Raw genomic sequence first — 57,671 nt, 5'->3', positions numbered from 1 at the left:
AACAACAAAGCTGTAACCTGGAAGTTAATTCGATATGCGTAACAGCTTATTGTTTATTTTTAAGACTTCCAGAAATGGAAGTCTTTTTATTGAAAATTATTTATAAATAAAAAAATAACTCTAATCATTTTTTTAGCAATGAATTTACTTTTTAGTTAGATTTGACACTTTAAATTAAGTTAAAAATTAGTAGTTCAAAAACTCTTTTTTTTAAACTTCGCCCGCTAGTGCGTCTCGTCCATGAACACAATAATCATAAAGTGATCAGTTTTAATGAAGCACCCAATTATAATCTAAAAATAAAATAATTGAAATATATAAATCGAATGTTTAAAAATATACTAGTCGTAATTATTATTATCTCATTTTCTTCCTGCAAAAAAAGTGAATTTGAAAATCAACTTATGAATGCAGATAAAAAATGGTGTTACATAAGTGATAATAAATATAATCCAAAATCAATAATTATTTTTTACATGAAATTTTATCCAAATGGTGATTTTGAAAATAGACATCTTTCAAGTAATGAAAAACATATGTTTATTGACGGACAAGTAAAAGATTGTTCTTGGAAATATTCAAAGAATGATAGTATTCTGGAATTATGTGATTCGAAATATAAGATTTTAAATTACGAGAAAGATACAATTCGTCTTTTAGCATTAAAAGACAATTTTAAATGTATGTTCATAAATTATAATCCAAGACATTAAAAAATAGCATTTTTGTCCGCTGTACTAAGTGTTCTTCCCAAACGCTGCGCGCACATCTCTGACTTCCCATCTGCAAAATAATTAAATCCTCAACCACATGAATTAAATAATAGAAAACACCGATAACTATTTATTACAAAAAAAAGCAAGACCAAAATTGATCTTGCATTTTTTATAATATGATAAATAAAAAAAGATTACACTGTCTGACGCTCGTGTATTCCTTCTTTAATTTCTTCCACCATTTTTTTATTAAAAGCAGGCAAATCATTCGGGTTTCGGCTGGTTACCAATCCATTGTCTACTACTACTTCTGAGTCTTCCCATTGTGCTCCGGCATTTTTCAAATCGTTTTTAACAGAGAAAAACGAAGTTACTTTTCGGCCTTGCAAAACATCAGCATCTACCAGAATTTGGGGGCCATGACAAATAGCCGCTACTGGTTTTTTACTTTCAAAAAAAGAGCGTACAAAATTTACTGCAGCCTCTTCTCTTCTCAATGAATCAGGGTTTAAAACTCCCCCCGGAAGAACCAAAGCATCGTAATCTGCTTCATTTGCCTGATCTAATACTACATCAACATTATATTCGTTACTCCAATTACCGTCTTTCCAGGCCTTGATAGTTCCAGATTTCAAACTGATAATATCTGCTTTCCAGCCTTGCTCTTCCAGATAGGCCTTAGGTGATGCTAATTCTGATTCTTCAAAACCGTTTGTGGCTAATATGGCTATATTTTTCATAATTTTAAATATTTAAAAATGTTATTAATTTGATTTACTTAAAATTAGTTATTTCAGACAGCCAGCGAAAACAGATGATGTTAAACCTTTCTTTAATAAAAGTTAATTAATTGAATATCAATTTTTTATTAAAAATTAAATTGAAATTATATAAAATTCATGTCAATTTAGCTTATTATTTTATAGGACTAAATCGAAGAAAATAATGGTATAAATTAGTTAGTACAAAATTTGTAATGTCTCATTGGAGCAGACTTCTTACAGTATAGCCTTCGACTTCGCTCTGTATGACAATTGGGTTAAGAAATTACCTCAAATCCTTTTTGATAACCAAATATTTCAAGTCGGTATTTCCAACATTTTTGATTCCGTGTTCCATATTTGACGGGCAGTAGAAACTGGTGTTTGGGCCGGCGGTTTTGGTTTTTCCGTCGAGGTAGAATTCGGCGGTGCCTTCGAGGATGTAGAAAAATTCTTCTTCGACGTGATGATGTGGCGCGTGGGTTGATTTTCCGGGCTCGACGATACTCATTTTGAGTGTGTTTTCCTGAGTGAAGTTTTTATCGGCAAACCAATATTGATAACCTACTTTTGTTTTGCTTGCTTTGTCTGTTTCAAAATGGTTGACACAGTTTTCGATTGTGTAATTGATTTCTGCAGGAGTTTCTTTTTTGGTTTCCTGAGAAAATGCGAACTGCTGAAAAAATAAAACAGCGATTGTCGTTTTTATGGTAGTTAGCGTTTTCATTTTTTATTGTAATGTTACGAAAAAATTCTATACGTACATTCTTATTCTCGTTTCGTCTTCCTGAGGAACGAAGGATCGCACTCAGAAATCTACAAAGGTTAGAACTAATCTTTCTCTATTTTGTCTCACGCAGATCTGGCAGATTCTGCAGATTTTTTTTGTTTTAAATTGTCGAATTTGATTGCGGGGCTTCGACTTCGCTCAGCCTGACAAGGGTATGGAATTTTACTGCGTAGTTTGTCTTCTTGAGGAACGAAGAATCGCACTCAGAATCTACAAAGATTGGAACTAATCTTTCTCTATTTTGTTTCACGCAGATCTGGCAGATTTTGCAGATTTTTTTGTTTTAAATTGTCGAATTTGATTGCGGAGCTTCGACTTCGCTCAGCCTGACAAGGGTATGGAATTTTACTGCTTAGTTTGTCTTCCTGAGGAACGAAGGATAGCACTCAGAAATCTACAAAGATTAGAACTAATCTTTCTCTATTTTGTTTCACGCAGATCTGGCAGATTCTGCAGATTTTTTTTGTTTTAAATTGTCGAATTAGATTGCGGGGCTTCGACTTCGCTCAGCCTGACAAGGGTATGGAATTTTTACTGCGTAGTTTGTCTTCCTGAGGAACGAAGGATCGCACAAGAAGCTCGACAAAGATTAGCACATAAGTGGTTCGACAAAGCAGGACAAATTACGTTGCGGAGTTTTGTGTGATCCTTCGTCCCTCAGGATGACAAACGAGACTTAAAAATCTAATAAAAAAGATACTTCTCGCCTAGCCCCGATCGAAACGGCATCCTTTTGTGGTCTCGTTTTTTTAACGAGACCACAAAAGATATAGTGAAGAGCGGGACAAATGGTCTTGAAAACCAAAAAATGTCTGCTTCCTGAAAAAATTAAAAAGTAATAGATACCAATAAAATAAGGGCTTTACGTGTCATTTTGAATCAGTCTATGACACGATAAGAAAATATTATGACAAAATTATTTCATAATCAGAAAAACGGTCATACATTTGCCTAACGGTGTTAAACAATTTAATACTCGAATAAAATGGCTAGCAAAGATCGAATTTTAAGACAAAAAGAAGAGACAAGAAATAATATTCTTGGCGCTGCTTATGATATCGTAAAAGAAGAAGGCTGGAATGGTTTGAGTATGCGTAAAATTGCCGACAGAATCGAATATACTGCTCCTATTATTTATGAATACTTTTCGAATAAGGAAGCAATATTGGAAGAACTAACAGGCAAAGGTTTTATAAAACTGACTAAGGAATTGCAAATTGCAATAGATAAGTTTGAAAAACCTGAAGACCAGTTGGAAGCCATGTGGATGACATACTGGGATTTTGCTTTTACTAATACTGAAATGTATCAGTTAATGTTTGGTGTTCAAATGACTTGCTGTGCACAACGATGTTCGGCTCAGGAAGGCCCTTACAAATTATTCACTCAAGTAATTGCTGAAGTAATGAAGGACAGCAATCCGAGTCAGGATATCATTAAACAAAAATATTTTACTTTCTTTTCTGTTATTCATGGTTTAATCGCCATCAACATCATTAACAAAAGTGATATTTTGGAAACCATAAATGCACAAATTTTGAAGGATGCCATTGGCGGTATCATTAAATCTATACAATAGTTTTTTTTTCAATTTTTACTTAACAGTGTAAAATAATTTAATCGGATAATATAAATCCTTTTTTTTGTAACATTCACTTAACACTGTTAGAAAATTTAATAAAGATAACAACGTGTTTTTTTAATCTTTACTTAACGGTGATAAATAATTTAATACCGATTTAAAATAGAATCTAAAAAGACTGATATATGAAATTTCATACATTTTTACTTAACAGTGTTAGAAAATTAAACAAAATTAAAATGAATTCAAATACTACAATAAATAAATTTTTTAAAAACGAGAATGTCCAACAAATTAAAACCAATATTAAGATGAAAAATGTAATTATAACCAGCTTTATTCTGGCATTAGTACTAAGCAGCTGTGCCGATAAGTCGCAGGCTCCTGCTGCTGCACCTGCTCCTGTATTGCCGGTTATGGCAATAACTAGCGAAAACACTACTACAGATAATGAATATCCTGCTTCTATACAAGGAACTGTAGATGTTGAAATCCGTCCGCAGGTAAGCGGAAATTTAGACCGCGTTTTGGTAGACGAAGGTGCTTATGTTTCTAAAGGTCAGTCTTTATTTAAAATAAACGAACGTCCTTTTCGTGAGCAGTTAAACAATGCTTTGGCAAGTCTTCACGCTGCTGAGGCTGCCCTCATCAATTCTCAGTTGGAGGTTGATAAATTAACTCCTTTGGTGCAAAACAAAGTGGTTTCTGACTATCAGTTAAAAACGGCTAAAGCTTCTCAAAAAATTGCTGCTGCCAATATCGAACAGGCAAAAGCAATGGTGGCTTCTGCCAGAATCAATTTAGGATATACAAATGTTACGGCTCCTGTAAGCGGTTACATCGGAAGATTGCCAAAAAAACAAGGAAGTTTGGTTTCTGCAACAGATGTTGAGCCTTTGACAACACTTTCTGATGTTCATGAAGTTTATGCTTACTTCTCTTTGGGAGAAACAGATTTTATCAATTTTAAATCTCAATACGCCGGAAACAGTATTGGAGACAAAATCAAAAAATTGCCTCCGGTTTCTTTGATATTAGCTGATAATAATGCGTATCCTCAAACAGGAAGAATTGATATGGTAGATGGCCAGTTTGATAAAACTACCGGTGCTATTACTTTGAGAGCTACTTTTCCGAATGCAAACGGAACTTTGCGTTCTGGAAACACAGGAAGAATTCGTTTGGGATTAGAGCATGACGATGCTATTCTGGTTCCGCAATCGGCTACGATTGAAATGCAGGACAAAGTTTTTGTCTTTACAGTAAGCAAAGACAATAAGGTTACAAAAATGCCCATTACTGTAATCGGTAAAAGTGGTACTAACTATCTTATCAAGGATGGTGTAAAATCAGGTGACCAGATTGTATTAAGTGGTATTGACAAACTTCAGGAAGGGCAAGTTATCCAGCCTGAGAAAGGTGCTGCTAAAGTTGCCCAAATAACTAACAAAAAATAATTTTTACGAAAATGTTCAAAATATTTATACAAAGACCCGTACTGGCAACCGTAATTTCCATCTTATTGGTGATTCTGGGAGTACTTGGACTTACAAAATTGCCTTTACAACAGTTTCCTGATATTGCGCCACCATCGGTTTTGGTAACGGCGGTTTATCCGGGAGCAAACGCAGAAACGGTTTTACGTTCTGTGGCACCATCTCTGGAAGAATCTATAAATGGTGTTGAGAATATGACGTATATGAGCTCTACTGCCAGTAACGATGGTACTCTTGCGATTACAGTTTTCTTTAAATTGGGTACAGATGCCGATCAGGCTGCTGTAAACGTTCAGAACAGGGTTGCCCAGGCAACCAGCCAGCTGCCTGCAGAGGTTGTTCAGCAAGGTGTAATTACCGCAAAGCAACAAAATAGTTTTATCATGGCGATTGGTATGTATACCGAGGATGAATCGAAATATGATCAGACGTTTGTGGCCAATTATGCTCAAATTAATATTATCCCAGAGATTAAACGTATTCCGGGTGTGGGTGCTGCCAGTATTTTTGGTGGTGTAAAAGATTACTCTATGCGTGTATGGTTAAACCCAACGCAAATGTCTACGTACAATGTTACGCCAAACGAAGTTATGGCAGCTATTCAGGATAAAAGTCTTGAGGCGGCTCCAGGTAAATTTGGAGAAAGAAGTAAAGAAGTTTTTGAATATGTAATTAAATACAAAGGAAAACTAACTAAACCAGAAGATTATCAAAATATTGCCATTCGTTCTAATGCTGATGGTTCTGTCCTTCGTTTAAAAGACGTGGCAAGAGTGGAACTTGGTGCTTACTCTTACAACAGTTTAACCCGTCTGAATGGTAAAAAAGGAGTTGTAATTGGTATTATTCAGTTAGCAGGTTCTAACTCTAACGATATTCAGGTAGCGATCAACAAATTGATGGTCAAAGCCTCTAAAGATTTTCCAACAGGAATTAAACACAATATTTTCTATAGCACAAAAGTATCTTTAGATCAATCGATCGATCAGGTAAAACATACTTTATTAGAAGCTTTTATATTGGTATTTATTGTGGTATTTATCTTTTTGCAAGATTTTAGATCAACATTAATCCCGGCTATTGCTGTACCTGTAGCAATTTTAGGAACGTTCTTCTTCATGCAGTTATTTGGATTCTCGATCAATCTTTTAACCCTTTTCGCATTAATTCTGGCGATTGGTATTGTGGTCGATGATGCGATTGTGGTCGTCGAGGCCGTGCATGCGAAAATGGAGCATAAACATTTGTCTCCAAAAGTAGCAACACATGAAGCTATGCACGAAATAACGGGTGCTATTATCTCGATTACGCTGGTAATGGCTGCTGTATTCCTGCCGGTTGGTTTTATGGAAGGCTCAACAGGAGTTTTCTATCGTCAGTTTGCTTTTACGATGGCAATTGCAATTGTAATTTCGGCAGTAAATGCCTTAACATTGAGCCCTGCCCTTGCCGCTTTGTTCTTAAAGGATAATCACGCAGCACACGAAGGAAATTCTCCTTATGTGAAACAAGGCTTTAAGCAAAGATTCTTTAACGGGTTTAATAAAAGTTTTGATTCATTGACAAACCGTTACGTGGGCGGATTAAAATTCTTAATCCGTAACAAATGGGTTAGTTTAGGAGGTTTGGCTTTAATTACTTTTGCAACAATCATAATGGTAAAAACAACTCCGTCTGGATTTATTCCTACAGAGGATCAAGGTTTTATTGCAATTGCGGTTAACACTCCGTCGGGAACATCGTTAGACGGGACTCAAAAAGTAATGACCCAAGCTGAAAACACTTTAAGAGGTTTAAATTCTTCTCGATTTGTAACTGCTATTTCTGGTTTTAACTTATTGACAAACTCTACAAGCCCGTCTTCTGCAGTTGTCTTTGTTTTGCTTAAACCAAATGAAGAGCGAGGTGAAATTAAAAATATTGATGAAATTATGAATGAGGTCCGCGGAAAATTAGGTGCGATTTCAGGAGGAAGTTTCTTTGTATTTAGTTTCCCGACTGTACCAGGTTTTAGTAATGTTGAGGCATTAGATTTGGTACTACAGGATAAAACCGGTGGTAAGCTGGATAAGTTTAGCGGTATTTCTCAGCAGTTTATTGGTGAATTAATGAAACGTCCGGAAATTGCAGTAGCTTTTACCAGTTTCAAAGCCGATTATCCACAATTGCAACTGGATATTAATGATGCCAAAGCAGATCAGTTGGGTGTAAAAGTGAAAGACATTCTGCAAACCATGCAGGCTTATTTTGGTAGTGCACAGGCTTCTGACTTTAACCGATTTGGTAAATATTACCGTGTGGTTGTTCAGGCAGATATTGCCGACAGAGCCGATCCTACAGCTATTGACCGTGTGTTTGTAAAAAACAAAGATGGCGAAATGGTTCCGTTAAATACTTTGGTGAAATTAACCCGTATTTATGGTTCTGAAACTGCTTCGAGATATAACTTGTTTAACTCAATTGGTATAAATGCGATTCCGAAACCTGGATTTAGTTCCGGAGATGCGATTAAAGCAATTGAAGAAGTAGCAGCAAAACAATTACCTGCAGGTTATGGATTTGAATTTTCCGGACAAACCCGTGAAGAAATTTCTTCTGGAGGGCAATCGGCAACTATTTTCTTATTGTGTCTGATCTTTATCTATTTCTTACTTGCTGCACAATATGAAAGTTACATTTTGCCTCTGGCTGTAATCTTATCGATTCCTGCAGGTATATTTGGAGTATTTGTTGCCATTGGTTTAACGGGAATCGAAAACAACATTTACGTACAGGTTGCACTGGTAATGCTTATCGGTTTGCTCGCCAAAAATGCGATTCTGATTGTAGAGTTCGCAGCACAAAGACGAAGATCCGGACAAGGATTAATCGCAGCGTCTATACAAGCGGCTAAACTACGTTTACGTCCAATTATCATGACATCACTGGCTTTCGTAGTTGGATTAATTCCAATGATGAGCGCCAAAGGCCCATCGGCTCAGGGTAACCACTCTATTAGTATTGGTGCCGCCGGAGGGATGGTTTCGGGAGTAATTCTGGGATTAATGATTATCCCCGTTTTATTCATCGTATTCCAACACTTACAAGAAAAAGTTTCCGGAAAACCGGTAGCTGTAATTCATAATGAAGAAATATAAATATGGAGAACTACATAACGACATTCCTGATGGTTATCATCATCAGCCTAGCATACATATCCTATAAAGTTTCGAAAGACCTCGATACCAAAAAAGATAAATGTCCAGAAATTTAATTACGACAAAGTAAAATGAAAAATTATATAACCAAAATCGTGATGATTGCTATTTTGATCGTCACATTCATATCCTGTAAAGTTTCTAAAGATATTGAAACTCCAAAAGATGCATTTCCTGAAAATTTCAGGAGTGCATCGGTTTCAGGGGATACTACTAGTATCGGCGATTTGGAGTGGAAAAATTTCTTTACAGAAAGTGATATTATCCAATTGATTGATAGCGCTGTAGCAAGAAACAATGACTTGCAGATTGCTACTAAAAATATTGAGATTGCTCAATACAGATTCACACAATCTAAATGGGGAAATGTACCTCAGGTAAATTTATTTGTGAATGCAAGTACGAGCAATCCGTCTGATAATAGTTTTACCGGAATGAATTTGAATCAGGCTTTGGGCCAAAAACATATCGACGATTATTCTGCCGGTGCTTCACTTTCGTGGGAAGCAGATATTTGGGGGAAAATCCGCAATCAGAAAAAAGGTGCTTATGCAGGTTATCTTCAATCTGAAGAAGTTAAAAAAGCGTTGCAGACTAATATTGTAGCCAATGTTTCTAAAGGATATTACAACCTGTTGATGCTGGACGCGCAATTGGAAATTGCAAAACAAAACGTAAAATTAAATGACAGTACTACCAATATTATCAAATTAAAATATGATGCAGGTCAGGTAACTTCATTGGCCATTCAGCAATCTGAAGCACAAAAATTAACTGCAGCGCAATTGGTTCCGTTATTAGAACAAAACATTGCTATTCAGGAAAATGCCTTGAGCGTATTGACAGGTTCTTTTCCTAATGGTAAAAGAAGAAGTATTGTATTAAGTGCTATCGAAGTAAAAAATAATGCCTCAATCGGAATTCCGTCTAGTTTAGTAAGCAGAAGACCTGATGTTAAAAGTGCAGAATTGGCTTTAAAAGTGGCGAATGCCAATGTTGGAATCACAAAAGCTGATTTGTATCCATCATTAAAAATTACCGCTCAGGGCGGAGTAAACTCATTCGAAACAAGCAGTTGGTTTAATATTCCTGCTTCATTATTCGGAACCGTTGCCGGAGGATTAACACAGCCCCTGTTCAACAACAAAAGAGTTAGAACACAATATAATATCGCTGTTGCAGAAAGAGAAAAAGCGGTTCTAAGTTTCAGACAATCAGTTTTGGTTGCTGTTAGTGAAGTTGCTGATGCTTTGGTAAAAGTAGAAAAATTACAACAACAGGAAGCTTTTTTGCAGGAACGCGTAAAAACATTACAACAGGCTATTAAAAATTCTAATTTATTATTCAAAAACGGAATGGCCGAATACCTGGAAGTAATAACAGCACAAGCCAATTTATTGCAAAGTGAGTTGGAACTGGCAAACATAAAAAGAGAACAATTATCTGCCAATACAGAGTTATATCGCGCATTGGGCGGAGGTTGGAGATAATACCCGTTTTTTAATTATTTATTTGAGTGACGCTGCAGGACTTCGGTTTTGCAGCGTTTTTTTGTTTTTTGCCACAAAGATGCTAAGGCACCAAGGTTTTTATTTAAGACCCATTTATGTTCTTATTTTCTTATTTCCAGTAATGACAAAAAAGGACTTATTTTTCTTATTTTTGAATAAAAAAACTTTGTGCCTTTATCGTCTTCAGGCAAGGCAACCTTTAATTATGACTTTCAATAAAGAAATACATCTCCATAATCTAAAACTGGCTTTTGAAAGTTATGCTCCAATTTCAGAAAAATCATGGAAAAAGATTGAGAACATAACAGAATTTCAGACTCTTAAAAAAGGAGAAACGGTATTACAAAACGGAGAAATTGCCAAAAACCTTCATTTTATTGCAAAAGGCATTCTGAGAACCTTTATCACAGATGAACAAGGAAATTTTTATAATAAAAATCTCTTTCTCGAAAATTCATTTGCAGGTTCAAAAGTGTCGTTAATGCTGCAGACTCCATCTAATTTTACAATTGAAGCTCTGGAAGACTGTATTCTGATCAATATCAATTATAAAAAATACATAACGTTAATTAACGAAAATGATGATCTGAAAAACTTCTATATTGCTCATTTAGAAAAAAACTGGATCATCGAAAAAGAACAAAGAGAAATTGCCTTTGTTATGGAAAATGCCACTGAAAGATATGTAAAGCTTCTTGAAAAAAATCCGGATATTGCAGACCGCATTCCGCTATTGCACATTGCATCGCATTTAGGCATTACTCCAACACAATTGAGCCGAATCAGAAAAAGTCTCGAAAAAGATTTGTAAATCAACATATGTAAAGGCTTTTCATAAAAGCTGCCTTTATCTTTGCTGCATTCTTAAATCCGCTATTACAATGAAAAATGTAAATCTCATCAAAGATAATATTGATAATCTTACAACACTTTGGAAAACCGTTTCAACTCCTCTTCTATCCTATCATAAAACTGATTTTTTAGAATACAGTCAGATAAAAAATGCAGGCTGGCCAAATCGAGTATGGTTTCGAAAAGATATTACTGCAGAAAATCTTCCGCAAATTCTTGAAATCATCCAAAACAATCCAGGCTTAATTGTTCCGTATTGGAATATTTTTGGAAGTAATACAAATGAAATTTTCGAGAAAAACGGATTTTCTATTCGAAATCAACTTGTGGCAATGGCATTGAAATTAGATAAAAAATTCATACTTCAAAACAATCTGACTTTTAAAAGGGTTTTAAATGAAGAAGATGCCAAAATCTGGTCTGATATTTATCCGTTATCCTTTAACTATGTAATCAGCGAGGAAACAGTTGTTCAAAATTATAAAGATATCAAGTTTTATTTGGTTCATTTCAAAGAAAAACCAATTGGGACACTTACGCTTTTTCAAACCGAAAAGATAATGGGAATTCATGGTGTTGGTGTAATTCCGGAAATGCGCAAAAAAGGTTTTGCAGAAGAAATAATGAAGTTTGCAATCAATGAAGCTATTGATGCAGACGCTCAATATGCTCAATTACAAGCCTCTGATTTAGGAAAGGATATTTACCGCAGATTAGGTTTTCAGGATTTGTTTGTGATTAAAAATTATGTATTGAATTAAAGATTTAAATTTTCAACATTATTTTCAACTTCTATTATCTCTTTTATTGTCATCCTGACGAAGGAAGGACCACACAAGAAACTCCGCAATAGTGAGCAACCATTCTTTGTCGAGTTTCTTGTGTGGTCCTTCCTTCGTCAGGATGACAGTGGTTTGTGGTTACTTTGTAAAAATTAATAACCGAAAACTAAAAACTGATAACTGAAAACATAACTTGTCGTAAATGCCCCTAAAATAGTCGTAAATACGTATTGAAAAATAAGAAGAACAATAGTAGATTTGTATTAAATAATTAACTTAACTATTTAAAAACCAAAACTATGAAAAAAGCAAAAATTATTTTTTGGATTACTACTACTATTATTTTCCTATTTGAAGGTGTTATGCCGGCACTTACCTCTCAGTCAGAATTAGCAAAAGAAGGTTTAAGACATTTGGGGTATCCTGAATATTTCGGAAATGCTTTGGTAGTTTTTAAAATACTTGGTGTTTTGATATTAGTTATTCCATCAATTCCAAAAAATGTAAAAGAATGGGCTTATGCAGGATTTGGCTTCGATTTTATATTTGCTTCAATAAGTCATTTTGCTGTTGACGGAATCGACTTTCAGAGCTTTTTTCCATTGATCTTTTTAGTAATTCTTGCCATATCTTATATCTATTATCACAAAATAGAGCGCCATAAGAATATTGCCTTATAAACTTAGGAAACAATGATAGAAGTTTTTAAAACAAATGTGCAGGAAATAGAGCAATCTAAAATTATTGTTACAAAACTTCTTGAACATTTCCCGAACAGCAACATCAATTTTGATCTCGAAGATTGTGACAAGATTTTGCGTGTACATGCTTTATCAATTTCAAATTCTCAGATAATTGACCTTCTTGATTCTTACGGATACCAATGTGAAGTTCTTTTATAATATATTTAAAACATTGATTTTCATTACGCTAACATATTTTGTATATTTAGTTTATTCTTAATCATTAAATAAAACAAAATGAAATTACCTATCGGACATCAGACCGTAATGCCTTATTTGATCTTAAATGGTGCCTTACAATTTATAGCGTTTACCAAAAATGTTTTTAATGCCAAAACACTCTCAAAAGCTCTTCATGAAGACGGAACGGTTATGCATGCCGAAGTAATTATTGGTGAAAGCACCATTATGGTCACTGATGAAATCAAAGACTGGACAAAACAGACCGCCAACTTATTTGTATATGTGCCAAATGCCGATGAGACTTTTAAAAAAGCAATCGATGCCGGCGCAACAATAGTTATGGAACTAAGCGATAAGGATTATGGCAGAACCTGCGGCGTAACAGATCCTTTTGGAAATGTGTGGTGGATAACTTCTATATCAAAATAATTTTAAGTTAAAAAAGATGAGAACAATTCAAAAAAGCATAGTCGACACCTTTAAAGAGTTAAATGATAAACTCAATTCTTTTTCTGAAAGTGAACTGAATATTGTTCCTTTTGAAGGAAGCTGGACTGCTGGTCAGGTTGTTAAACATCTTATTTTGTCGTCTGCTGGCTTTCCTGAAATGTGTGCCGGAAAAACCGAAAAAACAACACGGGAGCCTGACGAAAAAATTAAAGACATCGAAGCTCTTTTTTTGAATTTTGATATTAAAATGGAATCTCCGGAATTTATACTTCCTGCCAATGCAGAATATAGCAAAAATTCACTGGCTTTATCGCTATTAAAAAATGAAAAAGAATTATTGGATATTACGGATCGCTATGATTTATCACTGACTATTCTTGATTTTGAACTTCCGGGTTTCGGAAAATTTACGATCCTCGAATGGATTGGTTTTGTACTCACTCATATCAAAAGGCATTTAAGCCAGTTGCAGTCTATTTCTAAAATGGTAATAAATCAGTAATTTAGTAAATTGATTTTGAACCTAATTAATTTTATATGAATTCTAAAAGCGGTACTGTTTTCTTGTCAGGCTTAATTGCCGGTACACTAGATATTCTGGCAGCAATTGTTATTTACGCTGTTATATTGCAAAAGACTACACCAATAAAGATTCTGCAGTCTATAGCGAGTGGTATTTTTAAAAAAGAGGCTTATACAAACGGATCACAAATGGCCTGGTACGGACTTGGTTTTCATTTCTTAATAGCAATACTTTTTGCCTGGTTTTATTTTATAATTTATCCCTATCTCACATTCTTAAAGAAAAATACTTTTGCCTTTGGAATCGTATATGGAATTTTTGTGTGGATTGTTATGAATCTAATTGTTTTGCCAATTGTATTTCCTGTTTTACTCCCCAAAGGTTTAGACTTCCCGACTTTACTATCTGTCCTGATTCTGATATTTTGTGTCGGATTACCCATTGCATTCATTACCAAAAAATATTATACCTTTCACAATAATTAAGATTTAGAATTATCTAATTATAATTTAAAAAAAAAGCGCCGCAAGTAATTTTATACTGCGACGCTTTTTTTTTTATTGATTATCGAATAATCGCCTACACTTTTGTTCTTCCGCTTATTAATGAAATAATAAATAACACTAAAAATATAAAGAATAAAACTTTTGCGATACTAGCAGCTCCGGCAGCGATTCCGCCGAAACCAAATATTCCTGCAATTATAGCAAGAACAATAAAAATGACTGTCCAACGTAACATATGATTTGATTTTTTAGTTGATAAATATGACTGTTTTGTCTTTTTGTTCTAATCAAATTTCTTACTAAAATTAACTTTCGTTTAACTCTATCCATTTTTTTATTAGCGCAAAAGGTTAACAAACACAATAAAATCAAGATTTAAGCAGAAGTATCAGAATTCTGCTTTTAAGGTTACAGAATTCCCATGTAAATGCTTTAGAGTTAATTTTTTAACGGATTGGATTAATCGTAGCTCTGTTATAGGGGTAATTTTAAACAATATTTAAAAAATATATGGAATTGGCTACAAAACATGGTGTAATTTTAGAAAAAACAGAAAGACCTTTTGAGGAGCTTGGAGTTTTAAATCCGGCGATTTATCAAAATGGAAATACTGTTCACATGTTTTACAGGGCTGCAAAAAAAGGTAATTTTTCTACCATAGGATATTGTCGGCTGGAGGGTCCGACTACTGTTGTAGAAAGAAATACTGAACCCATATTTGTTCCTGAATATATTTATGAAATTCACGGTGTTGAAGATCCGCGAATTACAAAAATAGAAGACTTATATTATCTTACTTATGTAACATATGACGGAATAAATGCCAGCGGCGCTTTTGCAATTTCAAAAGATTTAAAAAAATTTAAAAAGAAAGGAATTATTACTCCCAGATTTATTCTGAACGAGTTTACTAATTACATTCGAAAGCATTTGCACAATCCGAGTGTAGCTAAGATTTTGGCATTCAATATTGAACGCAATTATCCTTTGACCGAAACACTTAAGGAAAAATTATATGTGTGGGACAAAAATGTAGTGCTGTTTCCAAAAAAAATAAATGGAAAATTTGTTGCATTACACCGATTATTTCCTTCCATACAAATTTTTAGTTTCGAAAAGAAAAAAGATCTGACAGAAGATTTTTGGAAAGATTACCTAAAAAACCTTCCGGATCACATCGTAATGGAGCCAAAATATGAACATGAAACTAGTCATATTGGCCCCGGAGCACCTCCAGTTGAAACTGCGGACGGCTGGCTGCTGATTTACCACTCTGCAGAAAGGAGAGAAAAAGGTTTGGTATATCACGCCTGTGCTGCATTACTGGATTTAAAAGATCCGCAAAAAGTTTTAGGAAGATTAAAAATACCAATAATAACACCAACAGAATACTATGAAAGACACGGTTATATTAACTATGTTGTTTTTCCGACCGGCACGGCCATTTTTGATGATTTAATTTACATATACTACGGTGCAGCTGATGATAAAATTGCTGTTGCATCATTGAATTTTAACAACTTATTAAACGAATTAAAAAATAATCCCCATGAAAGCACTAACTAAATCTAAGATAGTTTTTCTATCGACTTTTCCACCAACACAATGTGGAATAGCAACTTATACGCAGGATACAATAAAAGGAATTATTGACGTATTTGGTAAATCGATAAGCTGTGAAATTTGTGAACTTGTTAACCAGCCACAAGAAAATCCAACTCAGGCATTTACATTAAATACAAAAAACAGAGAAGAATATACGACTGTAGCACAGCAAATTAATGCTGACGAAAGTGTAAAACTAGTTCATATTCAGCATGAATTTGGTTTGTTTGGCGGTAACTATGGCGACCATTTATTAGACTTCTTAAACGAAATCAAAAAACCGGTTACTTTTACTTTTCACAGTGTAATTCCGAACCCAAACAATGAGTTAAAAACTTTCGTAAAATTACTTTTAAGCTATAGTAATTCGGCATTTGTAATGACAAACCAGTCTCAGGAAATTTTGGTTAATGATTATGATATCGAAAAAGATATAATTACTTGTGTGCCACACGGAACTCACGTTGTGGTATACGAACCGGCTCAAAAAGCAAAAGAAAGATTAGGTATGCAGGATAAATTTGTCTTATCGACTTTTGGTCTTTTGGGTGAAGGAAAAAATATTGAGACAGGATTAAGAGCATTATCAAAAATTGTAAAAACAGTACCAAATGCACTGTATTTAATTATTGGCAGAACTCATCCAAATCTTATCAAAGATGGTGTTGATGCGTACCGCGATCAGTTAGAAACAATCGTAGACGAATTGGATTTACACAACAATGTCCGTTTTATAAACGAATACCTGGACACTAAGGAATTGCTGCAATATCTACAGGCAACAGACATTTATATGTTTACGTCAAAAGATCCTAACCAGGCAGTGAGCGGCACTTTTTCTTATGCTATGAGCTGCGCATGTCCAATTGTGGCATCAAAAATTCCGCATACACGTGAAGTACTTTCATCTGAAATGGGAATTCTTGTTGATATCGGAGACGAAAATCAGTTTGCTGATGCCGCTATCAAATTATTCCTGGATGAAAACTTAAGAGAAGAAATGGGTATTAAAGCATTTGGCAAAACCCGCGCTTCTTCCTGGGAAAATGTTGGAATCATTCATATGGAAACTTACAAAAAATTGATGGAAAACCCGAATGAAATTAAATTCTCATATCCACCAATTCAATTGGCCCATATCAAGAAAATGACAACAGAATTAGGAATTATTCAATTCTGTAAAATTTCTGTACCAGATTTTGATTCCGGTTATACACTTGATGATAATGCACGTGCTTTGATCGCGCTTTGTATGCATTATAAACTGACAGAAGACAAAGATGATTTACCATACATTTTAATCTATCTTGATTTTATCGAGCGCTGCCAAAAACCAAAAGGTGATTTTATAAATTATGTTGATGAACACAACAGAGAACATATAGAACAAAATGCCGAAGTAAATCTGGAAGACTCTAATGCACGTGCAATCTGGGCTTTAGGAACCGTTGTGTCGCATTCGGCAATTCTTCCGGAATCTATTTCTAAGAAAGCATCAAAATGTTTATTAAATGCTTTAAAATGGGCAGAAAATATTCAGTCACCACGTTCTATTGCCTTTGCAACAAAAGGGCTTTATTTGTACCATACTACAGTTCCAAATTTATATGTAGCTGCAATTATCAATAAGCTGAATGCTAAATTATTGTCCAACTACGAATTGCATGCGACTAAAGATTGGAAATGGTTTGAAAACTATATGACGTATGCTAACGGAATTCTTCCTGAATCAATGTTATACGCTCATTTGGTAACCAACAAACCAATTTACAAAAAAGTAGCTTTGGAGTCACTTGAGTTCTTAAGTTCAAAAATGTTTGTAAACGATACGTTCAGAGTAATTTCAAACAACGGATGGTACCATAAAGGAACAGAACCAAATCAATATGGAGAACAGCCAATAGATGTTGCTTACACTATTATGACTCTAAATACATTTTACAAAGTATTCAAAACGCCAGAGTATAAACAACAGATGAAAACTGCATTTAACTGGTTCTTAGGTAAAAATCACTTAAATCAGGTGATGTACAACCCAATCAGCGGAGGCGGTTATGACGGTCTTGAAAAAGAAAACGTAAACCTGAACCAGGGAGCAGAATCAACTATTTGCTACCTTACGGCACGCTTGATCATGGAAAACTTAAAACTGGCAGAAAGTAAAGTAATACCATTGATGAATGCTAAATCTAACATGGCAATCACTTCATAATAATATAGCTAACCACTTAACTGCGTAATCACAATTACTTGTTATTACACTTAAACTCCCTTTAAAACAAAGGGAGTTTTTGTTTTAACAAATGAGGAATAAAATAACTTTTTGCGCTTATTGTGTTCCATTATGTTAATTATATAAATTTCCAAAAAAGTTGTGTAATACTTTTCGCCTACTATCAAAGTAATTTTAGTACAGGAAATAGTCGTAAAACGAGCTTTGTAAACAATTGTTTTTCAGACTATAATTCATAACAACTAAAAACATTATACTTTGATTCTTACTCTAAAAAACACATTCGAAGGAATAGGAAATGCGACATTGTTTGCGACCAGATTCTTTAAGGAGTTATTCGTACCTCCTTATGAGATGAGAGAGTTTAGAAGACAATGTTACGTTATTGGTTATAAATCGTTGCCATTAGTTGCCATTACTGGTTTTATTATGGGTTTGGTTTTAACACTTCAGTCAAGACCAACATTGGTAGAATTTGGTGCTGAATCCTGGTTACCGGGAATGGTTGCGCTTTCGCTGATTCGTGAAATTGCACCCGTTATTACAGCCCTTATTTGTGCCGGAAAAATTTCTTCGGGAATTGGTGCAGAGTTAGGATCTATGAAAGTTACCGAACAAATTGACGCTATGGAAGTTTCGGCCATAAATCCTTATAATTATCTGGTAGTAACCCGAATTTTGGCCACAACCCTTATGGTTCCTTTACTAGTCATTTTTGCAGATGCAATTGGGATATTTGGAGGATATGTCGGAATCAATATTCACGATGATGTAAATATGTATCGTTTCCTTACACAAATTTTTGAATCATTAGATTATTCGGATTTAATTCCGGCAACAATCAAAACATTTTTCTTCGGTTTTTTTATCGGAATGATTGGGTGTTTTAAAGGTTTTAACGCCGCAAACGGAACAGAGAGTGTGGGTAAAGCGGCAAATTCTGCCGTTGTAACAGCTTCGCTGGCCATTTTTATTATAGATATGATTGCAGTACAAGTAACCGATTTAATCTTTTAAAAATGATTGAAGAAAAAAAACATACCGACACCAAAAAGAAGGATAAAAAAGAAGCTCCGGTAATTGAGATTAAAGACCTGCACAAAACATTTGGCAAAAATAATCAGATTTTAAAAGGTGTGAATCTTAGTGTAAACAAAGGCGAAGATTTAGTGATTCTTGGCCGTTCGGGTTCTGGAAAATCTGTCACTATCAAATGTATTGTTGGATTAATTACACCCGATAAAGGAGAAATAAAAGTTTTTGATACCAATGTCCTTGATCTAAATAAAAATGAAATTAATGAGGTAAGATTACGAATTGGTTTCTTGTTTCAAAGTGGGGCTTTGTATGATTCAATGTCGGTTAGGGAAAACCTGGCTTTTACATTAAGAAAACATAACAGGGATCTTAGTTCAGAAGATATTGAAGATGCAGTTCATGAAGCTCTTGAAAATGTTGGCCTGGCAGATGCAATCGACAAAATGCCCTCTGAATTATCTGGCGGTATGCAAAAAAGGATTGGCCTGGCCCGGACTTTAATTCTGAAACCTGAAATTATATTGTATGATGAGCCAACAACCGGTCTTGACACGATAACATCAAGAGAAATCAGCGAACTGATTCTTGATATTAAAAATAAATGGAAAACGACATCGATAATTATTACACACGATATGGCTTGTGCAAAACTTACTGCAGACCGAATAATGGTGCTAAAAGATGGTGTTATACATGCTGAAGGTACTTATGAAGAACTGGAAAAAAGTGAAGATGAATGGGTTCGCTCTTTTTTTGAATAATATAAAAAAATAAATTAGAAATCATGGATAAGCAATCTGGATATACTTGGAAATTGGGAATGTTTGTAACAATAGGATTGTTGCTTTTTATACTTGCAGTATATTTTATCGGAAAACAAAAAAACCTTTTTGGTTCGACGTTCAGAATTACATCAAACTTTAAAACGGTTAGCGGTTTACAGGTTGGAAACAATGTACGTTTTTCGGGAATTAATGTAGGAACAATCGAAGAGATTCAGTTAGTCAACGATTCAACAGTTGTGGTTGCAATGGTTATCAAGGATGAAGTTCGTGAATTTATTAAAACAGATGCGCGCGCCAGCATTGGCTCAGACGGATTAATGGGAGATAAAGTACTTACTATTTCTCCGGGTGTGCATTCTCAGAAAGTAATTGAAAATAACGGAAAAATTGCATCAATTGCGGGAATAGAAATGACTGATATCATGAAAAGCGTTAAGAAAAGCGTTGATAACGTGGGCGTTATTTCTGATGAGCTTGCTATTTTCAGCCGTAGTATGAATAACGGAAATGGTGCATTGGCTAGATTAGTCAAAGACGACAAAATGGCCAACAGTGTTTCTAATACTCTATCTAATCTTGAAACCGGTACAAAAGGTTTCAGCGAAAATATGGAAGCTGCAAAAAGCAATTTCCTTTTAAGAGGATATTTTAAGAAAAAAGAAAAAGAAAAAGAGAAAAAACAAGAAGAAATAAAAGAGAAAAAAGAAGAGCAGCAGGAAAAAGCTAAGGCAGAAAAAGAAGAAAAGGAAAAGGCAGAAAAGGAAAAGGCAGAAAAGGAAAAGCTAGAAAAAGAGAAGGAAGAAGCGGCCAAAGCTGAAGCCGAAAAAGACAAGAAATAGCTTTTCTAATAGAATCTGATTTTTATGTATCAGCTAAACTTCAGATTAGAATATTTTAATTTAAATCTATAGTATATGCCATTTTCATTTAAACATACCGCCCTAAAAATTTTAAAAATTTCAGGAATAGTAATAGCAGGAATACTGTTATTACTTTTTTTGATTCCACTACTATTTCCCGGAAAGATAGCTTCTGAGGTAAAAAAAGTAGCCAATGAGCGTTTAGATACCAAAATGGATTTTACTAAATCGAGACTTTCTTTCTTTACACATTTTCCGTCCCTTACTGTTTCCTTAGACGATTTATCCCTTACCGGCTCAGCCCCTTTTAGCAATGATACTCTCTTAAAAGCAGAACAGGTTGCTTTTGGTATCAACCTCAAAAGACTGATTTTTGATAATGAAGTTAAAATCAATAAATTATACGTTTCCAAGGCATTGATAAATATAATGGTAAACCAAAAAGGTCAGGCCAATTATAACATTTACATCGCTCCCGAAGATACAAAAGACACAAAAAACGCCCCCGAAGAAGGAACTGCAATTCGTCTGGAACGAATTGATCTTGAAGATTGCCATGTCAAATACAATGATCGTTCTGCTAAAATTCTGGTCGATGCAAAAGGCTTTAATTATGTCGGAAAAGGAAATTTAAGCGAAGATATTTTTGATTTAAACACCGATGCAAAAATTGACAGTGTCGATTTCTATTATAACAAAACGGCTTACCTTAGAAAAAAAGAAGTCCGCGCAGATCTTATTACACGAATCAATACACATGCCCTATCCTTTATTCTTCAGAAAAACGAATTAAAAATCAATAAATTACCTCTAAAATTTACTGGTTTGTTCAGTATTCTCAGAGACGGTTATAAAATCAATATCAAAGCCGCGTCTGAAAACACTACACTAAAAGATTTATTTTCTGTTATGCCTCCGGAATATTTGACCTGGATGAACGAAACGGAGATTTCCGGAAACAGTGATTTGCTTTTTACTTTTAAAGGAAATTATAATGTCGCCAAAAAGCAAAAACCGGATTTGGCATTTAATATGAAAGTCAACAAGGGTGCCATTAATTATCAAAATGCCCCTGCTCCGCTAACTGATTTTCAGATGGACCTGAATGCAATCATGCCACAGCTTGACGTAGAAAAACTTCTGATAAACCTTAATACACTGAAATTTAAGGTTGGAGAAAAAGATTATTTTAACGCTTATCTGCACAGTAAAGGTTTTACAGAAATGGATGTTAATGCGAGTGTAAAAGGTGCATTGGATCTTGCTACTGTGGATGCTGCCCTGGGGCTAAATACAATTGATTTGCATGGAATTTTAAAAACAAACATTCAGGCAAGAGGAACTTTTAGCACCACAAAAAAATTATTTCCAAAAACGATCGGAGGAATTTCACTTCGAAACGGGTCACTAAAAACAGATGCTTACCCCAATCCGATAACCGATATTACTTTTATCGCCAATGTGCTGAATAAAGCAGGAACATTTAAGGATTTAATTATTTCTGTAGCTCCCGCTTCTTTTGTTTTTGAAGGAAATCCGATGTATGTAAATGCTACCCTTTCAGATTTTGGTGATCTGGCCTATAATGCAAAAATAAAAGGTGAACTTAATGTTGGCCGAATCTATAAAGTTTTTTCACGAAAAGGAGTTGATATTACAGGGTATGCCAAAGCCGATCTTTCGCTAAAAGGAAAGCAAAGCTACGCTGCCAACGGGCAATATGATAAACTGGACAACAAAGGGACTATTATTCTAAAAAATATAAAAGCCACCTCTGAACTTTTTCCGAAAGCATTTTTTATCAAACAGGGAAATTTCAGGTTTCAAAATGAAAAAATGTGGTTTGAACGATTCAATGCTTCTTACGGAAAATCTGATTTTGCCATTAATGGATATTTGCTTAATACCATCAATTATTTCCTGGAATCACACGGAACTCTAAGCGGTAATTTTAATATGAAATCAAAACTCATTAATGTTGATGAATTTATGGCACTTGAAAAAGGTGAAAATACCGATCGAAACCTTGAAGTAGAATATGCCAAAGAAGATCATCCCAAAATGAGCGGTGTAGTTATTATTCCTAAAAACTTAAACGTGGCGCTGACAACAAATGTTGATAAAGTTGAATATAACGGATTAGTGCTGAATAAACTTACCGGAAAAATAGGTATTTCTAAAGGTAATTTTTTCTTAGAAAATACCAACTTTAATATTATCGACTGCATTTTAGGAATCAATGCACAATACAGAGACGAATCTCCTACTACTGCCAATTTTGATGCCCATTTTACTGCCAGAGATTTTAGTGTTCAAAGAGCTTACAAAGAAATTCCAATGTTTCATGATATGGTTACAGCTGCTGAAAAAGCAGAAGGAATTATTTCTATTGATTATAAAGTAAAAGGTGATCTTAACGGAAATATGGGCCCTATCTATGAATCACTTGAAGGAGCAGGAACAATCAATTTACGCGATGTAAAAGTAAAAGGCCTGAAATTATTTGAAGGAATAAGTTCTCAAACCGGTCAGAAAAGCTTAGATGACCCAGGCTTAGAAGGTATTGAAATCAAGTCTACTATCGACAACAACTTAATCCACATAGAGCCATTTACGTTTAGTGTTTCTGCTTTTAAGCCCACCATAAAAGGCACTACCAGTTTTGACGGCTTACTTGATCTGCGAATGCGTCTTGGATTGCCGCCATTCGGGATCATCGGTTTCCCGATTGTAATTACCGGAACACATGAGGAACCAAAAATTAAGATTTTCAGTAAAACCGGTCAGAAGATCGAAGACGCTGTTTATGACGAAAAAAATAACAAAGTCATTCGGGAAGAAAAGGTCAGTAAACGAAAAGATAAATAAAATGAAAAGTAAAAAAAGACAAGGTTCAAGCGCCTTTGAAAAATTTGCCTCAAAAGTTTCTAAAGCTGCAGGCAGTACAACAGCATTTTTGAGTGCTTTTCTGATTGTAGTCGTTTGGGCAATTTGCGGGCCTGTTTTCGACTATTCAGAAACATGGCAATTAGTTATTAATACAGGAACAACAATTATTACCTTTTTGATGGTTTTTTTAATTCAGAAAGCACAAAACAAAGATTCACTTGCTATTCAGTTAAAATTAAATGAGCTGGTAGCGTCAAATAAATATTCAAGCAATAGTTTAGTTGATATTGAGAGTATGACTGAAGAAGAGATGATTACCGTACAGAAATACTATCACCGATTGAGTGAACTCGCAAAAAAAGAAGAAAGTTTCCAGAAATCACATTCAATCGCCGAGGCACACGAACAACACGAAAGAAAAGATAAAAACAGGACACAAAACAGGACTAAAAAACAATAATAAAAGATGAAGTTACGCTCAACTGAAACCTTCTGGCCCTTAAAACATGCAATGGATGTAGCTTATCCTTCACTAGATTCAGACCTTGAAACTGAAATCTTAATTATCGGAGGAGGGATTACAGGAGCCTTAATGGCTTATAAACTTATTAATGAAGGCAAAAAAGTAGTCATTGTCGACCGTCGCGATATAGCTAACGGGAGCACTGCCGCCAGTACTGCTTTACTACAGTACGAAATTGATGTGTCGTTACACGAACTCGTAAAACTTAGAGGTCTTGAATGTGCTGTAGACAGTTATAGAAACGGAAAAAAAGCCATTTTTGATCTTCGTGCTATTGTGGACAACATAAAAAGCAATTGCCAGTTTGAGTTTAAAAAAAGCATCTATTTTTGTTCGTTAAAAAAAGACTTACCATTCCTGAAAGCAGAATTTAAATGCCGTAAAGAAAGTGGTTTTGATGTTACATGGCTGGAAAGATGGGATCTCGAAAAATTAGGCTTAAATGCACTGGCCGCTATAGAATCTAAAACCGCTGCAGTTGTAGATCCGTATAGACTGGCTTATGATTTAATTGGTTATTGTGAAAAAAAAGGATTACAGGTTTTTGACCGTACCAATATTATATCTACTTATGAGCAAAAAGGAAAAATTGTAGCTTATACCGAAAACAAATGCAAAATTACTGCTCAGGATATTGTGTATTGTACTGGTTATGAAAGTACAGAAACACTAAAAGAAAAAGTTGTCGACCTTAAAAGTACCTATGCAATTGCGTCTGAATGTCTTCCTGACTTGCCAAAAGCTTTTAAGAATGCTATCTTCTGGGATACATCAACGCCGTATATATACCTTAGAGGTACACCAGACAACAGAATCATTATTGGAGGGGGCGATGAAGAATTTAAGGACCCTAAAAAACGGGATAAATTATTACCTAAAAAGGAGCAATTGCTGTTGAAAAAATTTCAAAGAAAATTCCCTAAAATCAAATTTAAGCTGGATTACTCCTGGGCTGGAACTTTTGGCGAGACCAAAGACGGGCTTCCCTATTTTGGAAAACCAAATCCAAATAAAAACGAACACTACGTTTTGGGCTTTGGAGGAAACGGAATCACCTTTAGCGTCATAGCAATGAATTCAATTTTATGTTCAATTGAAGACAGGAAACACACTGATTTAGAGTATTATAGATTTGGGAGATAGAGTTTTTTTTTTAAGGTTCTGAGGTTCTAAGATGCTAAGGTACTGAGTTTGAAAATAAATCTTAGAATCTCAGAACCTTAGAACCTTAGCATCTCAGAACCTTAGAACCTCAGTACCTCAGCACCTCAGAGCCTCAACTAAAGAACCAACTCCATCTGTATATTACAGCGTTTGTAAGGTGTTGCAAGACCGGATACTTTTTGAAAACCCATTTTATTATATAAATTTATTGCTGGTTTAAGAATGGTATTGCTTTCGAGGTATATTTTTTTTGCTCCCATTTCCTTAGCGCTTTTTATGATTTCTTTTCCAAGAAGCCATCCAATACTTTTACCCTGAGCTTTTGGCGATACCGCCATTTTTGCCATTTCAAAATCATAATTTTTATCATTCATTTTGATTAATGCACAAACGCCGACAGGTTCTCCCTGATACAAGGCGACAAAAATTTTACCCCCCTTATCCAGAATATATTCCTTCGGATTATCCAAAGCTTTATAATCTGCTTCCTCCATCTCAAAATACGTTGAAATCCATTCTTCATTCAGGGCTTTAAAAGCATTCTGGTATTTTGGCTCAAATTCCACAATCTCAACGTCACCGCTTTCTCTTAATTTTTTATTTTCAATAACTCTTTTCAGAAGAGATTTTTGTTCCAGCAAAAATTCCCACTCTTCCAGCGCTGCCCATAAATTATGGTTAGATTCTGCAATAAGAGATTCAACAGCCGATTGAACATCAAGAGACTGAAGTTTTAATTCCTTTGAGATAAACAATCCTTTTTCAGTTAGGGCAACGCTGTTTTTACGTTTATCATCTGTTTTAAGATTCTCATGAACCAAACCTGCAGCAATCATTTCCTGGATAATTTTACTTACAGAAGGCTGAGAATGCCCTATCTCGTTTGCTATTTCTGTTATTGTAATTTCCTTTTCTTCGGTTAATAAATAAAAGACAGGATACCATTTTGGCATAAAATCCAGCCCATACAGCTTATAAATCTTTGCTGCATCATCAGTGATAGACGCAGTCATTAAACGGAGACGGCTTCCTAAAGCCACTTTTCCAACTTTATCAAAAAAATTCACAATATAATTAATTACATAATTAGTTATGCAAATGTATGGATTTTTTAGTTGCTAAGATTCTAAGGGACTAAGTTTCTAAGAAAAAAAAATTAACCTTATTAGTAGCCCCTTTCAAAACTAATAAAGTTCTGAAGTTTCAAATTCTAAGAAAAAATCTTAAAAAATTAAAAACCTCAGAACCTTAGCATCTTAGAACCTTTGCTTAAGCTGTAATAGCCAACGGATTCAAGTTAAATTTATATTCTTTTGGACTACAGTTGAATTTTTGTTTGAAAATTTTAGAAAAGTAACTTCTGCTCGTAAAACCAATACAATATACGATTTCAGAAATATTTAAGTCAGAAGTCCTGATTAAGATTTCGGCTTTCAGGACTCTCATGTGTGTGATATAATCATTTACAGTGCGGTTGTGAATCATTTTAAAACCTTCCTGCAATTTGTTTGGCGAAAGACCTGATTTTTTGCTTAATGATTTTATCGTAAACGCTTCTTCAGGATTTGCTTTTATCGCCTCAGACAACTCTTTTATTTGCTCCATTTCACGCAAAGTAAGGAAATTAGAATCTTTTGATGCCGAAGCAAGATCATCTGTGTGCTGCTGAATTTCCATTGCCAGAATAATTCTCAGAATTCCTTCTTTTAATAAATTACGAACAATTCCCGTTTGGGTTACAGCATTTAACTGCTCAATTTTTTCAGCGATTCTCAGGTTATATGAACCTATATAAAAGAAATCATCATTACCATTTTCACCAAAGAAAGTTTCTTTTACTTTTTCGTTCAGAGAATTAACCTGATTTTTTATCTCAACCTGAGTTCCCACAAGAATCAGGGTAAATTGCGTTCTCTTATCTTTTTCAAAAAACAATACATTTTCCTGATTCTCTTTAGAAGAGAGAATAGCAGTCTGAAATGTTTTTAATTTTCTTTCTTCGCCTACCACGCCAAAACTATGAGATAAATTTCCTTTAGAACAGTAAGCAAAATAAACCGGGGCCGATTTCAAATTGGTGATATTCATTTTTACATCTACAGAAAAAGTCATATCAAACTGCACATACGAGATATCATCATTAAATGAAGCACCAATAATAGAACCTTTGGCAAAACTGTTATTGACATCCAAAGTATATTCGTCAAGATCAAAACTTACTTTTCCGCCTAGATTTAAAGCGAGAGTTTCAAAAATATCTTTAATTTTTTCTGTGCTTATCGTAACTGTTTTCATTTTGCTGGATTTAAAAATTCTATAATCAGATTTTATAGATTTTATCAAAAGAGGAATTCATTTTGGGACTAGAAACTCTTTTTAAATCTACAAATCCAAAGTTCGATTAAACGTGCGCCCAAATTGTTATATAATTTTCGTATTTTGTTTTATAATTATCTATAACATGAAGAGTTTTTCTTTTGCCCCAATAAGCTCAGACAAGGCTACTATTCTGATTCTGGGCACAATGCCAGGAACAAAATCCTTAGAGCTCAATCAGTATTACGGACACAGCCAGAACAATTTCTGGAAATTTATGTTCACCATTCTCAAAGAAGATTTCTCAACCGATTACGAAGTAAGAAAGGCGCTTTTACAAAAAAACAATATTGCCCTCTGGGACGTTTTGCAATATTGTGACCGGGTTGGAAGTCTGGACAGCGCCATAAAAAATGAGATTGCAAATGACTTTGAATCCTTCCTGCAAAAACATCCAAACATCACCACTATATTCTTTAACGGACAAAAAGCAGCGGCATTTTTCAAAAAATATGTATCACTCAAGAAGACATATCAACTCATTACACTGCCCTCGTCAAGTCCCGCAAACGCTAGTAAAAGCTTTCAATCTAAATTAAAAGAATGGAAAATTATAGCCACATTCCTTCAACAAAATATTTGAATTCTGTAATAATATTATTTTAAAATATAACAACAAAAGAGTGTCTGTATAATAATTTTACCAAAAGGTTTTAAGATATTTTAAATAATTAAATTTTCAATTTTATAAAGACTCACTATTTATAAAGTACATCTTAATTATAAAATATTGGTTGTTAGTTTATTTTGAGAAAGAAAGCTATTCTTTAATTAGAATAGCTTTTATATTTTTAACCCGTATTTCTTAAACCCAAATCATTATGAAAATTCAAACCTATCAGAATCACATACGTTTTTATCCACCTCACCACTTTGTCTATTACCCCATACTTATTGCCTTTCTTTCAGCAAGTATTTATTTTGCATGTACCACACAAGATCAGTTAATCTGGGCTTTTATAAGTGTAGTATTTATTTTTTTATTCTGTCTGGCATTTATGTTACGTCAGCACTATGCGCTCACGCTTCAAAACAGAATTGTACGTTTAGAACTTCGTTACCGTTACTTCACACTTACCGGAAAAAGACTCGAAGAGTTTGAATACAAACTTACCGACGATCAGATTTTTGCGCTGCGTTTTGCACCAGACAATGAACTGTTGCCACTAGTAGAGAATACGCTAAAAAACAGTCTCACAGGATCTGCTATCAAAAAAGCAATTGTACACTGGAGAGCCGACTATAATAGAGTTTAAGTCAATTCAAAGATATAATACAGGGCGTGACAGCATCCCAATGCGAGGGCAAAATTTCTATGCGATTATGTGCCCTCTCATCGGGATGCTGTCGGGCTATCCAGGCTACTTCGGTAGCTTCCTCCTATCCCTCACGCAGCCAATCTTTATCAATATAGAATATGATTTCAGGCTTTTCTTATCATTAAAACTAAAAAAAACATTTGTAACGCTGTACCTTAGACCTAAACTCAAGAAACATAAACATCTGAATTTAAAATAGTTAATAAATAAAAAAGTATTTAAAAACTAAAAATGAAAGATATTTTTTACTAACTTTAATGGTTACAAATCCAAACCATTAAATTCTATTCTATGAAAAATCAATACATTTTTTTAGCAATTATACTTTTTGGGATTACGGTAAATGCACAAACCATTGCAGATAACACCACATTTGAGGATACAATTTTTAACAAAACAGAAAATGCACATTCTGAAAATCAGTACGATGAAGATTATCCCTGGCACGCCCGAAGATTTAAAGTTACAGCAGGCGCATTTTTTCCCGTAAACAATACGCAAGTACAGGTTGGTTCCAATAATGGCCAGATAGGAACCGAAATTGATCTCGAAGATGATTTGGGCTTTTCTAAGTCAAGTACTTCTTTTATCGGAACCTTTGACTGGCGCATTTCCAGAAGATCGAGGCTGGGATTTGAGTATTTTGCACTAGACAGAAGTTCATCCAAAACACTCCAAAGAGATATTACTTTTGGCGATCATACTTATAATATAAATACCCGGATTACCGCTTTCTTTGATGTCCAGATCGCTCGTATTGCTTATGGATATGCTTTTTTGTCTAAACCAAAATACGAAGCGGGATTATTAATTGGTGCGCATGTTCTTTTTGCAGATTTAGGGCTTCGCGTAGAGACTGCCAATGATCAAATTGCTGAAGTGAGGGACAATTTTGCCTTCACAGCACCATTACCTGATGTTGGTGTTTGGGGGGAATTTGTATTGGCAAAACGTTTTGGCCTGTATGTAAATGCCAATTATCTTGCATTAAAAATTGAGGATATCGACGGCAGAATCTTAAGCTATAATTTGTCTGTTACTTATAATGTTTATCAAAACTTTAGTCTGAGTGCTGGTTATACCGGTCTTAATTTTAAAGTAGATACTATTAAAGAGCGTTTAAACGGTTACATAAAATGGGGCTATAACGGACCAACACTTAGTGCTGTTTATACATTCGGAAAACATGTTAAGCTCTATAAACATTAGTTTTGAGGGGCTAAGGGTCTAAGCTGCTAAGGAACTGAGTTTTTTCCGTTAGGATTTTTCAATCTAAAATCTAAAATCTAAAATAAAAAATAAAAAACCTAACAGGTTTTGGAAACCTGTTAGGTTTAACTCAACTTAACTCAAAATAAACTCAACTTACTTTTTTTCGACTGGAGAAAATTTTACAGCTGTTCCTCCGCCAGCGGCCAGTTTTAAATCTAAAACTGTTTTGTTCGTTACTTTTTGTTTAGAAATTGAAACTGGGTATGGATTGGTTTTATAATTTGCTCCACTGCCATCTGCGTAGATTTCGGCTTCGTATTCTTTGTCCTTATCCAAAAATGACAATGTCACTTTTAGGTCTCTCGCGTTTCTGTTTGTGATAGAACCCAAATACCAGTTTTTTTCGTCCCAGTCTTTGCGCACAATTGTAGTGTATTCTCCAATTTTAGAATCCAGCACTTTGGTATCAGACCATGTACACGGCACCTCTTTTATAAACTGAAATTCTGGTTTGCCAACATAATTTTCAGGCAAATCTGAAGCCATTTGCAACGGACTGAAAATGATAACATACAATGCCAGCTGATTTGCCAAAGTCGTCTGCACTCTTGCTCCTGAAGGTGTTTTGTAATCAAAATTAAAATTACCCGGCGTGTAGTCAAAAGGACCCGACAACATTCTGGTAAAAGGCAAAGTCGTTAGATGTTCAGGGGTATTTCCGCCATCAACAGACCATGCATTATATTCCTGTCCTCTTCCGCCTTCCTGCGACATAAAATTTGGATATGTACGCTGAATTCCTGTTCCTTTCATTGGCTCATGGTTATCAATCATAATGTGATATTTTGCCGCCGTTTCGATAACTTTTCTGTAATGACGTGCTCCATATTGGCTGTCATGCCATTCTTTTTTATCCAGAAACTTATTTACATATCCCGTTTTTACTGAGTTTACTCCCATTTTCTGATACAGTTTAAAAGCATCTTCCAATTGGTTTTCGTAATTTTTGGTTGCGCCCGCTGTTTCGTGATGTCCGATTAAACGAACGTTTTTGATTGCAGCATATTTTGTAATTTCTTCCAGATTAAAATCCGGATATGCTTTTACAAAACTAAATGCAGATCCATCGGCAGTCCAGTCACCGTCCCAGCCCTCGTTCCAGCCTTCTACCAGAACGCCGTCAAAATTATTTTTTGCAGCAAAATCTATATATTCTTTTGTATTCTTTGTTGTCGCACCATGTTTTGGTCCTTGTCCCCAGGTGAACTTTTCTAAATGCATACCCCACCAGATTCCAATATATTTTGATGGTGTAATCCATGATAAATCTTCAATTTTTGAAGGTTCATTGAGATTCAGCATAATTGTAGAAGTGGCAACATCTCCCGGAGTTTTACCCACAACTACAGTTCTCCATGGCGTTTTAAAAGGGGTTTCGGCATATACTTTAACACCATCTGCCCACGGCACCAGATCACTTTTGTATTGCTTATCAGAAGTTTTTAATAATGTCATTGAGGCAAAATCAGTCAGGTTGGCTTCGTGAATTGCCACATACAATTTGCCTTTTGTTTCAAAAGTTGCCGGTGTATTAATAGTATCTGTTTTACTCATTAATGTTTTGCGGTATGTACTCTCATAATAGCTGTTTTCACGATGTACCGGAATCCACCACACTTCATTATTATCTTTAAAAGTAAATTGCGTGACTTCATTCGAAATTTTTACTTTTCCTAAATGAGGCTGTTTCGGAAATTCATATCGAAATCCCAGACCGTCATCAAAAACCCTGAAAATAATATCAACCAGACGTTCTTCTCCCCCAGATTCTTTTAGGTGAACAATCATTTCTGTATGATGGTCCCTTACTTTTTTGAATTCACCCCAAGGCTGTTCCCAGGTTTGGTCAGCTGTTTTTTCTTCGGTAGAAACCACTTCAAAACCATCCGTCATTTTTTTGATTTCCTGAAACTCAAATCCCAATAAAGAAGGTTCTATAACTGATTTTCCGTTGGATAAAAAACGGTATTGTGGCTGGCCTGAAGCTGTTAATTCAAAAATTAGTTCGGAGATTTTTCCCGGAGAGCTGATTTTATATGTTTTTTGAGTTTTAGTACTGCAGGCAAAAATCAGCATTGAGGCTAACGTAATCAGACAGTATCTATATCTTATGTTTTTCATTATTTAATGGTATTAATTACAGCTCTTATTTAATTTCATTTAGCACTTGTTTTGCTTTGGCAGGCTGCATTGAAACAAAATAATTAAAGGCCTGGTCTAATTTTTTCTGAATGTCTGGATTGCCGCTTTTCTGCACGCGCAAATCATAAAGTTTACTGATATCCGGAAAAATATTTTCTGAACTTTTAACTCCGGCAAATGCTTTTACTTTTTCAATATAAGTATACCCAAATTCGACTGTTGGCTCAAACATTGTTCCTTCGCCAAAGTCATTCCAGGTAATCAATTGCAGATAACTTAAATTGGCATTTTTGGCCATTGTCAGCGTTTCATCAAGGGTTGCGCCATCGTTATGTTCAATAGTCCAGCCAATTGCTGCTCCGCCTCCGCCTTCTGCATAAAAATCTTTAAAACCAGGGTAAGCACTTCCTATAGCAACAGAAAATTTTGGCTTTGTATTGGTATAAAAATTAGTCAGGTATGTGTTGTTTTTGTATACCCAGGCATATTCTCCCGAAGCATTTTCTCCGGCTTCTACAGATTGATCCCAAAGGGTTATAAAAGTAGGTTTTGTGGTCAGCGTATTAAAAACGTTTGTCCATTCTGCAGGTGTTTGCAATACGATTGGCCCAAAATTAAGAAGCAAAGGTTTTCCGTTTACCTTAATGTAATTTTTATCATCAAAGTAATTGTTCTGCATATAGGCCAAATCTGTTTTGGCAGCGCTCGTTACCGAAATGGCTTTTCCTGCATCGACGGCGCTTTTTGTAACTCTGTCTTCATAAACTATGGCATATTCCAAACCAACTTTGTCCAGCATTGCGATAAGCTGTTCGGTATTTTCTTTTACCATTCTGTAATCGTAAACATCATAAGTGCCGTACCAGTCAATCAATACACCATCGATTCCGGAGTATTTCATCAATAATAAATGATTTTCGATCACATTTTTATCTCCTGAATGATAAGGCCCGATAAGCGGATAATAATATGATGCAATTTCCCTTTGGTTGTTTGCTCCTATAATATCCGGATTCTTGTTGGCCATTGTCCAGTGATATCCCCATTTTTTATCGGCACTGCTTTCTTTGGTTTCAAACCATGGCATGTAGTGCACATAAATTTTGGTACTGTTTGTTTTCTCAATTGCAACGGCTGCTACTTTTTCTGGTTCTGTGGAATTATCTGAACCTTTATCGTCACTGCTGCATCCGACGGCAACTAAAATGTTCATTATACCAAAAAACAATAATGTGATATATCTTTTCATATGAGATAATGTTTGTTTTTATGATTGTTATGGTTAATTTTTGCCACAGATTAAAAGGATTAAAACTGATTCATTAAGTTCAATTTAGTTTGCAAATAATCTATTTAATGTTTGGCTAAAATTTAAAATATGTCAGCCTTCCACGACTAACCAACATGGAAGACTGACATTTAATACCCTAATTTAGAGGATACCCAGGGTTTTGTTGTAAATTTTTGTTGGTAGTTAACACTGAAGTTGGAATAGGAAAAATAGCTCTGTAAGCTTCTGTTGTCCCTTTTTCCCACCACGGGTCAAAGAAAGTTCCAAAACGAATGTTATCTGTTCTTCTTCTTCCCTCAAAAGTAAATTCCTTAAGCAATTCCTGATCTATAAAAGCAAGATCTATTGTTGTTGGCATTTCTTCTCCTGCACGTGCTGTGATTTGCTGCAAAAATGGTCTTGCCAGCTCTGGTGCACCCAGACGTACGTAACACTCTGCCTGCATCATTAAGATTTCTGCATAACGAATTAGCACAAAGTCATGATCACGTTCCCAATTTTCGCCTGCTTTCATTTCATATTTGCCTAAACGCACGCCTTCATTTTCTTTAGCATCGGCTAAGCTTGTCAGGTTTTCGGTATAGGTAAGCGGTTCTCCGTTATCCATTATAATTACAGAACCTGTTGCCAAATTGATCTGATCTCCGGCAATCATACATTTTTTTCTTTTGTCTGTGTCTGCAAAAGCAGAATAAACGCCAGGCTGAGCACACATTCCGTTGGCACTCCAGGGATAATTTCCTGTTGGGGATAATGTCAGTTTATGCAAATAGTGGCAAGACATTGAATTCATGTAATTACCTACTGTTCCTGCTTTTGAATCGTACGGGATAGCAAATATAATTTCGCTTGACGTCTGGTTTTCTGTAGCAAAATTGGTAAAGAAATCAGGAGTTAATGTATAACCTGAAACTTTCTGGCACATATCTATACAATCCTGCCAGCGTTCTGTTCCTATATATACTTCTGAATTAAGATACAACCTTGCTAATATAGAATAAGCAACATTTTTTGTCAATTTTGAGTACACTACACTTGAGTTTAAATACGGAATTGCATCCAGTAATTCTTTCTCAACAAAATCATACACTTGTTTTCTTGTAGAATTTGATGGCAAATCAACATCTTCAAAATTGGTTACAATTGGTACATTACCAAACATATCCAGAAGGTTGTAATAGTAGTAGGCTCTGATTGCTTTTAACTCTGCATAAATTGGTGTTTTTGCCTGAGCCGTCAATGACGATTTATCTATCTGATAAATGATGGCATTGATTTTTGCAATTCCCGTGTAGTTGTATCGCCACGCAGAAAGTATCATTCTGTTGTCGGGTTTCCAGGTATGTTTTTGCGCATCCTGATATTGCCCGCCGTCGTACCAGTTTGTGCCTCTTGTCGGGATAGTAGCTTCATCAGAAACCACTTCATTCAAAAAGAAAACATACTCACACGTTGGATAGTTATTTGAGATTCCATCGGCAAATCCTCTCAATGAAGAATACGCCCCACCAACTAATGCATCAATCTCTTTTTGAGTATTTCCAAAATTCCCATCCTCTACTCTGTCATATAATTCTTCATTCAAATCTGTACATGACACCGTAAAAAGCATGCTTAAAAGTATCGCTGCTGTTATTTTGATTTTCATTTTTAATATTTTATGGTTATCAATTCGCTTAGTTATTCAGCGTAAAATTTAATCCAACAGAAATTGTTGTTGGTCTCGGGTAGTTATTGTACCTGTCAATTCCAGGCGACGCTAATCCCGTTTGGTCTACACCATCCTGTGCATTTAAACCAATTTCCGGATCTACTCCTTTATAACTTGTAAACACAGCAAGATTCTCTCCCATTATATACATTCTAAGTTTTGATCCTTTGAATTTTAATGGCAGGGTATAACCCAGTGAAAGTGTCTGAAGTCTAAAGAATGAAGCATCTTCTATCCAATAACTAGAATATTTTGGAGACGAAGTAATACCACTGTTTAAGAAATCATCAGGAACATTAAACGCCGGTAATCTGTTCGGATCGTTTAACATCATGTTGGTTGCATTTAATGCTTTTTGACCAAACATTCCGTATCCTGAAATACCAAGATCAAAATTTCCGTAAGTAAAATTCATTCCGATTCCCAAAGTAAGGTCCGGCTGTACATTTCCTAAATCTCTTTTGTCTGCATCAACCAAAGCACCTTCCAGCACTTTGTCTCCTGCTGCATTGTAATAAAGCATTTTTCCGTCTTCGCCAAGTCCCGCACTTTCATAACCCCAGAAAGTTCCAACAGGATATCCTTCGGCAATAACCTGAGAATACTGTCCTGACATACCTGCTAATCCGTGTAGGGATCCGCTGTAAATAACATCTGTTTTGTAAGTTGGGTTCGAAAGTTTTTCGATTTTCTGAACGTTGTGTCCAAGAGTCAGATTGGCATCCCAGGTAAATTTATCTCCTTTAATGATATCTGCGTTCAAAGTAAGCTCAACACCTTTATTAGACATTTCACCAACGTTGGCCAACATAGTTCCAACTAAATAAGGAGGCTGCGGCACTTCGTAAGTATATAACAAATCTTTTGTCGTTTTTGAATACCACTCAAATGAACCTGAAATTCTGTTGAAAAAGCTAAAATCTACCCCAATATTAATTTGTTCTGTTGATTCCCATTTCAAATCAGGATTCGGATTTTGTTTTGGAGAATAAGCCAAACTCCACGTTTTGGTAACCGGATCGTAGTAGCTGTCATTTCCAACTCCTAAAATAGAAAGTGATTTGTACTCACCAATTCCGTCCTGGTTTCCTGTAACGCCATAACCTACTCTAAGTTTTAAGTTATCCAGCCAGCCTTTTGTACCGTCCATAAACTCTTCGCCAGAAACCTTCCATGCAGCCGAAGCAGATGGGAAAGTCCCCCATTTGTTGTTTTCACCAAAACGGCTTGAGCCGTCACGTCTTACAGTTGCTGTTAAAAGATATTTTCCGTCAAATGAATAATTGGCACGTGCAAAAAATGAAACTAAATTTGATTTTCCTTTATAAGAGTACACATCGCCCAAACGATAATTATAACCTGCGCCTAAGTTGTTGTAACCAAAAGCATCTGTTACAAAACCACTTCTTTGTGCCCCAAAACCTTCGTACATATTGTCAAAATAAGAATATCCAGCTAATGCACTGATGTTATGCTGACCCAGCGTTTTGTTGTAGTTTACAAAAAGTTCTCCCTGAGCGTTTGTATATTCTGCGTAGGTTCTTTGTGCATAACCGTCTTCTGTTCTTCCTTCCAGAACTGCATAAGATGGCTTGTAAGTTCCGCCTTTTACCGCATTATGCTCTAATGAGATATTAGCAGAAGCTGTAAAATCATTGAGGAATTTTACTTCTGTTTTAAAATATCCTAAAAGTCTGTGTCTCTCATTGTCAACAGTTCTGTTGGTTAAGATTTCAACAGGATTTTCGTAAAGGTTTCCACTTACAGATGAGAAATTGCCATTTGCATCATAAACCGGAATTGTTGGATTTAGGTTATAAGCGCGTTCAAATATTCTGTAATCGATTGGATGCCATTTGTCGATGTTGGCAAATAATCCCATATCAAATTTTACACTTTTGCTGTCTCCAAGATATTGGTAAGCACTAACGTTTCCGCTGATTCTTTCCAATCCTGATTTTTTAATAACACCTTCATTATTCAGATAGGCAATAGAAGTTCTGAAACCGCTGTCTGCTTTTCCGGAATTAATACTTAAAGTATGTGATTGTGAAATTGCGGTTTGCTCAATCGCTTTTTGCCAGTTTGTATTTCCGCCATAATCGATAGCATCAAGATTCCCTGTTTCACGCATGCGGCCTCTCCATTGATTTGCCGATAAAAGGTCTAAATTGTCTGTCACATAACCAATACTTGATAAACCATTATAAACAACAGAAACTCCTTTTGTTCCTGATTTTGTAGTAATGATGATAACTCCGTTTGCTCCTCTGGATCCGTAGATTGCAGTTGCAGAAGCATCTTTTAAAACGTCAACCGATTTAATATCCGAAGGCTGAACAACGTTAATATCTACTCCGGCAATTCCGTCAACAACGATAAGCGGACTGTTGCTTGCTGTTAATGAAGTTCCTCCGCGCAAACGCAATGTAGAACCTGCAGCGGGATCTCCGGAAGGGCGGATGACATTTAAACCTGCTACTTTCCCTTGTAAAACCTGTTCTGTTGATGAAATTGTTCCTTTTACTAAATCATCTGCAGCTACTGTAGAAATGGCACCTGTTAAATCAGATTTTTTTACTTTTCCATACCCAACAGAAACAACCTGAACTTCTGCCAGTGCATAACCGTCATTTTGCAGGCGAACATCAAGATTTGACGAAGTTGCAGTAATCTGAACTTTTTGAGTTGTTGCTCCGATAAATGAAACTTCAATAGCACTTCCTACGGCTACCTGCAATGAAAATTTTCCATCAAAATCTGTTGTAGTTCCGTTTTTTGTTCCCACTTCAATAATAGAAGCACCCGGCAATACATTTCCTGTATTGTCGTAAACGGTTCCTGAGATTTGTTTTTTTCCCTGAGCAAAAATTCCTGCTGAAAGAAAAAGCATGAAAATCATCAATACCGCCGATTTAGTAGTCCACATTTGATGTAGGACTAATTTTTTATTTTTACTATTCATTAGAATTGGTGTTTTAATTTGATAGTGAATTATTTGTCTAAAGTCTTAAGCGGAATTGAAGTATCTGAAATCGTTTTGTCTTTGTTATCTTTTACCAATACATGAATTTCTGATAAGTTTGTAATTCCTTTTAGTTCTGAAACTAAATTGACAAATCCTTTGATCTCAGCAGTTCCTCCCGAAAATTCACCCGAAATGACTTTACTGCCGGCTGTAATAGTGTAAATTAATTTGTTTACACCCGATTCATTGTTTTTTCTTGACATTCCCAAAAAGTCTTTTTGACTTATTTGCAAAGGAAAGAAAGTAAAAACCGGTGGCGGGGGCGGTATAAATTCACCGGCATATATAATCTGGTCACCAGAATTAGTTGTCCAGTCTTTTGCTACCATCAGGAATGTAATGTTTTCCATAACAAAACCTGGCTCTGTATTATAATACTCCTGCGGAATCAAATCCATTCTGTAAAAACCATTTCCTAAATCCTTTAGTTTTGTTTTTTCAGAAACGTCCGGAAGCCAGGCCTGATATTCCTGCAAAACAGCCCAGTTGTTTAAACCACTATGAAAGTGAACACTTGGAACTCCTGCAAAACCGTCTTTTAGGTTAGAGTTAAATAAAATACTTACCGGTTTATCGATTGTTGGTTTTGATGGATAAGATCTGATTACTTCATTTGCTGTATAAAATGACGAAAAATCAGTATAAGTCATGTTGGCAACATCACTTTGCTTAGATCCGTCTTTGTTTTTTAAACGGAACCAAAATCCTGCACTAGCGGCGATTTCCTCCGGAGTTTTAGTAAAATACGTTGTTGGAGTCAACTTAAAACTCCAGATTTTATCGCCCTCGTATGTTAGTTTTGCAAAATCAGATGAGTTTTCCCAATTGCCCGCATCAGGCTCAGATGGCGACCAGATCCAGATATAGAGATCTTCTGTTTCTGCAAAGGTGGTTCCCGAAAGATCAAAGTACCAGGTCACTTCTTCATCATATTTGTAAACTACCGGATAAGATGACATGGGACCGACAGCTCCTGCGTTTTCTTGTGCCGTTACAAAATTTGGAGCCATCAAAAGGGCAAGTAAAATTGTATATATAAACTTTTTCATATTACTTCTTAATTAATAGCATTTAATTTAAATACATAAGACACAAAATCTGCCCCGCCCGAAGTACGCATCAATTGAAGCTGCATTTCGTCGTTTTTACCCGGAACCGAGATGACACGAAGCTCGTCTGTTTTTTGAGTTTTTTGGGCATCACTGTACAAATAGATCTTTACTGCACTAGCGTTTGTCTGCTGAAAGTCTGAGCTTAATGCCCAATACCCTTTTGGAGCAAATAATGGAGGAACATTACCTGTTACTTCATAACTTGTAGGCCTGTTTTTTTCGTCTACGGTGAAATTGATTTTAAAATCCTCGTAATTAAAATAGGTGCTCAAGTTCTCTTCGTTTGGCTGGATATTATTTGCTTTTGCAAATTCATCAACCATTTTCAGATTTGTCAATCCCCAATTTCCGTTTACTTTTTCGTAAATGGTAATCGGATCAACGTGGCTTCCGTCGTCAGTGTTGTCACAGCCAATAGCTGATAAACTCATCGCAACAGCCAACCAATAAATACTTTTACATTTCATAAAATTTTGGTTTGATTTGTTAGTTTTTTTTATCCCGAAAGGATAGAGCGAAACTATAAGTTAAATAAATCTTAAAAAATAAATCTGAGAAAAATCAAGATAAAAATCAAGCAATTAAAACATTAATTACTTGATTAATAGATAATTACAACATATTTAAAAGTAAAAAAATCAAGACGTTGTTTAGATAAAAAACATCAAATAAATAATGGTATAAATGACAATATCAAAATTAAAGCTGATATTTTTTTAACTATACATATATATAATTGCTTTTTATTGTATAATTGCAAATTATTAGACTACATTTAACATTTAAACCTTATTTTTAAACGAAACAACACTTGTTTATAAGTGGTTACGTCTAAATTTGCTAAATTTCAAAAAATAATCAGTCACCAACTCTCAGACTTATTTTTGAATTGAAACGAATTAACTCAACTATCAAGAAACTATTTTACCTTAAAACCAAAACATAACCATGCGAAAAATATTGATTCTATATTTTTTTATTGCGGGTTGTTCTCTAACTGCGAAAGAGACAAATCCTGTTTTAGAAGAATTAGATAAAGTGCTCCTTAAAAAAGAGGTGTATCTCAAAAAGAAATATCAAAAAATTGGAGCATTAAAAAAAAATGTATCAAAGTTTACTCTGAACCAAAATACTGAAGCACTTTATAATTGCTATATGTCATTGTTTGAGGAGTATAAATCCTTTAAATATGATTCTGCTTATTATTATTTAGAAGAAGCTAAAATCAAGGCAATTGCACTAAAAGAGCCAAGATTTTTGGCAAAAAGCCGTATCAAGGAAGGTTTTGTGCTGCTTTCTTCGGGTTTGTTTAAAGAAGCTATTGATACTTTGAATGTCATCGACGATCAAAAACTCGACTTAAAAAACAAATTTGAATATTATAATATAAAAGCCCGTGCTTATTATGATTTAGCCGATTATAACCGCGATCAGCGTTTTAACATCCATTATGTACAGCAGGGAAACCATTTTCTGAAAAAAGCCCTGGAGTTAATCGGAACGAATACAAATGAATACTGGGCAGCCGAAAGTTTAAAAAGATTAAAACAGCAAGACTGGCGCGGTGCTGAATTTGCTTTTAGTTACTGGATTAACAATTATGATTTACCACCCGATTATTACGGAATTGCTACATCAAGTCTCGGTTATATTTATTCTGAAAGAGGTTATACAAAAAAAGCGATTTACTATCTGGCTCTTGCTGCAATTGCAGATGTCAAAAATGCCACAAAAGAAACGGTAGCTTTGCGAAACCTCGCCAACGAACTCTTTAAAATGGGTTATCTTGACAAAGCAAACGAATATATCAATATTGCTATGGATGATGCGACTTTCTACAACGCCAGACATCGCAAAATTGAAATTTCATCGATCTTGCCTATCATTGAAAAAGCACAGCTTAATAATGTAAAAGAAAAAAATGATAAACTCGAAAGGATCATTATTCTGCTCACGATATTAACCCTAATTATTGTTTTATTTCTGATCATCATTTTCAAACAATTAAAAGAAAGAAATAAGGCCAGAAAAATTATGGCTTCTTCGTATGCACAGCTTCAGGAAATGAATATTAGTCTTAGCGAGGCAAATGCGATTAAAGAAGAATATATCACGTATTTCATTAAAGCTACATCAGCTTTCATTAATAAAATAGATCATATTCAGAAAAGCACGCTTCATAAAATTATTACCAAGAAAACAGATGAAGTTATTGCGAGTCTAAAACGCTATAATGTAAAGGAAGAAAGAGAAAATTTATTCCATCAGTTTGATGAAATCTTCCTGAAATTATTCCCAACTTTTGTAACCGATTTTAATCATTTATTTCCAAATGACCATAAATGCATTGTAAAGAAAGGCGAACTTTTGAATACTGAACTTCGCATATTTGCCCTGTACAGATTAGGAATTCAGGACAGCAGCCAAATGGCAGAATTCCTGGAACTTTCTGTGGCTACAATATATACATACAAAACAAGAATCAAAAGCAAATCAGATTTTAAAGATACTTTTGAAGAAAAGATTATGGCTATCAAAACGATATAATTTCAGCGTTCCTGCAAGGTTTCAAAAACCTTGTAGGCATGTCTTTTTGAAATATAGGAGCGTGAAAATAAAGACCTACAAGGTTTTGGAAACCTTGCAGGAAAACAACCTTAAGATCAATAATGTAATCTTATAAATTACTAATTTCAGCGTTCTTGCAAGGTTTCAAAAACCTTGTAGGTATGTCTTTTTGAAATATAGGAGCGTGAAAATAAAGACCTACAAGGTTTTGGAAACCTTGCAGGAAAACAACCTTAAGGTCAATAATGTAATCTTATAAATTATTAATTTCAGCGTTCCTGCAAGGTTTCAAAAACTTTGTAGGTATGTCTTTTTGAAATATAGGAGCGTGAAAATAAAGACCTACAAGGTTTTGGAAACCTTGCAGGAAAACCTTAAACTTTTTATTCTGATTCTAATTGTAATACTACGTTTTGGTAACGTTTGCTCAACGAAAACATTTGCTCGGCAAAAATCATAACTGCGAGCGGTACAAATAGAAATATCGTTAAATCTTCCTGATAAAGAAAATAAGTCGTAATCATAAAAATACGGGCATATTCGAGATAATACATCCATTTGCGCTGTTCTAATAATGCACCGCAATTAACTAAGGTTATCAGGATAAAGGAAAGCACAAAGACCTTATCGTACACTTCTAAATAATCAAAATAATAGGTAAAGCCTGTTAAAAACAATGTGCAGATTCCTAACTGAATATAGAGATAGTTTTTAAAACGAAGTCTTTGATGCGGATTACTTTTATCCTGCAGAAAACGTTTTTCCAGAATTGGGCGAATATCCTGATCCATATGCGCCGGACTGCCAAAAACGGCTTTCCATTTTTCTTTAAAACCTTTAGAACGTTTCATTAATTCATAAATTTCAAAGTAATAATGAAAGTGCTGCCAAAGGAAACTATAGCTTTTTAGCGGATGTGTTAATCCGTATTTTGGTTTTTCTTCTTCGGTTTGAAAAGTTCCGAAGAGGCGATCCCAAAAAGTAAACATATCACCATAATTTTTGTCAAGGTATTTTTCGTCTGAGGCATGGTGAACTCCATGAACAGAAGGCGTTACAAAAACATATTCGAGCCATTTTATTTTTCCAATAAGCTGTGTATGTGTAAAGAAGGAATAAGCGCCATGAACAATCAGCATCGTGATTACCATTTTTGGGTGAAAACCCGTAAACGGCAAAACACACCAGAAACCTGTTCTAATAATAGCCTGAAAAGTGGTGATTCTTGCCGCGGCAGTAAAATTAAATTCTTCACTATGATGATGCACAATATGCGCTGCCCAGAAAAAATTGACTTCGTGACCTAATCTGTGGTACCAGTACCAAACAAAATCGGTGGCCAGAATTAAGCCAAACCAAACAAAAATATTCGTCGGAATGTCAAAAATTCGATAATTGTTATAGATAAAATAATACAACTGATAAAAACTTGCAGCAATAAATAAATTAATTAATCTTTCTGCAATACCAATACTAATGTTCGAAACAGAGCTTTCATAATTGAAAATTTCAGGTCTTTTTCTATGCTGCATTATTTTATACTCAATAAATAAAAAGAGAAAAAAAGCGGGCATTGCGAAGGCAAGAAAATTAATATGTTCCATTTTAAAAATTACTTTTTTGATTTATAAATAACTTAAAAGAAGATATTTTCACTGACAAATACCCTTGTAGATATCTGCCAGTGAAAATTATTTTAATCTAATACCGGGTAAATTTTAATTCTGCTTGTATTTTACAGCATCCAATGTCACTTCTTTTACCGATTGTGTATCGGCAACTTTTTGCAAAGCAAGAATATAAGCCGCAATACGGGGTGTAACATTGTATTTTGCTGCAGTTCTGAAAACAGTATCAAAACTTTTCTCTAATATATCTTCTAATCTTGTATTGATCTGATGAATTCTCCATGATTCTAAAAGCGAATTCTGAAGCCATTCAAAATAAGAAACAGTTACTCCGCCGGCGTTGGCCAAAATATCCGGAATTACTAAAACATTGTTTTCATGCAAAATTGCATCAGCATCAGAAGATACAGGACCGTTTGCCCCTTCAACAATAATTTTGGCTCTAATATCGGCAGCGTTCTTTTTCGTAATAACATCTTCTTTTGCTGCCGGAATCAGGACATCAACATCCAAAAGCAATAAATTTTCATGCTTGATTGCAACCGAATTCGGATAGCCTTTAATGCTTTTATTATTTAGGTTGTAATATAAAATCAGTTCCGGAATATTCAAACCTGACGGATTATAAAATGCTTCTGAAACATCACTTACAGCAACTATCTTTAATCCTTTTTCATATAAAAACAAAGCCGAATGCAATCCTACATTTCCAAATCCCTGAATCGCTGCACTAGCTCTCGCAGGTCTGATTTTTAATTTATTAAGAGCCAGAAGGCTTATTATACTAACACCCCGCCCTGTTGCTTCTACCCTGCCCAAAGAGCCTCCGGAATGTAAATGTTTTCCTGTCACAACAGCATGAATCGTTTTTCCGTGAACTAATGAAAATTCGTCCATCAGCCAGCCCATTTCATCCGGGCCTGTTCCCATATCCGGTGCCGGAACATCTTTGTCGGGACCAAAAATATCAGCCAAAGTTTTGGTGTAGGCTCTGGTTATTTTTTCAAGTTCTGCTTTTGAATGCTTTCTGGGATCACAAATTATTCCGCCTTTTGCACCTCCAAAAGGAATTCCCGTTACGGCAGATTTCCAGGTCATCCAGGCTGCCAATGCTTTTACTTCGTCCAGGTTTACCGAAGTATCATATCGAATTCCGCCTTTTGACGGGCCCAATGCCGTATTATGAATCACGCGGTAGCCTTCAAAATTTTGCGTGGTTCCATTGTCCAGTGTTATAGAAAAGTTTACTACAATTTGTTTTTCCGGACGCTGCAATTTTTGTCTTATAGATTCTTCGAGATTAAGAATGTCTGCTGCAATATTAAATCGATCAATCATAGATTGAAATGGATTTTGTTTAATTAATTCTGCACTCATGATATATTTTTAGTTTGGGTTGATAATTTAATTTGCTCCTTCACTTTTAAAAAGAGCTTTATATTCTCTTAATTATTGCAACAAACACAACATGGAATTTTGATCCGACAGGATTGCATCATTATATTTCTATTTCTATTTGATCTCATCTCTTTAATTTTTTTAATAATCCTAAAAAAAGCCTTTCATGGTGCATGAAAGGCTAAAAAAAAAATAACTAACAAGTCCATTTTCTATTAAGGCCATTTCATTCCGTTGCTTATCATGCAGCACATCGCAAAGCTGCACATAAACGGAACGATATTTTGGCTATAGTTTTTCATTGTTAAGGCAAATTTACAAATTACTTTATATATTCTATAGAATTAGTAGAATTAATTTTAAATAAAATGAATTTTATTACAAAATACACTGTAAATAAAGCGTTTACGAATTATTATTTTTTATGCTAATTGAGAAAAAACGATAAAAATTATGGCAATCAGGGCCAAAAAGATACCAATGAAGTTAGTTTTGGATAGTTTTTCTTTGAAAAAAAGCAACCCGATAAGACTTCCGAGAACTATAACTCCCAGATTCATTCCGGCAAAAACAGTAGACGGATTTTCAGAAAATGCCTTGTGGGCTTTTAGATAAAAAAGAATATTTCCGAAATTGAAAAGACCTACCAAGCCTCCAAAAAGAATATTTTTTAGTTCTAATTTTACTTTTTTAATTACCGAATAATAAATTACAACGAGTAATGATACCGCCAAAGCAATATCAAAAATTACAAAAAGAGAGGTTGTATAAGGCAAAGCCGTGTAGAGGGCAACTTGCTTAAAAAGTATATCTATTACTCCAAAACCAAGCAAAACTACTGTTGGGTAAATCCATTTATTCTCAGTGTTTCCTGTATTTTTTCTTAAAATAAATAATAGTGCCACAAACCCTATTAGCAATCCAATCAGTTTATAAGAATTGAAGTCTTCCTTAAAAATAAACCATGCTGCCAAAATTGGAATAAATAACGAGAGACGCTGTGCTGCATCTGTTTTTACGATTCCCATATGTTTTATGGATGAGATAAGAAACAGAAAAACAACAGGCAATAAAATTCCTATTGCAATATAAATATTCCAGGGTGCTGTAGTATGAACCTGAGAAATATCAGGACTAAAAGTAACATAGCACAATATAAGAGCAAATACATAATTGAAAGCTACAATTTGGATAGGATTGGTATTATATTTTCGTGTGATTTTAAAAATTACACCAACAATTACACTGCAGATTATACTTAAAATAAGAAATAACATAGAATTAAATTTTAAACACAAAAATACGGTTTATCTCTTTTATACTTTCAAAAAGAATAATTTTAATTACTCTTTAACCAGCCGGTAATGCTCATTCTGGTATTTTGAGTAACCAAAACTTCGTGAACTAATTCATTGCTTTTAAAGAAAACGGTTTTGCCCTGGGTTGGCGCAATTTTTTGATTGTTATTTTCCTGATGAATCATCAATTCTCCGCCATCTGCTTCTTTCCAATTACTATTTAAATAAGTGATCATAGAATATTTTCTGCCCGGATTATTTTTAAACTGATCCAGGTGTTTGAGATAAAAATCACCCGTTTCGTATAAGGAATAATGAAACTCATACCCTGTAATTCCGGCATAGCAGCTTTCGTTTAAATAAATAATGAACGCATCAATTTGAGCAAAAAACTCATTTTCAAAAACATTGTTGTGTTTTTTATCCAGCCAATAAATAGAATCGCTTCTGATTGCACCATCGTAAGAAAGTTTTTCTGAATTTCCGATTCCTGCGGCGAGCAATAAACTTTTCTCGTTTAAATCCAGTAAGTTCTGTTTTAAAGAATTTGCTAATTCCGGGCTTAAAAAATGCTCTGATATGCCTACTTTATTCTCAATATAACTCGAAATCAAATCTTCGAAACTATTTTCCATTTTTATTTTGGGAAAAACTGCAAATACAGTCAACGGAGCAAGGTAGAGGAAATAAAACTGGTAATTGGTTTATTCTCAATAAATAAAAAAACCAAACAGGTTTTTAAAACCTGCTTGGTTTGCTGTAAGTAAGATATATAGTTGTTCTTAAATAAGTCTGTATTAATTACAATTTACTAATGTAACTTCCGTATGTATCCTTAAACTGATGTCCTTTTGCAAAACGATCTTTACTTAGTTTTTTGTATTCAACCAGTCCCCACAAAACAAATTCTTTCATAAAATACTGGTCTTTTTTATCCAGTTGAGGCTGATATTTTTTGATTAAATCGTCAAGCGGAGTTACTTCGTCTAATATAGCCTGATATTCTGCATCTGTGCAATCGTCTAGTAATTCAAAACCACTTTCTGCAAAAAACCACTCAATTAAGTCTGTATAAGGCGTTTTTTCGCCCGCTTTTTCCAGTTTTTCAATCTTAGGAAAATATTCGGAAAATAATGTACGAATCGACGATCCTATAAGACTTTGGGCAACAAATGCCGCTCCCTCCTGCTCTCCTTCGTAAACTAACTCTACTTTTCCGGTAATAGCCGGAATTATCCCAATAAAATCAGATAAACGCAAGGTAGTTTTATCTGCTCCTGATAATAATGCACGTCTTTCTGCGGTGCTAATTAAATTTTCGAAAGCTGTGATACTCATTCTTGCACTTACACCACTTTTGTTGTCAATATATTCACTTTCACGGGCTTCAAAGCTTATTTGCTCCAAAATATCCCTGGCCAGGCCTGGTATATATACCACATCATTTTGATCCTGATCTAATTTTGCTTCCTGTTCTGTAATTGTTCTGGCAATTTTTACCGTTTCGGGATAATGCGTTAAGATTTGAGAACCAATCCTGTCTTTTAATGGCGTAACGATGCTTCCTCTGTTTGTGTAATCTTCTGGATTTGCAGTAAAAACAAATTGCATATCGAGTGGCATTCTCAACTTAAAACCTCTAATCTGGATATCGCCTTCCTGCAAAATATTAAATAACGCTACCTGAATTCTTGCCTGCAAATCGGGTAATTCATTAATTACAAAAATACAACGGTTTGCTCTCGGGATCATTCCAAAATGAATTACACGATCATCTGCATACGATAATTTTAAATTTGCTGCTTTTATCGGGTCTACGTCACCTATTAAATCGGCAACGGTAACATCAGGAGTTGCCAGTTTTTCAAAAAAACGCTCGCTTCTGTGCAGCCACGAAATTGGTGTTTCCTCCCCTTTTTCGGCAATAAGATCTTTTGCAAACCTTGAAATTGGATTCAACGGATCATCATTAATTTCAGAACCTGTAACAAATGGAATATATTCATCCAGCAATTCAACCATTTTTCTCGCTAAACGTGTTTTGGCCTGCCCGCGAAGTCCCAGCAGATTTATATTATGGCGGGATAAAATCGCTCTTTCTAATTCTGGAATTACAGTGTTTTCAAATCCGTGAACACCTTCAAATACCGCTTGTCCGGTTTTTATTTTCTCACGAAGGTTATTTCGCAATTCATCTTTGATGCTTGTACTTTTATATCCTGAGGCTTTTAACTGACCTAATGTATTTATGCTTTCTATTTTCATTTTATGAAATATCTGTTGTTATTTTATTTTGATTGCGCTTCGACTCCGCTCAGCGTGACAACCTATATAATGATCTCTTTGTGAAGACGCATTGCTGTGCGTCTACGATATGCGTTGTGTCAAACGTGACAATGATAAAATCTTAGTACCTAAATTCTTAGCATCTTAAAACTTTAAATTTATCGAACTCTCTTCTTCCTATTCGTTTCATAATCTTCAAAAATCATTTCACCCAAACCTTTAAGCCCTGTATAAAAAGCTTTCCCTTGATTGGCTTCTGTAAAATGATTTACAAAACGCTGCAAATAAGGATCGTTTGCAATCATAAATGTTGTTATCGGAATATGTAATTTTCTGGCTTGTTGTGCCTGCGTATAACATTTGTCTACAATGTATTCGTCGAGTCCGTTACTGTTCATATAATAAGAACCGTCACGTTCGCGCACGCAGCTTGGTTTCCCGTCGGTAATCATAAAAATTTGTTTGTTGGTATTTCGCTTTCTTCGCAAAATATCCATAGCCAGCTGCAAACCGGCAACTGTATTGGTATGATAAGGGCCAACTTGCAAATACGGCAAATCTTTAATTGGAATTGTCCACGCATCATTTCCAAAAACCAAAATATCCAGCGTGTCTTTTGGGTATCGTGTTGTAATCAATTCAGCTAGTGCCATTGCTACTTTTTTGGCTGGTGTGATGCGGTCCTCGCCGTACAAAATCATACTGTGACTGATATCAATCATCAAAACCGTACTCATTTGTGCTTTGTACTGTGTCTCTTCTACAACCAAATCATTTTCGGTGAGTTTAAAACCATCAACGCCATTATTGATTTGAGCGTTTCGCAAACTTTCTGTCAGGGAAATTCTTTCTAAGCCGTCTCCAAAATTAAATTCACGGAATTCGCCAGTATGTTCATCTCCATTTCCGGCATGTTTGGTTTTATGATTTCCGTTTCCGGAACGCTTTAAATTCCCGAAAATCTGATCTAAGGCCTGCTGCCTGATTGCACGTTCTGTTTTAGCAGTGATTCCAAAACCTGGTGTTCCGTCCTCTTTTGCTTCGTCTTTTATGTAACCTTTCTTTTTTAAATCTTCGATAAAATCATCGATTGTGTAGTTCTCGTCGGTAAGTTTATACTCTTTATCCAACTCACGAAGCCAGTCTATTGCTTCATCAAAATCGCCCGAAGTATGGGTGATAAGCTCTTTGAAAATGCCAAAAAGTTTTTCAAACGGAGACTGAAACGGGGCTTCGTATGTCTTAAAATAAAAACCTTTTTTAAATTCGTTTTTCATAATCCTAAAATTACACTATTTTAGAATTATGAAAAAAGAAACGTTTATTAATTTTTAGTTAAAATATTGAAGCAAAACCTAAGGTTAACACTGTTAAATATAACAATTATTCAAACTTTCCATCTACATAAAACCACGTTCCGTTTTCGAATTTAAAAGTAGAAAATTCATAATGTATTTGTGGGACATTTTCTGCATTCAGAAAATAAGCCTTAAATTCTACCGTATTTTCTGTAAAACTTAAAATCTCAAGTTTTTGCCATTTATTGCTGGTAGCCCATTTTAGAATTTCTGCTTTTGAATAATATTTTCTTTCTGTAATATAAGTTGTCTCTAATAAATAATCTGCATTGTGAGTTGCATAAGCCGAATATCTGGAACGCATTAATGCCAAAGCAGACAATGCTTTTTGATTGTTGCGCAGATACAATCCGCAGCAATCATCAAACAGCAAACCTGTATCACAAAAACATATGCTATTCTCCATCAACCTGCTCTTCTCCATTGATTTTCACATGAAGCTGATTTAGCAAAACCTGATAACGGCTGATTTCTCTAAGGTCTTCATCTTCCTCAGCATGATCCAGCATATCATCTAAAGTCTCACTTACTTCAAGTAATTTATTATTAGCTTCTCTATCTTGTTTTGCAGCTATCAAATCAATAATTTCCTGCACTCTTACTTTTAAATCTTCAAATTTACTCATGTCTTTTTTATTTTTGTTTCAGGTTTAAAGTTTCAGGTTAGTTGAGCAACCTGAAACATGAAACTTTTCTATTTTTTATTCTTGTGCTTTATCTTCGTTGAACTTTTTAATAATTTCTTTTAGTTTTTCCTTACGTGCAATTTCAGCCTGCTTTACTTTATTTTGGGCTTTGTGCAATTTGTCATTATGCTTTTTAATATTTCTTTCGTTATTGCGTCCCATTATATTTCTCTTTTAATTTCGTCTAAAGTTTTTTCGGTATAAATCAATTCTGTGATAATTTGCTTTCTTAAATCAGAAATATCTTCATCAAAATATTTTGCCCACGACGTTAATTGCTGCAGGTTCCTAATTTGTTTAATGCGCTTTGCAGTTTCAAAACTGGTTCTTAAAATTGCCCTGCCGTCATAAAGCAAATTATTTTTGTGTTGATAATTTACAGTATTTTTGATGTAATCGGCTTCGATATAATATAGCTTTTCTTCTGCATTATCCGGATGAAACTCAGTCCAGGCCGCAAAACCAATTTTGGTTTTCGATTCTGTTTCAGGTTCAAGTGCTACAAGACGCCATTTACTGTTGGCCAATCTTCCCCAGTGATTTGAAACTCTGTACATCCCTTTTTCTGTGTAATAATAACTGCTGCCGGCTTTGCTTTCAAATTGTTTCTTTAAACCTTCTATTTCATTTGGCAGGACTTCATTAAATATACAAAATGTATTTTTAAAAGAATTTGGATGGGGTTTAAAGTTTTTCTGCATAGTGCAAATATAATGAGATTGTCGTGATCTCCCTAAAACAAACAATATATTGCGTAACTTTGCCACATTAATATCTTAAAATTATAAAACATGTCTAATGATTCACACGGAAAAATGCTGCAAAAAGGAGTTTATACCGGTATTATAGAAAAAGATGAAAACAACAATTATTTTTGTGGCGAATATCTTTTAGATTACAAACTAGCACATTCTAACTTTAAAGTGGGCGACTGGATTACAATAAAATCTGTAATAGAAAACCCAAGCGATATCAGTTACGATAAATACCCAAAAAAATCCAAAAACTTTGATAAGGCAAATAATAAGCCTGAGAATAAATAATTTTTGTTTCGGGTTTATTTTCTTTGTTTCAGATTTAAAGTTTAAATGGAATAAAAAACCACAAAGCTCGCAAGCTCATAAAGCTTTGCGAACTTTGCATTTTATAGGCGATGTATCTGTAAAAAACTTTTGCGTCTTTGAGGTAAATCTTTTCACTTACTCACTTCTTATTTTTTTATAATATTTTTTCCTTCAAAACTAAAAAGTTAAAAAAAAGTGTACCTTTGCAAAAAATTTGTCGTTTTGAAGTAAAAAAGATCCATTTCAAACTAATAGACAAGAAGTTACCTTTTATTTATGAAAAAAATAGTTGAATACCGTAAGTTACTAAACGTTGATAAAACTGCAGAGTTAAAAGATTTAAAAACCATTTATCGTAATGCGATGAAAGAAGCTCATCCTGATAAATTTCAAGGTGATGAGGCTGGTTTAAAAGCTGCAGAAGAAAAAAGTAAAGCTATTATTGAGGCTTACCACTTTTTGGTTAGTATTAATCCTGAGACGATTAAAGCAAATTTACCTGAGTATACTGAAACGATTTCTACTTGTTCAATTACAGATTATAAATTTGTTGATGGCCGTTTAATCATTGATTTCTCTAACGGAAGTGTTTACGAATACATCAGTGTTCCTAAAGCTACTTATGTGAAAATGGTAAATGCAGATTCTCCTGGAAGATTTGCAAAAAGACACATTCTTAACTCTTTTACCTGGAGAAAGAAAACAAATCAGGAATAGTTTTACATCGTAAAATATCTATAAGGCATCCTTTTGTAAGGATGCTTTTTTTATGCCTATAAATCAAAGTTTTATGTTTTTAAATTCTTTATAAGGAAAATATTAAACCTTCAAGGGAGATTTCACTAATAAATACATTGAAAACATGCGAATTAAGCATGAAAAAACTATAACAAAATTTTAGGCAACAAAATTCTTTATATTTTATATTTTTAGATACTTTTGTTGCACAAATCAATTAACTAATTAATTTTTTATAATGAAAAAAATATTTTTTTTACTAACTGCTTCTGTAGCGATAATTTCATGCAGCAAAGTTAAAGACGGAGAGTACCTAATTACCGGAACTGCAAAAGGAATCGAAAACGGAAAAACTATCATTCTACAAGGTCAGGATCCTACAACAAAAATGCCGCTTGCGCTTGATACAGTAAAAGTTGAAGACGGAAAGTTTGAAATAAAAGGAAAAGTAACTGAACCAGCTTTTCATACATTAATTCTACAAGGTGCAAACGGACCAATTCCATTTATCTTAGAAACTGGAGAAATTACTATCGCAATTGATAAAGATAGTATTCACAAAAGTAAAATCTCAGGAACTTACAATAATGATGAGTACACAACATTTAATGCTGAACTTACAAAAACTCAAAAGAGATTAGTTGACTTTCAGAAAAAGAACACTGCAAAAATGCAAACAGCTCAACAAACTCAGGATACTGCAACTATCAATGGTTTAATGAAAGAGTTTATGGCTATCCAGATTGAAGTACAAACAGACTCTAAAAAGAAATATTTAGCTTACGCTGAAAGCCATCCAAAATCTTTTATTTCTGCTTTGATTATTCAGGGTATGTTAGGAGATCCATCTACAGACATAAAAAAAGCTGAAGCTTTATACAACTCATTAGATGAGTCTTTAAAAAATACTACTCCTGGAAAAGAAATCAAAACTAAACTTGGTCAGGCAAAAATGCCTTCAGTTGGTGCAACAGCTCCTCCTGTAGGCAGCGCTAAATGAAGAGCAGATTTTTCTGCACCTAATCCTGAGGGAAAAGTAGTTTCTCTTAAGGAAAGTTTAGGCAAGGTTACAATTGTTGATTTTTGGGCTTCATGGTGCGGACCATGCAGAAAGGAAAATCCAAACGTTGTAGCTATTTATAAAGAATTACATTCAAAAGGTTTAAATATAATTGGTGTTTCTTTAGATAAAGAAGAAGGTGCCTGGAAAGAGGCTATCGCAAAAGATGGACTAACCTGGACACATGTTTCTAATTTAAAATACTGGGACGAGCCAATTGCAAAACAATATGGAGTAGAATCTATTCCGGCAACTTTTATTCTTGATGCTTCAGGAAAAGTAGTTGCGCAGGACTTAAGAGGACCAGAATTGAAAGCAAAGATTGTAGAGCTTTTAGCAAAATAAGAGCGATATTCAGAATAAAAATAAAAAATCTCCCTAGTGGAGATTTTTTTATTTTATTCAATACCAATCAATTAAAAAATAACTTTAAAATAACTTAAAATTAAGTTCATTTTTTGTTTGCAAACATGAAAAACGTTACTATATTTGCAACCGCTTAGAACAACAAAGCGCAACAATACAAAGCTTAGAGGGGAGATACTCAAGCGGCCAACGAGGGCAGACTGTAAATCTGCTGTGTGAACTTCGCAGGTTCGAATCCTGCTCTCCCCACCAAAAGGGTAAAAGAGGCCAAAACGAAAGTTTTTCAATCTTTTCAAAAACCCATAAAAAACGTGGTAAAGCCTGCAAATCCTAGGATTCGCAGGCTTTTTGCTTTTAAGACAATTTTCAAACTTTGTAAAAATGCCTAAAATTTCTATGGCAGAATCGTGGCACTTTTGTCTGGCAAGAAAAACTGCCACAGATTTTGAACTAAACCCTTGTATACAGGGGGATTAAGGAGGTTAACGACTTGTTTTTTTGATGCTATAATTCTACATTTATTAATCTAAAAAGTTGAATTATGTTAGAGAACAGCTTTGGCTTAGTTTTCTTTATGAAAATTACCAGCAATGACAGAAAAATTAGAACCGTCTACTTTAGAATTACGGTAGATGGTATTACAAAGGAAGCGTCCACCAAACGTAAATGGGAACATTCCAGGTGGGATCAAAAAACGGAAAGGGCAGTCGGATCTAAAGAAGATGCAAAGTCTTTAAACTTCTTTTTGGACTCACTTACTTTAAAAATTAATGAAATCAAAACAGAAATGATGTACAGCGGCAAAATCATAACCGCTGAAAAAATCATGGATCATGTTTTGGGCAAAGTACAGCCAAGAGTTAAAGTGCTTGAAGAATTTCAAAAGCACAACGACCAAATGACGGCGCTTTTAGGGAAAGGTTATGCAAGAGGCACTCTGCAACGCTTTACCATTACTAAAAATCATTTATCAGCTTTTATTAAATTTAAGTTTAAAAAAGATGACATGGAATTTTCGGATTTAAATCTTGAATTTGTAAAGGACTTTGAGTTTTACCTCAGGACAGTTCGTGACTGCAGCAATAACACTACACTTAAGTACATTGCTAATTTCAAAAAAATAGTAATCCGTGCCATTGACCAGGAGATAATCCTAAAAGATCCTTTTAAAAACTTTAAAGGAAGAAAGACCAAGCTGGTAAAAAAACCTCTTTCCACTCAGGAATTGTATGAACTGGAAAGACATTATTTTACAACAGACAGGCTGAATGTTGTGAGGGATGTATTTGTGTTCCAATGTTACACCGGACTGGCATATATTGATGCATTTCAGCTTAGAAGAACAGATATAAAAAAGGGAATTGACGGCAACCTGTGGATTATGTCCGAGCGCCAGAAAACGAATTCAACAACAAATGTACCGCTGCTGCCACAGGCACTTAAAATTATTGATAAGTATAAAGATCACCCGCTTTGTGTACAGCGCGGCACAGTGCTGCCAGTTTCTTCCAACCAGAAAATGAACGAGTATCTTAAAGAGATTGCAATTCTTTGCGGTTTTCCATTTACTCTTAATACGCATATGGCGAGAAGAACTTTTGGAAGTACGGTTACCTTAAACAATAATGTACCAATAAACGTTGTAAAGGAGCTCCTTGGACATGCATCTGTTAAACAGACTGAAGCCTATGCTATAACTGAACAAGCAACAATAGGACGCGAGATGTCGCTGCTGAATAAAAAACTGAATAAAACCACACCGAAAATCTCAAAATCAGATTTAGCGGTTCTCAGCAGATTAGAAAAAGAAATTGAAGCAATTAAAAAGAAATATGATGTTACGTCATCCTAAAGATTGAATTGCATTTACAACTAAGTGTAAAACAAAAAGGTTATCTCAATTCTGAGATAACCTTTTTTCATATAACGTAACTTCACTTTTGTAACCGGGATGATAAGACGGATTGTATCGTATATAACCCAGCTCTTGCAGCTGCTTAAAATACTTATGGTAGGTAGGCAGCGTATTGATATGCGATAACTTCATCAGTTTACTGCGGCTGACTTTAATTCTCTGCCTCTCCCCCTGCCTGTATCCCAAACTTAAAATTGCTGTCAAAAGGGCCAGATGCCAAACGTTAAGTTTTGGATCTTCCATGTAAAGAGACAAGTAATCTATGATTTGCTCTTCTGTTGTACTATTAGCCTGATTCATCTTTGAAAAGTTTTAGCAGATCTTCCTTATTGTAGTAATATGAGCCAAGAACCTTTTTAAACCGCACCTTTTGTGTCACCCTTAGATTCTGTACGGAACCTGCCGATATGTCCAGCATTTTTCTGACCCTGCCGGTTTTGATCCACTCAGGATCAATCGTCCCGGTTTTTTCAAGAACCGATTCCTTAAGAAGGGTACTAATTTTATCCAATAAAAGCAGACTAAACTGCCGTAAATCTTCTTTTGTTACTGCCTTGCCCATAATTTATTTTTTAATTCAGTATCACTTAACCATTCCATTCCCTGGCGCTGACCAGTAATGTAGAGCAAAAAGTAATCCTGATGAAATTAACGCTATTATTTGTTAACTCATGGCAACTTATTACGAATATCAAAACCAAACATTATCCTTTGTGACGCTCCATTATTCAGGAAAATAAATCTTACTCCCCTTTGTTTTTTTGAATGACGGTTCATATTTCAAATACCCGTAAGCACTCAGTTCGTGTATGCATTTGTGATAGGTATAAGGGGAAGAAATTTTGGCGATTCTGGTAATTTCATGCCGATAGACCTGTATTGGATTGATAAAACCTTTATCAGCTCTATATCCAAGCAGGGCAGCATAGATTGCAATATGCGTTGTACTGATGCGATAATCCTTTTCAATGGCAGAAAAGAAATCCGATAAAGGTTTTAAGGTTTCCATGGTTTAAAGGGACTTAGATTTTCCTTTTCGCTGTTTATTTTCCTTCCCCGTCTCCGGCTCGTCACCGGCCGCATCCTGATTTTGCCTGGTTTCCTTACCAACAGTCTTTTCCGGTGATTCCGACTGCTTCTGGTCCTTACTTTCACGATGATGGTTGATTCGCTGCATGTTATTGTCGTAGACATTGATGGTCTTGAAATGCGGGTTGGCTTCCACGTACTTTTTACTTTCCACGCCGTTGACCACAAAGGTAACCGACTGCAGGTTTCCTTTTTTGAGCGAGTTCAAAAGATCTTCCTTGTATTTGGGAGTATCGAGTTCCTTGATGGAATGTTTGGCCAGGCTTGCTTCCAGGTCATAGCCGTAATTCTGATGATAATGGTTGAGTTTAAAGCCCCCATTGTCGTCTGTCACCTTAAAGTCCATTTGAATCCAGAAAAAACGGAAAAAAAGAAAGCAGAAATAAAGTGTCCGGTTACAGGATGCGGAGTGCTATAAGTCCCGAAGGGCGGGCGAAGGGAAACGAAGCCCGTTATGCGCATGCAGCAGACGCCGGACACTATCTTGGCTGCCCTTTTAGTCCGTTTCGGATGAAAACAGCTACTCCTCTTTACCTAAAAGTATGCGCTACAATAAACCCAACGTGCATTGAATCCAAACATGTATGTATGCCTTTCCATAAATATCCTTCCTGATAATCTACTTGGAATACCTTCCACTCTTAATTTTGAACATAACTACGGAATATAATCAAAAGAATAAAAGAAGAAGAAGAAGAAGTCTGTACCCTCTTGAAAATAGAGCGGATGGGTTTGTATTCATCACAAAGGAAATTTCATATCATAAATAATGGTGAA

General features: G+C 34.9%; 54 protein-coding genes, 1 tRNA gene and 1 pseudogene (1 of these 56 only partly in view). 31 read left to right on the top strand and 25 right to left on the bottom strand.

The window, feature by feature from the left end; all coding sequences use genetic code 11:
* Together JOD96_RS08660 and JOD96_RS08655 are read left to right on the top strand one after the other, a co-directional pair.
* A protein-coding gene (locus JOD96_RS08660; protein WP_172426711.1) for a hypothetical protein crosses the window boundary here: on the top strand, positions 1-42 show its 3' end. Its footprint begins 126 nt before the window's first position; only the last 42 of its 168 coding nucleotides appear in the window; the start codon falls outside the window, past its left edge; its stop codon occupies positions 40-42.
* Positions 43-404: 362 nt separating this feature from the next.
* The gene (locus JOD96_RS08655; protein ID WP_209563873.1) at positions 405-713 is read left to right on the top strand and encodes a hypothetical protein; all 309 of its coding nucleotides are present in this window, start codon (positions 405-407) and stop codon (positions 711-713) included.
* Positions 714-910: 197 nt separating this feature from the next.
* Here JOD96_RS08655 and JOD96_RS08650 read toward each other — a convergent pair whose 3' ends face one another.
* Together JOD96_RS08650 and JOD96_RS08645 are read right to left on the bottom strand one after the other, a co-directional pair.
* On the bottom strand, positions 911-1,459 hold the full coding sequence (locus JOD96_RS08650) for a type 1 glutamine amidotransferase domain-containing protein (protein WP_209563911.1): 549 nt from the start codon (positions 1,457-1,459) through the stop codon (positions 911-913).
* Positions 1,460-1,763: 304 nt separating this feature from the next.
* The gene (locus JOD96_RS08645) at positions 1,764-2,204 is read right to left on the bottom strand and encodes a cupin domain-containing protein (RefSeq protein WP_209563872.1); all 441 of its coding nucleotides are present in this window, start codon (positions 2,202-2,204) and stop codon (positions 1,764-1,766) included.
* A gap of 1,048 nt (positions 2,205-3,252) precedes the next feature.
* Here JOD96_RS08645 and JOD96_RS08640 point away from each other — a divergent pair.
* The 11 genes from JOD96_RS08640 (at position 3,253) to JOD96_RS08590 (ending at position 14,071) form a co-directional block, all read left to right on the top strand.
* Complete coding sequence (locus JOD96_RS08640; RefSeq protein ID WP_068842436.1) at positions 3,253-3,846, top strand: TetR/AcrR family transcriptional regulator; 594 nt, start codon at positions 3,253-3,255, stop codon at positions 3,844-3,846.
* A gap of 314 nt (positions 3,847-4,160) precedes the next feature.
* Positions 4,161-5,306, top strand: coding sequence for an efflux RND transporter periplasmic adaptor subunit (locus tag JOD96_RS08635; protein ID WP_245188375.1), 1,146 nt, complete (start codon positions 4,161-4,163; stop codon positions 5,304-5,306).
* Positions 5,307-5,317: 11 nt separating this feature from the next.
* Complete coding sequence (locus JOD96_RS08630) at positions 5,318-8,482, top strand: efflux RND transporter permease subunit (RefSeq protein WP_209563870.1); 3,165 nt, start codon at positions 5,318-5,320, stop codon at positions 8,480-8,482.
* Between the two features lie 131 nt (positions 8,483-8,613).
* Positions 8,614-10,032 (top strand): TolC family protein, encoded by a 1,419-nt coding sequence (locus JOD96_RS08625; protein WP_209563869.1) that lies wholly within the window; start codon positions 8,614-8,616, stop codon positions 10,030-10,032.
* Between the two features lie 226 nt (positions 10,033-10,258).
* Positions 10,259-10,864 (top strand): Crp/Fnr family transcriptional regulator, encoded by a 606-nt coding sequence (locus tag JOD96_RS08620; protein WP_209563868.1) that lies wholly within the window; start codon positions 10,259-10,261, stop codon positions 10,862-10,864.
* Between the two features lie 70 nt (positions 10,865-10,934).
* The gene (locus tag JOD96_RS08615; protein ID WP_209563867.1) at positions 10,935-11,666 is read left to right on the top strand and encodes a GNAT family N-acetyltransferase; all 732 of its coding nucleotides are present in this window, start codon (positions 10,935-10,937) and stop codon (positions 11,664-11,666) included.
* 320 nt (positions 11,667-11,986) lie between these two features.
* Positions 11,987-12,367 (top strand): DoxX family protein, encoded by a 381-nt coding sequence (locus tag JOD96_RS08610; protein ID WP_209563866.1) that lies wholly within the window; start codon positions 11,987-11,989, stop codon positions 12,365-12,367.
* A 12-nt stretch (positions 12,368-12,379) separates the two neighbouring features.
* Positions 12,380-12,589: a hypothetical protein gene (locus JOD96_RS08605; protein ID WP_209563865.1), complete on the top strand. Its 210-nt coding sequence runs from the start codon at positions 12,380-12,382 to the stop codon at positions 12,587-12,589.
* A 78-nt stretch (positions 12,590-12,667) separates the two neighbouring features.
* Positions 12,668-13,042 carry a VOC family protein gene (locus tag JOD96_RS08600; protein WP_209563864.1) on the top strand — a complete coding sequence of 125 codons (375 nt, stop codon included), beginning with the start codon at positions 12,668-12,670 and terminating at the stop codon, positions 13,040-13,042.
* 16 nt (positions 13,043-13,058) lie between these two features.
* Positions 13,059-13,565, top strand: a complete 507-nt coding sequence (locus JOD96_RS08595) for a DinB family protein (RefSeq protein WP_209563863.1) — start codon at positions 13,059-13,061, stop codon at positions 13,563-13,565.
* Between the two features lie 35 nt (positions 13,566-13,600).
* Complete coding sequence (locus tag JOD96_RS08590; protein WP_209563862.1) at positions 13,601-14,071, top strand: DUF1440 domain-containing protein; 471 nt, start codon at positions 13,601-13,603, stop codon at positions 14,069-14,071.
* 94 nt (positions 14,072-14,165) lie between these two features.
* On the opposite strand, the gene JOD96_RS08585 is transcribed toward JOD96_RS08590, so the two are convergent.
* On the bottom strand, positions 14,166-14,327 hold the full coding sequence (locus JOD96_RS08585; protein ID WP_029273540.1) for a DUF1328 family protein: 162 nt from the start codon (positions 14,325-14,327) through the stop codon (positions 14,166-14,168).
* Positions 14,328-14,602: 275 nt separating this feature from the next.
* On the opposite strand from JOD96_RS08585, the gene JOD96_RS08580 reads away from it, so the two are divergent.
* The 8 genes from JOD96_RS08580 (at position 14,603) to JOD96_RS08545 (ending at position 25,168) form a co-directional block, all read left to right on the top strand.
* Positions 14,603-15,658: a pesticidal protein Cry7Aa gene (locus tag JOD96_RS08580; protein WP_209563861.1), complete on the top strand. Its 1,056-nt coding sequence runs from the start codon at positions 14,603-14,605 to the stop codon at positions 15,656-15,658.
* Positions 15,642-17,909, top strand: a complete 2,268-nt coding sequence (locus tag JOD96_RS08575; RefSeq protein ID WP_209563860.1) for a glycosyltransferase — start codon at positions 15,642-15,644, stop codon at positions 17,907-17,909. The genes JOD96_RS08580 and JOD96_RS08575 overlap by 17 nt, the downstream gene beginning before the upstream one ends.
* Positions 17,910-18,188: 279 nt before the next feature.
* Positions 18,189-18,947 (top strand): MlaE family ABC transporter permease, encoded by a 759-nt coding sequence (locus JOD96_RS08570; RefSeq protein ID WP_209563859.1) that lies wholly within the window; start codon positions 18,189-18,191, stop codon positions 18,945-18,947.
* A gap of 2 nt (positions 18,948-18,949) precedes the next feature.
* Entirely contained in the window at positions 18,950-19,729 is a 780-nt protein-coding gene (locus JOD96_RS08565) for an ABC transporter ATP-binding protein (RefSeq protein WP_209563858.1), read from the top strand.
* Between the two features lie 23 nt (positions 19,730-19,752).
* Positions 19,753-20,592 (top strand): MlaD family protein, encoded by an 840-nt coding sequence (locus JOD96_RS08560; RefSeq protein ID WP_209563857.1) that lies wholly within the window; start codon positions 19,753-19,755, stop codon positions 20,590-20,592.
* 75 nt (positions 20,593-20,667) lie between these two features.
* The gene (locus JOD96_RS08555) at positions 20,668-23,481 is read left to right on the top strand and encodes an AsmA family protein (RefSeq protein ID WP_209563856.1); all 2,814 of its coding nucleotides are present in this window, start codon (positions 20,668-20,670) and stop codon (positions 23,479-23,481) included.
* Between the two features lies 1 nt (position 23,482).
* Positions 23,483-23,962 (top strand): low affinity iron permease family protein, encoded by a 480-nt coding sequence (locus JOD96_RS08550; RefSeq protein WP_209563855.1) that lies wholly within the window; start codon positions 23,483-23,485, stop codon positions 23,960-23,962.
* A gap of 6 nt (positions 23,963-23,968) precedes the next feature.
* Positions 23,969-25,168 (top strand): NAD(P)/FAD-dependent oxidoreductase, encoded by a 1,200-nt coding sequence (locus JOD96_RS08545; RefSeq protein ID WP_209563854.1) that lies wholly within the window; start codon positions 23,969-23,971, stop codon positions 25,166-25,168.
* A gap of 137 nt (positions 25,169-25,305) precedes the next feature.
* Here JOD96_RS08545 and JOD96_RS08540 read toward each other — a convergent pair whose 3' ends face one another.
* Together JOD96_RS08540 and JOD96_RS08535 are read right to left on the bottom strand one after the other, a co-directional pair.
* Positions 25,306-26,256, bottom strand: a complete 951-nt coding sequence (locus JOD96_RS08540; RefSeq protein WP_317195277.1) for a GNAT family N-acetyltransferase — start codon at positions 26,254-26,256, stop codon at positions 25,306-25,308.
* Positions 26,257-26,458: 202 nt separating this feature from the next.
* Positions 26,459-27,484: a helix-turn-helix domain-containing protein gene (locus tag JOD96_RS08535; protein WP_209563853.1), complete on the bottom strand. Its 1,026-nt coding sequence runs from the start codon at positions 27,482-27,484 to the stop codon at positions 26,459-26,461.
* Positions 27,485-27,650: 166 nt separating this feature from the next.
* Here JOD96_RS08535 and JOD96_RS08530 point away from each other — a divergent pair, with 166 nt between their 5' ends.
* The 3 genes from JOD96_RS08530 to JOD96_RS08520 all read left to right on the top strand — a co-directional run bounded on the left by JOD96_RS08530 (position 27,651) and on the right by JOD96_RS08520 (position 30,093).
* Positions 27,651-28,148, top strand: coding sequence for a DNA-deoxyinosine glycosylase (locus JOD96_RS08530; protein WP_209563852.1), 498 nt, complete (start codon positions 27,651-27,653; stop codon positions 28,146-28,148).
* Between the two features lie 238 nt (positions 28,149-28,386).
* Positions 28,387-28,821: a DUF6526 family protein gene (locus JOD96_RS08525; protein WP_209563851.1), complete on the top strand. Its 435-nt coding sequence runs from the start codon at positions 28,387-28,389 to the stop codon at positions 28,819-28,821.
* A gap of 354 nt (positions 28,822-29,175) precedes the next feature.
* Complete coding sequence (locus tag JOD96_RS08520) at positions 29,176-30,093, top strand: hypothetical protein (RefSeq protein WP_209563850.1); 918 nt, start codon at positions 29,176-29,178, stop codon at positions 30,091-30,093.
* Between the two features lie 156 nt (positions 30,094-30,249).
* Here the strand turns inward: JOD96_RS08520 and JOD96_RS08515 are convergent, their stop codons facing one another.
* The 6 genes from JOD96_RS08515 to JOD96_RS08490 all read right to left on the bottom strand — a co-directional run bounded on the left by JOD96_RS08515 (position 30,250) and on the right by JOD96_RS08490 (position 39,907).
* Positions 30,250-32,277 (bottom strand): glycoside hydrolase family 97 protein, encoded by a 2,028-nt coding sequence (locus JOD96_RS08515; protein ID WP_209563849.1) that lies wholly within the window; start codon positions 32,275-32,277, stop codon positions 30,250-30,252.
* A gap of 25 nt (positions 32,278-32,302) precedes the next feature.
* The gene (locus tag JOD96_RS08510) at positions 32,303-33,547 is read right to left on the bottom strand and encodes a glycoside hydrolase family 71/99-like protein (RefSeq protein WP_209563848.1); all 1,245 of its coding nucleotides are present in this window, start codon (positions 33,545-33,547) and stop codon (positions 32,303-32,305) included.
* Between the two features lie 178 nt (positions 33,548-33,725).
* Positions 33,726-35,237 carry a RagB/SusD family nutrient uptake outer membrane protein gene (locus tag JOD96_RS08505; RefSeq protein WP_209563847.1) on the bottom strand — a complete coding sequence of 504 codons (1,512 nt, stop codon included), beginning with the start codon at positions 35,235-35,237 and terminating at the stop codon, positions 33,726-33,728.
* 28 nt (positions 35,238-35,265) lie between these two features.
* Positions 35,266-38,265 (bottom strand): SusC/RagA family TonB-linked outer membrane protein, encoded by a 3,000-nt coding sequence (locus tag JOD96_RS08500; protein ID WP_209563846.1) that lies wholly within the window; start codon positions 38,263-38,265, stop codon positions 35,266-35,268.
* Positions 38,266-38,294: 29 nt separating this feature from the next.
* Positions 38,295-39,377: a hypothetical protein gene (locus tag JOD96_RS08495; RefSeq protein ID WP_209563845.1), complete on the bottom strand. Its 1,083-nt coding sequence runs from the start codon at positions 39,375-39,377 to the stop codon at positions 38,295-38,297.
* A gap of 8 nt (positions 39,378-39,385) precedes the next feature.
* Complete coding sequence (locus tag JOD96_RS08490) at positions 39,386-39,907, bottom strand: DUF5004 domain-containing protein (protein WP_209563844.1); 522 nt, start codon at positions 39,905-39,907, stop codon at positions 39,386-39,388.
* A 481-nt stretch (positions 39,908-40,388) separates the two neighbouring features.
* Between JOD96_RS08490 and JOD96_RS08485 the strand changes: the two genes are divergently transcribed.
* Positions 40,389-41,987, top strand: coding sequence for a DUF6377 domain-containing protein (locus tag JOD96_RS08485; protein WP_209563843.1), 1,599 nt, complete (start codon positions 40,389-40,391; stop codon positions 41,985-41,987).
* Positions 41,988-42,391: 404 nt separating this feature from the next.
* On the opposite strand, the gene JOD96_RS08480 is transcribed toward JOD96_RS08485, so the two are convergent.
* The 10 genes from JOD96_RS08480 to JOD96_RS08435 all read right to left on the bottom strand — a co-directional run bounded on the left by JOD96_RS08480 (position 42,392) and on the right by JOD96_RS08435 (position 51,363).
* Complete coding sequence (locus tag JOD96_RS08480) at positions 42,392-43,612, bottom strand: sterol desaturase family protein (protein WP_209563842.1); 1,221 nt, start codon at positions 43,610-43,612, stop codon at positions 42,392-42,394.
* 114 nt (positions 43,613-43,726) lie between these two features.
* Positions 43,727-45,013: a Glu/Leu/Phe/Val family dehydrogenase gene (locus JOD96_RS08475; protein ID WP_245188374.1), complete on the bottom strand. Its 1,287-nt coding sequence runs from the start codon at positions 45,011-45,013 to the stop codon at positions 43,727-43,729.
* Between the two features lie 443 nt (positions 45,014-45,456).
* Positions 45,457-46,311 carry a DMT family transporter gene (locus JOD96_RS08470; protein ID WP_209563841.1) on the bottom strand — a complete coding sequence of 285 codons (855 nt, stop codon included), beginning with the start codon at positions 46,309-46,311 and terminating at the stop codon, positions 45,457-45,459.
* A gap of 62 nt (positions 46,312-46,373) precedes the next feature.
* The gene (locus JOD96_RS08465) at positions 46,374-46,967 is read right to left on the bottom strand and encodes a 2OG-Fe(II) oxygenase (RefSeq protein WP_209563840.1); all 594 of its coding nucleotides are present in this window, start codon (positions 46,965-46,967) and stop codon (positions 46,374-46,376) included.
* 166 nt (positions 46,968-47,133) lie between these two features.
* Positions 47,134-48,597 (bottom strand): magnesium chelatase, encoded by a 1,464-nt coding sequence (locus tag JOD96_RS08460; protein ID WP_209563839.1) that lies wholly within the window; start codon positions 48,595-48,597, stop codon positions 47,134-47,136.
* 179 nt (positions 48,598-48,776) lie between these two features.
* On the bottom strand, positions 48,777-49,895 hold the full coding sequence (locus JOD96_RS08455) for a vWA domain-containing protein (protein ID WP_209563838.1): 1,119 nt from the start codon (positions 49,893-49,895) through the stop codon (positions 48,777-48,779).
* A 106-nt stretch (positions 49,896-50,001) separates the two neighbouring features.
* On the bottom strand, positions 50,002-50,382 hold the full coding sequence (locus JOD96_RS08450; protein WP_209563837.1) for a YchJ family protein: 381 nt from the start codon (positions 50,380-50,382) through the stop codon (positions 50,002-50,004).
* Positions 50,372-50,602, bottom strand: a complete 231-nt coding sequence (locus JOD96_RS08445; RefSeq protein WP_209563836.1) for a hypothetical protein — start codon at positions 50,600-50,602, stop codon at positions 50,372-50,374. Before JOD96_RS08445 ends, JOD96_RS08450 begins: the two co-directional genes overlap by 11 nt.
* 75 nt (positions 50,603-50,677) lie before the next feature.
* Complete coding sequence (locus JOD96_RS08440) at positions 50,678-50,824, bottom strand: hypothetical protein (protein ID WP_089069566.1); 147 nt, start codon at positions 50,822-50,824, stop codon at positions 50,678-50,680.
* The gene (locus JOD96_RS08435; protein WP_209563835.1) at positions 50,824-51,363 is read right to left on the bottom strand and encodes a hypothetical protein; all 540 of its coding nucleotides are present in this window, start codon (positions 51,361-51,363) and stop codon (positions 50,824-50,826) included. Before JOD96_RS08435 ends, JOD96_RS08440 begins: the two co-directional genes overlap by 1 nt.
* A gap of 90 nt (positions 51,364-51,453) precedes the next feature.
* On the opposite strand from JOD96_RS08435, the gene JOD96_RS08430 reads away from it, so the two are divergent.
* The 6 genes and pseudogenes from JOD96_RS08430 (at position 51,454) to JOD96_RS08405 (ending at position 55,742) form a co-directional block, all read left to right on the top strand.
* Positions 51,454-51,705, top strand: coding sequence for a hypothetical protein (locus JOD96_RS08430; protein WP_209563834.1), 252 nt, complete (start codon positions 51,454-51,456; stop codon positions 51,703-51,705).
* Between the two features lie 297 nt (positions 51,706-52,002).
* Entirely contained in the window at positions 52,003-52,443 is a 441-nt protein-coding gene (locus JOD96_RS08425) for a KTSC domain-containing protein (RefSeq protein WP_209563833.1), read from the top strand.
* A 259-nt stretch (positions 52,444-52,702) separates the two neighbouring features.
* Positions 52,703-53,464 carry a DUF4369 domain-containing protein gene (locus JOD96_RS08420; protein ID WP_209563832.1) on the top strand — a complete coding sequence of 254 codons (762 nt, stop codon included), beginning with the start codon at positions 52,703-52,705 and terminating at the stop codon, positions 53,462-53,464.
* Positions 53,465-53,482: 18 nt separating this feature from the next.
* Positions 53,483-53,869, top strand: a pseudogene (locus JOD96_RS22605) (peroxiredoxin family protein); the annotation flags it as partial.
* 189 nt (positions 53,870-54,058) lie between these two features.
* Positions 54,059-54,142 (top strand) — tRNA-Tyr (locus JOD96_RS08410).
* A 289-nt stretch (positions 54,143-54,431) separates the two neighbouring features.
* On the top strand, positions 54,432-55,742 hold the full coding sequence (locus tag JOD96_RS08405; protein WP_209563831.1) for a site-specific integrase: 1,311 nt from the start codon (positions 54,432-54,434) through the stop codon (positions 55,740-55,742).
* A 45-nt stretch (positions 55,743-55,787) separates the two neighbouring features.
* On the opposite strand, the gene JOD96_RS08400 is transcribed toward JOD96_RS08405, so the two are convergent.
* The 4 genes from JOD96_RS08400 to JOD96_RS08385 all read right to left on the bottom strand — a co-directional run bounded on the left by JOD96_RS08400 (position 55,788) and on the right by JOD96_RS08385 (position 57,228).
* Positions 55,788-56,105 carry a hypothetical protein gene (locus JOD96_RS08400; RefSeq protein ID WP_245188373.1) on the bottom strand — a complete coding sequence of 106 codons (318 nt, stop codon included), beginning with the start codon at positions 56,103-56,105 and terminating at the stop codon, positions 55,788-55,790.
* Complete coding sequence (locus JOD96_RS08395; protein WP_209563830.1) at positions 56,092-56,367, bottom strand: DNA-binding protein; 276 nt, start codon at positions 56,365-56,367, stop codon at positions 56,092-56,094. Before JOD96_RS08395 ends, JOD96_RS08400 begins: the two co-directional genes overlap by 14 nt.
* Positions 56,368-56,529: 162 nt before the next feature.
* Positions 56,530-56,814: a hypothetical protein gene (locus JOD96_RS08390; protein ID WP_209563829.1), complete on the bottom strand. Its 285-nt coding sequence runs from the start codon at positions 56,812-56,814 to the stop codon at positions 56,530-56,532.
* Positions 56,815-56,817: 3 nt separating this feature from the next.
* Positions 56,818-57,228 (bottom strand): hypothetical protein, encoded by a 411-nt coding sequence (locus JOD96_RS08385; protein WP_245188372.1) that lies wholly within the window; start codon positions 57,226-57,228, stop codon positions 56,818-56,820.
* Positions 57,229-57,671 lie beyond the last annotated feature (443 nt).

It is taken from the genome of Flavobacterium sp. 1355 (assembly GCF_017833415.1).
Taxonomy (GTDB): Bacteria; Bacteroidota; Bacteroidia; order Flavobacteriales; family Flavobacteriaceae; genus Flavobacterium.
The sequence above is the reverse complement of the archived record's forward strand: the minus strand, read 5'-3'. Positions and strand labels throughout refer to the sequence as shown.

Bases quoted from the DNA above. Each gene is read 5' to 3' on its own strand.
- JOD96_RS08655 (WP_209563873.1), top strand. From the start codon at position 405: ATGAATGCAGATAAAAAATGGTGTTACATAAGTGATAATAAATATAAT.
- JOD96_RS08645 (WP_209563872.1), bottom strand. From the start codon at position 2,204: ATGAAAACGCTAACTACCATAAAAACGACAATCGCTGTTTTATTTTTT.
- JOD96_RS08640 (WP_068842436.1), top strand. From the start codon at position 3,253: ATGGCTAGCAAAGATCGAATTTTAAGACAAAAAGAAGAGACAAGAAAT.
- JOD96_RS08635 (WP_245188375.1), top strand. From the start codon at position 4,161: ATGAAAAATGTAATTATAACCAGCTTTATTCTGGCATTAGTACTAAGC.
- JOD96_RS08630 (WP_209563870.1), top strand. From the start codon at position 5,318: ATGTTCAAAATATTTATACAAAGACCCGTACTGGCAACCGTAATTTCC.
- JOD96_RS08625 (WP_209563869.1), top strand. From the start codon at position 8,614: ATGAAAAATTATATAACCAAAATCGTGATGATTGCTATTTTGATCGTC.
- JOD96_RS08620 (WP_209563868.1), top strand. From the start codon at position 10,259: ATGACTTTCAATAAAGAAATACATCTCCATAATCTAAAACTGGCTTTT.
- JOD96_RS08615 (WP_209563867.1), top strand. From the start codon at position 10,935: ATGAAAAATGTAAATCTCATCAAAGATAATATTGATAATCTTACAACA.
- JOD96_RS08610 (WP_209563866.1), top strand. From the start codon at position 11,987: ATGAAAAAAGCAAAAATTATTTTTTGGATTACTACTACTATTATTTTC.
- JOD96_RS08605 (WP_209563865.1), top strand. From the start codon at position 12,380: ATGATAGAAGTTTTTAAAACAAATGTGCAGGAAATAGAGCAATCTAAA.
- JOD96_RS08600 (WP_209563864.1), top strand. From the start codon at position 12,668: ATGAAATTACCTATCGGACATCAGACCGTAATGCCTTATTTGATCTTA.
- JOD96_RS08595 (WP_209563863.1), top strand. From the start codon at position 13,059: ATGAGAACAATTCAAAAAAGCATAGTCGACACCTTTAAAGAGTTAAAT.
- JOD96_RS08590 (WP_209563862.1), top strand. From the start codon at position 13,601: ATGAATTCTAAAAGCGGTACTGTTTTCTTGTCAGGCTTAATTGCCGGT.
- JOD96_RS08585 (WP_029273540.1), bottom strand. From the start codon at position 14,327: ATGTTACGTTGGACAGTCATTTTTATTGTTCTTGCTATAATTGCAGGA.
- JOD96_RS08580 (WP_209563861.1), top strand. From the start codon at position 14,603: ATGGAATTGGCTACAAAACATGGTGTAATTTTAGAAAAAACAGAAAGA.
- JOD96_RS08575 (WP_209563860.1), top strand. From the start codon at position 15,642: ATGAAAGCACTAACTAAATCTAAGATAGTTTTTCTATCGACTTTTCCA.
- JOD96_RS08565 (WP_209563858.1), top strand. From the start codon at position 18,950: ATGATTGAAGAAAAAAAACATACCGACACCAAAAAGAAGGATAAAAAA.
- JOD96_RS08560 (WP_209563857.1), top strand. From the start codon at position 19,753: ATGGATAAGCAATCTGGATATACTTGGAAATTGGGAATGTTTGTAACA.
- JOD96_RS08555 (WP_209563856.1), top strand. From the start codon at position 20,668: ATGCCATTTTCATTTAAACATACCGCCCTAAAAATTTTAAAAATTTCA.
- JOD96_RS08550 (WP_209563855.1), top strand. From the start codon at position 23,483: ATGAAAAGTAAAAAAAGACAAGGTTCAAGCGCCTTTGAAAAATTTGCC.
- JOD96_RS08545 (WP_209563854.1), top strand. From the start codon at position 23,969: ATGAAGTTACGCTCAACTGAAACCTTCTGGCCCTTAAAACATGCAATG.
- JOD96_RS08535 (WP_209563853.1), bottom strand. From the start codon at position 27,484: ATGAAAACAGTTACGATAAGCACAGAAAAAATTAAAGATATTTTTGAA.
- JOD96_RS08530 (WP_209563852.1), top strand. From the start codon at position 27,651: ATGAAGAGTTTTTCTTTTGCCCCAATAAGCTCAGACAAGGCTACTATT.
- JOD96_RS08525 (WP_209563851.1), top strand. From the start codon at position 28,387: ATGAAAATTCAAACCTATCAGAATCACATACGTTTTTATCCACCTCAC.
- JOD96_RS08520 (WP_209563850.1), top strand. From the start codon at position 29,176: ATGAAAAATCAATACATTTTTTTAGCAATTATACTTTTTGGGATTACG.
- JOD96_RS08515 (WP_209563849.1), bottom strand. From the start codon at position 32,277: ATGAAAAACATAAGATATAGATACTGTCTGATTACGTTAGCCTCAATG.
- JOD96_RS08510 (WP_209563848.1), bottom strand. From the start codon at position 33,547: ATGAAAAGATATATCACATTATTGTTTTTTGGTATAATGAACATTTTA.
- JOD96_RS08505 (WP_209563847.1), bottom strand. From the start codon at position 35,237: ATGAAAATCAAAATAACAGCAGCGATACTTTTAAGCATGCTTTTTACG.
- JOD96_RS08500 (WP_209563846.1), bottom strand. From the start codon at position 38,265: ATGAATAGTAAAAATAAAAAATTAGTCCTACATCAAATGTGGACTACT.
- JOD96_RS08495 (WP_209563845.1), bottom strand. From the start codon at position 39,377: ATGAAAAAGTTTATATATACAATTTTACTTGCCCTTTTGATGGCTCCA.
- JOD96_RS08490 (WP_209563844.1), bottom strand. From the start codon at position 39,907: ATGAAATGTAAAAGTATTTATTGGTTGGCTGTTGCGATGAGTTTATCA.
- JOD96_RS08485 (WP_209563843.1), top strand. From the start codon at position 40,389: ATGCGAAAAATATTGATTCTATATTTTTTTATTGCGGGTTGTTCTCTA.
- JOD96_RS08480 (WP_209563842.1), bottom strand. From the start codon at position 43,612: ATGGAACATATTAATTTTCTTGCCTTCGCAATGCCCGCTTTTTTTCTC.
- JOD96_RS08475 (WP_245188374.1), bottom strand. From the start codon at position 45,013: ATGAGTGCAGAATTAATTAAACAAAATCCATTTCAATCTATGATTGAT.
- JOD96_RS08470 (WP_209563841.1), bottom strand. From the start codon at position 46,311: ATGTTATTTCTTATTTTAAGTATAATCTGCAGTGTAATTGTTGGTGTA.
- JOD96_RS08465 (WP_209563840.1), bottom strand. From the start codon at position 46,967: ATGGAAAATAGTTTCGAAGATTTGATTTCGAGTTATATTGAGAATAAA.
- JOD96_RS08460 (WP_209563839.1), bottom strand. From the start codon at position 48,597: ATGAAAATAGAAAGCATAAATACATTAGGTCAGTTAAAAGCCTCAGGA.
- JOD96_RS08455 (WP_209563838.1), bottom strand. From the start codon at position 49,895: ATGAAAAACGAATTTAAAAAAGGTTTTTATTTTAAGACATACGAAGCC.
- JOD96_RS08450 (WP_209563837.1), bottom strand. From the start codon at position 50,382: ATGGAGAATAGCATATGTTTTTGTGATACAGGTTTGCTGTTTGATGAT.
- JOD96_RS08445 (WP_209563836.1), bottom strand. From the start codon at position 50,602: ATGAGTAAATTTGAAGATTTAAAAGTAAGAGTGCAGGAAATTATTGAT.
- JOD96_RS08440 (WP_089069566.1), bottom strand. From the start codon at position 50,824: ATGGGACGCAATAACGAAAGAAATATTAAAAAGCATAATGACAAATTG.
- JOD96_RS08435 (WP_209563835.1), bottom strand. From the start codon at position 51,363: ATGCAGAAAAACTTTAAACCCCATCCAAATTCTTTTAAAAATACATTT.
- JOD96_RS08430 (WP_209563834.1), top strand. From the start codon at position 51,454: ATGTCTAATGATTCACACGGAAAAATGCTGCAAAAAGGAGTTTATACC.
- JOD96_RS08425 (WP_209563833.1), top strand. From the start codon at position 52,003: ATGAAAAAAATAGTTGAATACCGTAAGTTACTAAACGTTGATAAAACT.
- JOD96_RS08420 (WP_209563832.1), top strand. From the start codon at position 52,703: ATGAAAAAAATATTTTTTTTACTAACTGCTTCTGTAGCGATAATTTCA.
- JOD96_RS08405 (WP_209563831.1), top strand. From the start codon at position 54,432: ATGTTAGAGAACAGCTTTGGCTTAGTTTTCTTTATGAAAATTACCAGC.
- JOD96_RS08400 (WP_245188373.1), bottom strand. From the start codon at position 56,105: ATGAATCAGGCTAATAGTACAACAGAAGAGCAAATCATAGATTACTTG.
- JOD96_RS08395 (WP_209563830.1), bottom strand. From the start codon at position 56,367: ATGGGCAAGGCAGTAACAAAAGAAGATTTACGGCAGTTTAGTCTGCTT.
- JOD96_RS08390 (WP_209563829.1), bottom strand. From the start codon at position 56,814: ATGGAAACCTTAAAACCTTTATCGGATTTCTTTTCTGCCATTGAAAAG.